This is a genomic window from Seonamhaeicola sp. ABD4_340 (genome assembly GCF_056312135.1).
Window position 1 is genome coordinate 2,306,862 of record NZ_CM149981.1, and the last position, 53,139, is coordinate 2,360,000.

The following is a 53,139-nucleotide window of genomic DNA, read 5'->3' on the forward strand; positions in this document are numbered from 1 at the left end:
ATCATTACTTACTTTAACAATTATGGAAATTGTTTTAGGTATAGATAATATTGTGTTCATATCAATTCAAACAGATAAATTACCCCAACATCAACAAAAAAAAGGAAGAATTTTAGGTTTAGCCTTTGCGTTATTTACCAGGGTTATTTTACTACTGTCTATAACATGGGTGTTAACACTTACAAAGCCATTGTTTAATGCCGCTAATTGGTTCAATTTAACAGGAAGTTGGGTTGAAAGGTTATCGTTTTCTGGCAGAGATTTAATACTCCTTGTTGGAGGTTTGTTTCTGCTATACAAAAGTATTATTGAAATTTATAACATGTTAGAAGGCGAACATAAAGTTAAAGTAGGCTCAAAACTATCATTTGCTCAAACTGTTATTCAAATTGGGCTATTAGATATTGTTTTTGGTTTAGATTCTGTTATAACCGCAGTTGGTATGGCTTCGCATGTTGAAATAATGATTATTGCCATAATAATAGCCATGATTATTATGGTGTTTTCAATACATAGCATTAGTAATTTTGTAAATAAACACCCAAGCGTTAAAGTGCTAGCATTGTCTTTTTTATTACTAATAGGCGTGTCATTAATGGCCGAAAGTATAGATGAACCCATTGCAAAAGGGTACATATATTTTTCAATGGGCTTTTCAATGTTTGTAGTTATGTTAGTTATAAGGTTAAAACCAGGTGGTAATGCTACATTATAGTATTTTTTTAATAAGAAATTATAGCTACTACATAGTGGAAAAAAATAGCAAAAACACCTTGAAAAAAATGAAAAAAAAATACCAACTAATCAAAAAATAAATTACATTTATAGTCATGTTTGCCACTGGTTTTTAGGCAAGCAAAATATAATGAAACACATAGTTAAGTCTATATTTTTGGGTGTTTGGAAGTTAAGCTCAAAATGCGCTCATGGTGTGAGTAACTGGACTTTAGGTAATACTTCTTCAATTTTTAAAGTACAAGCACAAATATTGGCTTGTATGCAAGATATTTCAATTTTATTTAACTCTAATTTACCTTTAATACCTGTAAGATTAAAGGCTTAGTTAGTTGTTTCGTATTCAAAATCTAGCCCTTAATATTTAGGGTTGGCACATATCTATATACATTTTATTTAACAATTAATTTTTTAAACAATGAAAACAATTTGCATTTTATTATTAGCATTAATATCATTTAAAAACACAACAACTGCACAAGATTTAAAAACAGCAAAAGCTATTTTTGATGGTTATGAAGATGGTACTTACTATTTTACAGATAGTGAAGATGACGAAAAATACTATTCATTTGAAAAAATAGACGAAAGTATTTTAAAAACCTACGATTTAACAAGCAAAAAATACGATGGTAAAGTTTTTAATATTACCTACAAAATTGAATCTGAAAAAGATGAATTTGATGAGTATTATGATGTTTGGGTTATTGTAAAAGTAGCTTTGTTGTAAAAAAAGAAAAGGGTAGATTTAAAATCTACCCTTTTTAATTTAATGTAGTGCACACGAGAGGATTCGAACCTCCACGTTCTTAAGAACACTGCCCCCTCAAGGCAGCGCGTCTACCAATTCCGCCACGTGTGCTTTATTGGTGGCGCAAATATATAAATAACTACCTAATCAACTTCATAATGCACAAATCATTTTTTTAAAGTGGCGTAAATAAAATAGCTCTTTTAAATCATTTATTCTAGCTATTAAAACATTTGTGATACTTAAAATAAGTATTAAAATTTAGTTTTGAAATTAAAACAGAACTAACAAATTATACATAAAACAACAAATAATGAAGTTGAATAATTACTTAAAAGTTGTCATTTTAATATCAAGTTTAATAGTTTTTAACTGTGGAGGAAGTAGTGGAGGAGGAAGTGATGATGAACCTACACCTGAAGAGATTTTACCACCTGATGCAGCCGTTTTAACATTTCCTGAAAAAGATGAAGAGTGTAATGAAGGTACAGTAATTTCAGAAACAGAAAGCCGTATTACTTTTCAATGGAACACTTCAGCAAACACCAATAGTTATACTTTGGTATTAAAGAATTTAGACACTGATGAAACATCAGAGAATACAACATCTAATAATTCAATATCATTAACAATACAAAGAAATACAGCCTATTCTTGGAGTGTAGTTTCAAAATCTAATAAAACAACCACAACAGCTACTAGTGAAACGTGGAAGTTTTATAATGCAGGTGAAGGTGTTGAAAATTATGCGCCATTTCCAGCAGAAGTTATAGCTCCAGCTATGGGTGCAGAGGTTGCTGCGCCTGTAACATTAAGTTGGTCTGGTAGTGATGTAGATAATGATATAGCATCTTATGATGTGTATTTAGGCACTACTAACCCGCCAACAACATTACAAGAAACTACTACAAATACAACTATAGAAAATATAGCATTAACAGCAAATACTGTTTATTATTGGAAAGTAATCACTACTGATGAAAGCGGTTCTAGTTCTCAGTCTCAAGTTTTTGAGTTTAGAACTGAATAGATTACAGTAGTATTTTTGTGTTGTCAAAAAAAAATCCAGAGTAATTTTACTCTGGATTTTTTATTGTTTTATTTTATAAATATATTTTAGAAGTTAAATTTGAATGTATAAGCATGATTACCAGATTTTTTAGGAAGTTTAATATGTAAACCATCAACTTTAACTTCAAAATCTAAATCATCTTCACCTCCAATAAAATCAATGGTTTTTATAGGTTTCTTTAAAAGTGTATTGCCTTTTTTAAATGATTTGATTACCAGATTATTACTTTCAGGCCAATCTAAAGCTATAGCATAAAGTGTTTCGCCTTTAGTTGTAAACCTAATATCTTTTGCAGTGTTATCATCATTGTTGCGTTCACTCAAATGACCTTCAACAACTTTGGCATCACCTTCTCCATAAATTTCAAATGTACGTGTGCCATAAATAGCTTCACCATTAACCTTTAACCATTGCCCCATTTCAAGTAAACGCTCTTTTACAGGCTCTGGTATTGTACCATCTGCTCTTGGTGTAATATTTAAAAGTACGGCACCATTTTTACTAACCACATCAACTAAAAAGTCAATTAAACGGTTGGTAGATTTATAATCTGGATTACTAATATGGCTCCAAGATTTCCAGTCAATAGAGTCATCTGTAAGCCATGGGAAATCTTTTTTTTCGCGCATTCTTGCGCGTTCTAAATCATATACGGCACTACCTTTTGCAAAATCATAAAATTTATAAGTAGATACTACTTCTTGGTTTTTCTTTTCAGCTTCATTGTAATAATATTGTAAAAATCCTTTTCGGTGTTCTTCGCTAATAATATCCATTTTATTATCAAACCACACTAAATCGGGGTTATATTTGTCAATAATTTCTTTTAAGCGGTTTAACCATTCATCATTAAAAGCTTTATCAGCCACAGGGTAATAAGACTCAATTCCGTTATCAATGTCGTGTTTGCTACGCGGCATTTTGTTATCGCCTTTTTTTAATTTTGGTCCATAAAGCCCTGCGTATTTAGGGTTTGAAGCGTCTGTTGTTTCATCCCAAGTAGGGTACCAACCAAATAACCAATGGCGGTGGTATGTAGCAATAAATTTCATATTACGTTTACGAATTTCTTTAGCTAACTCACCCATTACATCACGTTTTGGTCCCATGTCTTTGGCGTCCCATTCTGTTAATTCACTATCCCACATAGCAAAACCATCGGCATGTTCAGATACGGGGCCTGAAAATTTGGCACCTGCTTTTTCAAATAAATCTGCCCACTCAACAGGGTCAAATTTTTCGGCTTTAAACATAGGTATAAAATCTTTGTATCCAAATTCGTTTAAAGGGCCATAAGTTTTAACATGGTAATCATGTATTTTGTGTGCTTTTCCGTTTCTGGCCTCAGGATTATCTTTGTTTACATACATCCAATGTGCGTACCACTCGTTTTCATAAGCAGGAACACTGTATGGTCCCCAATGGCAATAAATACCAAATTTGGCATCTAAAAACCAATCTGGGGTTTTGTGTTTTTTTAAAGATTCCCAATCAGCTTCATAAGTAGCTTTGACTTCTTTTTTGGTTTCATTAGCCTCATCTTGTGCTTTTGTTTTGTTATTACATGAAAACAATGTTGTTACAAGTAATATTATTAATACCTTATTCATGTGTTTGGTTTTTATTGGTTTTTAGGGTGTTCTTTTTTCTTTGCTAATAAAATATGATCGCACACCAAAACAAGTTCATCATTTTGGTTAAAAATTTCTACATGCTCATTTACATGACCCAAGTGAGCATGTTTAGAGTCTTTTTTTTCTGAAATTGTAACAACAACTCTAATGGTATCACCAATATGTACTGGTTTTACAAACCTAAGTTTGTCATATCCTTTAGAAAAAGCTTCGGGGTTAATTTCTGTAGCTGTCATACCAATACCTACGGCAAAAGTTAGGGTGCCATGGGCAATACGTTGTTTGAAAGGCTGGTTTTTGCACCACTCGGCATCCATATGGTGAGGGAAATAATCGCCGGTGTGTCCTGCATGAACAACAAAATCTGTTTCGGTAATGGTTCTTCCTAGGGTTTCTCTTTTATGGCCTAGTGTATAATCTTCAAAAAATTGCGATTTTATATGCATATTAAAACTTTTTAATTCTATTAAACATTGTAATTTGGAGTAACGCCACCGTTGTTGTTAGATTCGTATGCGGCTTCAACTATGGCCATAGAGTGTATAACATCCTCAACACTTGTATGTAATTCTTTTGAAGATCCTTCAGCATAACGCATTAATGAGGCCATTGTGCCTACAAAAGCATCTGGGAACCACGAGCCTTCTAAAGGAACTTCAACCCATTTTGGAGCTTTTCCTTCTTCAATTAAACAATATTGAAATAAGTCTGGTTTTCCGTTAGGGTAATCTAGCAATAAGCCAATGCGCGCTTTTATGGCGCCTTTAGTGCCTTCCCATTTTACAAAGCTTTCTTGATTTTTTTCTCCAAAATTATGATCGTGATTGGTGTTTATAATGGCACGCATAGCATCACTATAATCCATGATAGTTGTGGTTCTGGTAGAAGACATTGTTTTGGCAGGATTTTTTAAGGTTTTTGAATACACCTTTTTTGGGTTGCCTAAAAACGAACGAATTAAGTCTATATAATGAATACTGTGTTGCTGAATTTCTAACCGTGGATGATTTACAACATTAGGAAAATACTCCCAAGGTGTATAAATTGAAAGTCTAATTTCAAAATCATACAGCTCACCAATTAATCCTTTTTCTATCATATATTTTGCAGCCATAACGTAAGGAGCAAATCGCATTTGGCAGTTAATGGCAGCAATTAAATTTTTTCTGCGGCAAACGTTTAAAATTTCTAATGTTTGCTCGTAATTGTCGCCCATGGGTTTTTGAATTAAAACGGCAGCATTATTGGGCAATAATTCTAAAGTTTTAACAAATTGATTAGGCATTAATGTTAGATCAAACACTGCGTTTTCTGGTGCATTGGCTACCATATCTTCTACAGAATCATAAACATTTGGAATATTGAAAGTCTTTGCTAAGTCAATAGCACGTTGTTTGGTTCTGTTTGTAATGCCAGCAACGTTAAATCTTACTTTTTTATAGGCAGGTAAGTGTGCATCGCGTACTATACCACCTGCGCCAATAATGTAAATGGGTCTGTTTTCATTTGGTAATTTTGGTTTGTAAACTAAATCCATGATTAAATATTTTCTATTTTATTTACTTTTTCTTGAGCCTGGTTTAATATAGTTTCAATGTTTTTTGATGTGTTTATAACATCTAAAACCAAAGCATCAATAACATTAGCAATGCTAGACCAATTTGATTTTCTTGGTAAAGATTTTGTGTTTTCGTGAAGTGTTTCTAGTTTATGATAATAAGGTACTTCATTATTAACATCTGTATCATGCCATGTAGATTTTCGGCATCCAATGGCGCCTTCTAAAGTAAGTAGTTTATCGTTTTCTTGGTTTACGGCAAATTTTATAAATTCATAAGCTATATCTTTATTTTTACTACCACTACCAATAACATACATCCAATAGGCATTTAATGAAGTGCCCATACCGTTAGGGCCTGCAGGAACATTGGCAATATCAACTTTACCTTTTACTTTTGAAGTTTTTAAAAATTCGCACATTGAAGCAAAACCAAACCAGTTAACCATCATGGCTAAGTTGCCATTTGCAAAAGCCATACCTGATTTTACTGAATCAAAATCTCTTGATTTTGGGTGTATTGCATTGGTGTTTTTTAAAGCTTTACGGTAAAATGTCATGCCTTCAATAGCGGCTTTTGAATTTAGTTTTATGTTTTTGTTATGGTCGAAAAGGTTGCCACCACGTGTCCAAAGTTGTAGGCAAAAATCAAAAACAGTATTGTGCCCATCAGGATAAGCAGCAAAGGTTGTTCCGTATAAGTTTTGTTCTGGTCTGTTAAAAAATTCAGCAACTTGCATTAAATCATCCCAAGTTTTAGGAATTTCTAAAGGTTTGCCGTAAGTGCTGTAAAAGTTAACACCTTCTTCTATAGATTCAAATAAATCTTTTCTGTATATTAAGCATTCAGGCCCGTCATGAAATGGTAGAGCAACAATGTTGTTATCAAACTCTTGTTTATAGCGAAGCGAATGTGACCAACCGTTTGGGAAGTCTTCTGGCGGATTATTTTCAATATACGATGTTAAATTTTCAATGGCATTATTGCTGTAAGCTTCGGTAATCCAATCTGTATTTATAAGCGCTATATCCCAAAGCCCTTTTTTTAACCCTTCTTCTTTTAAAATGGTATCGTATAGCGGATGAAGATCTAACGGAACAGCTTCAAGTTCTAAATCTGAACCAATTTGATAGCAAAAATTATCCCATATTTTGCTAATGGCCGATTCAAAAGCATCAAATTTTCTAACTGCTATTCTAAGTTTGTTTTTCTTCATTATGCTTTTATCAATTCATTTAAGATGGCTTCAGTGTGTTCTCCCAAGGCGGGAGAACCAACGGTTGACTTTAGTACTTTTCCATCTATTTTTATTGGGCATCGGGTGGTTTGGTATTTAAAACCATCGCCCATAACAACTTCTTGTATCATGTCTAGTACTTTAAAGCCTTCAAGTTCAAAAAGTTCATCCCAATGCATTATTTTGGCACACCATATATCTGCTGGTTCTAAAATAGATAGCCAATGTTCAGAGGTGTTTTTAGATAGTGTTTCGGCTAGTAAATCTTTAATTTCATCTCTTTGGTTATACCAACTTTCTACGTCTTGAAATGCTGTTAGTTTTTCGTTGCCTAATAATTCGCCTAAAAAAGGAATAGAACCCATAGCCAATGATAAGTAACCATTGCTGGTTTTATAAACACCATAAGGTGCGCCTAAATATGCGTGTGCACTATGGCGTTTTGGGCGTTCGGTTGGTTGCCCACCATCATGATAAAATGTGGTGATAGATTCAAATTGAAAATCTAGAATAGATTCTAGCATACTAACCGATATTTTACTGCCTTTACCCGTTTTTATACGGTTTAGTAATGCGGCTAAAATACCTTGTACTAAATGTCCGCCAGATAAAATATCAACAATAGCAAGACCAACAGGTGTAGGGCCATTACCTTCGTTGCCGTTTAGCCAAGTTAAACCAGATAACGATTGTAATAGTAAATCTTGACCGGGTTTAGTTTTCCAAGGGCCTTCTGTACCGTAACCAGAAATTTCGCCATATATAATTTTAGGGTTTATTTTTTTTATGGTATCATAATCAAAACCAAGTCTATCTATAACACCAGGGCGAAAGTTGTGTACTAAAACATCGGCTTTTTCAATGAGCTTAAGTACACGTTGCTTGTCGGTTTCATTTTTTAAATCTGCTTGAAAGCTTTCTTTATTCCTGTTAATGGCTCTAAAAACTGATGATTCGCCATTTAAAATAGTGTTTGAAACATATAATTGACGACAAATATCACCTGTTTCTGGGCGTTCAACTTTTATAACTCTAGCACCTAAATCGGCTAAACGTAGGGTTGCTGAAGGTGCAGATAAAAACTGACTTAAATCTATAATTAATATATCTTGTAATGGTTTCATTGGGCTTACAGGTTAAATTCTTTAATAATAGCATTGGTATGTTGGCCTACTCTTGGTGCTGGTTTTTCGGCAAATAATCTTTCATCATTTACTCTAATTGGGCAGCGGGTAGTGTGCACTTGTTCACCTGAAAGCAATTGTATTTTTTGGTCCCATTGTAATACTTTGTAAGCTTCGTGGTTTAATAATGTTTTATAATCAAAAACGTTTGAACACCAAATACCTTCTTTTTCTAATATTTCAAGCCAATGCGATGTGTTTTCTTTAATTAAAAACGACCTTAATATATCCATAATCTCATCACGGTTTGTAAACCATGATTTTGCGTCTGTATAAGTTGTTAAAGTTTTACAGTTAAGTACTTCGCCTAGTTTTATTAAAGACCCCATTGCCAAAGCAATATAACCGTCTTTTGTTTTGTATACGCCGTATGGAGCCCCAAGATAGGCATGAGCAGAGCCTTGTTTTGCACGCACTGGTTGTTTATTGCCATCGTTTAAATAAGTGGTTATAACTTCAAACTGAAAATCTAGCGTAGATTCTAGTAAGCTTACTTCTACTAAGGCACCTTGGCCTGTTTTTTCTTTTCTAATTAAGCTAGATAAAATACCATGAGAAAGGTGTACGCCGGTAATTAAATCGGCTAGGGCAGCACCAACAGGCGTTGGGTTATCGTTTTTATTTCCTGTTAAATTGGCAAAGCCAGACATAGATTGTATTAATAAATCTTGCCCTGGTTTTTTTGCCCATGGCCCAACGGAACCGTAGCCTGTTACTGTAGCATAAATTAATTGTGGGTTTATTTTTTGAACCGTATTATAATCTAAACCAATTTTCTCCATAACACCTGGTCTGAAATTGTGCGTCATAACATCAACTTGTGCAATAAGTTTTTTAATACGCTCTAAATCTTCAGGGTTTTTTAAATCGGCAGCATAAGAATCTTTATTTCTATTTACCGTATGAAAAACCAAGCTGCTACCATCTAAAAATAAGTTTTTAAGAGCTATTTGTCTGCCAGCTTCACCTTTTAAGGGTCTTTCAATTTTAATAACACGAGCTCCTAAATCGGCTAATTTAAGTCCTGCCGAAGGGCCTGCCATAAATTGTGCAAATTCTAGAACCGTTATGCCTTCTAATGGTTTCATAGTAAATTAAATTTCAAGTGATTTTTTGTATAATTCATTTAAGCCTTTTAATAAGTCTTTTTCATCACCACCATGCATCATGTAATTTCTAATAGGAGCACCGGCTCTGTCTTGGAAATACATGTGCCCGTTGTAACGAGGTCTTAAAAAAGCTCTGTCTAGTGCTGGTAGCGTATTTTTAAAAAAGTTAGCAGTTACGTTGTTTGTATGGGCATCAGTCCATGCTTTTCTGTGTCCTGGTTGACCGCCATTATCAAAGAATATTGTTTTTTGGCAAGCTTCGGAAGCAGTGTATTCAACGTATTTCATAACTGTATTAGTATGCTTTGTTTGCGCAGAAACAGCTAAACCTGTGCCGCCCAAAGTTGAAATAGCACCAATACCATTAATTTCTACCATATCATGAAAATGAAGCAACTTACGTGCATACCCATTTCTGCTGTAATTTGTATAGCCGTAAGCCCATGGGCAGTAGGCATATTTATCGGTTTTTGTCATGGCTTCGTATACTTGAATAGGGTTCCAATTGAAAATATCATTATCCATTTCAATAGCTAATTCTCGCAGCATTTTTAGGGCTTGTATTCCAATGACTTCGCTAACAACGTGTTCTTTTGATGTACACACATCTTCACCTAAATTGCAACACATCATATAAAAATTCATTAAAGTATCTTGCGGAATACCAGGCATAACAACCAAGCCTTTTTTTGCAAGTTCTAATAAATCATTATAAGTTTTAGGTAGTTTTAAATTTTTTTCAGCAAAAATATCGGGTCTGCTAGAAGCTACAGGTGTTGCGGCATCAATAGCTAAAGCCCATTGGTGACCATTAGAGGCGTAACTTTTATGTGAGTGCCCAACGGTATTTTCTTCTAAATCTTTCATGAATTCTTTTGGAAGATATTCGTCTAAAGGAAGAATAACATTGTTTTTACCTGCAAAACCTGCCCACGGATGATCTATAATTAGTAAATCATATCGTTTTGCTAGTTCGTCAATAGGTTCATCGGCAAATGCTTGTAACGAACGTTTTTCCCAAGTAATATTAATATGAGGGTTTAATTCACAAAAGCGTTGTGCAGTGGCAACCACAGAAGTAAATCCTCGACTATGATTCCATGTAATGCCTTTTAAATGTATTGGTTGTGTGCTCATTTATATATGTGTTTTTTAATGACTAGTTGAGGTTAAATCGGTTCCTAGTTTGCTTCCGTAGGCTATAATTATAAAAGATACTACTAGAATAATTAGCGCAAAAACTAAGGTTAAATATGTGCGTTTGGTAACTTGTTTCCATTCTTTTAAAACAATACCAACTATGTAACTAAAGAAAATAAGCATAGACATGTGTAGTACCCAACTAGCAAATTTAAAGTTGCCCATTTGTACGTGGCCAATTCCGTAAAAAAAGAATTGTCCGTACCACAAAGCACCACTTAAAATAGACATGCCTAAGTTTAAAGTGTAGTTTTTTCTGCCAACGCTTTTAATATCAATAACCTCCTTTAGTGTGTTGTTTTTTAAACCAACAATGGTAAACCAAATAAAGTTTGTAATAAATGCGCCACCTGTTGAAAGAATTAAGTTTGCATTACCTTCAAAATTACCGGCACCGTATTTACTTGCTATTTGGGCAACCGGTGCGCCTACTTCTAATGAAATACCAAAAACAGCAGAAAGTACACCTGCAATTAATGTAAGAGTTAACCCTTTTTTCATATTAAAAGTTAAAGGTTCTGCTTTAGTTGCGTTATTGTTTTTTAAGTCTTTTTCTTTTCGGTAGCCAGCAATACCGCAAATAATAATGCCAATAAGAGCCAAAAACATACCAAAAAATATAGTGTAACCACCAGGAGCATTAAATTTTTCAACTAAAGTTCCATGCATAATTAAAGGTACAATAGTGCCTAATATAGCTGAAATGCCAATAGATATTGTATAAGTAAGTGAATACCCAATATGCCTAATAGCGAAACCAAAACACATGCCGCCAAAACCATAAACAGACCCTAAAAGTGTTGCGTTTATTAATATTTCATTGTTAGCTTCTTTAAAAACATCCATTAAATTTGGTACGGTTAAAAAGCCTATTAAAAAAGGAAAAATGAACCATGCAAATGATGCTTGTACTAACCAGTAAGAATCCCAAGACCATTTTTTTACTTTTTGAAAAGGAACATAACATGTTGATGCAGCAACACCACCAATAGCGTGAGTTAATGTTCCTAAAATTGGATTAGCCATACGTTAAGTTTAGTTGTTAATTTAAATACGAAATTATATTTTATATATGAAAAAAGCAAATAATTAGAATAGTTTTATTAATATTGTGTAATTCAATTTTTAATATGGCTGAAACAAATACAGTAAAATATAATGCGCCGGCGTTAGATAAGGGTTTAGATATTTTAGAATACTTATCAAAAGAGCGCGTGCCTTTAACGCAAGCAGAAATTGCACAAGGTATAAATAGAACACCAAGTGAAATTTATAGAATGTTGGTATGTTTAGAGCAGCGTGGTTATATTGTTAGAGGGCATAGTGCAGGAAAATATAGGTTGTCATTAAAAATGTATAGTTTATCGCATTCACATACACCTTTTGATGAGTTAAAACGTGTGGCACATTACCCCATGCAAATGTTAAGTGAAAACACCAGGCAATCTTGCCATTTAAGTATTATGAACAGTGATCAACTACTAGTAATATCTCAAATGCGAAGCCCAAGTGCAGTATCATTGTCAATAGAGGTTGGTACACATTTTCCGTTGTCTAAAACAACTTCAGGAATGACACTTCTTTCTATGTTAAACAAAAAAGAGCGCAACAGTATATTATCTAGAGATGTTTTTTATAAAACTTGGGATAAAGAAAAAAAGGAAGCTTTCATAAAAGAAGTTGAAGCCATAAAAGACATAGGTTATAGAACTGCAGATAGCCAGCTAACAAGTGGTATTACAGATATAGCAATACCAATTGGTAAAAATTCTGAAGTACCAGCAGTTTTAGCAGTTTCGGTATTTACATCAACCTTACATGAAGAGTTAAATATGGAAACTATTCTTGAAAATTTAAAACAAACACAAGCAGATATTAATAAACTTATTGGAGGCTAAAAAACCTTATAAAATTTTTTAAACTATACATTGTATAGTTTTTTTAAATAATTTTTTATTTGTGAAAATTGTTTTTATATGTAAATTTAATTTCGCTGTAAATAGAGAAAATTTATGTTTGATTATAATAAAAAAGATAGACTAGCAATTATTAGCATGAACAAATTGCCGGTTAATGGTTACGATATTCAATTTTTTAATCAGTTTGAAAATTTATTAAAATCTGTTGAAACAGATAGTGACGTTGCAGTAGTTTTATTAAAAAGCAGCATACCAAAGTTCTTCTGTGCAGGTGCAGATATTAAGGTGTTTCAAAGCAATACAATAGCACAAAACAAAGCAATGGTTGTTATGGCAAATAAAGTAGCTAATTTTATAAGTAATAGTTCTAAAATTTACGTCGCTTTTTTAAATGGTCATACCCTTGGTGGAGGTTTAGAATTGGCTTTGGCTTGTGATATAAGATTAGCCTCAGAAAAACAATTTTTAATAGGATTACCCGAAGTTAAATTAGGTTTAATGCCTGGTAATGGCGGTGTACCAAGATTGGTAAAGGCTGTGGGGCATGCAAATGCTTTTGAAATGGTTGTTTCTGGCAATCCAATAAGTTCTAAAGATGCTTTTAAAATGGGTTTAATTCATAAAATTTATACTGAAGAAACTTCAGAAGAAAAGGTGAATGAATATGTTGTAAACCTATCAAAAGGATCAAAATCTGCAATGACAGCAATAAAAGAAACTTTTAACGAAGGTTTCGGTATGCATTTAAATGAGTTTCTTCAATTAGAAACTAAAAAAGTCAATACGCTATACGGTACACACGATGAAAAAGAAGGCTTTCTTGCCTTTGTTGAAAAAAGAACACCAAAATTCAAATAAAAAGTAAACTAAATAATATGAGTCAAACTAATATTAAACACTATCCGTGTTACATTAATGGAGAATGGTTGGATAGTGCGGTAAGAGAAAAAATTGAAGTTGAGAATCCAGTTAATAATGAAGTTTTTGCTACAGTTACATCCTGTACTAAAGATGATGTTCAATATGCTTTAGAAACATCTCAAAAAGCACAAAAAGCTTGGGAACTTACGCCAGCAAATACAAGAGCAAACCATATTTACGAAATAGCTAATAAACTAAAAGCAGAGCGTGAACACTTTGCAAAACTTTTAGTTATGGAACAAGGAAAAACCTATGCCGAGGCTTTAGGAGAAGTAGATGATACTGTAACTTACATGACCTATTCGGCAGAAGCTGCAAGAAGAATTCAAGGGGCTATTTTTCCAGCGGAAGCTAAAAATATCAGACTTTCTATTTATAAAGTGCCTTATGGTGTAACCGTTGGTTTGTGTGCATTTAATTATCCCTTAGCCCTTATCGGAAGAAAGGTTGGGCCAGCATTAGCTACAGGAAATACCATGATTATAAAACCTCATGAGTTAACGCCTATCACAGCTTCTGAGTTTTGTAGATTGGTAGATGAGTCAAGTCTTCCAGAAGGAGTTATCAATATGGTGTCTACTAAAACGGCTGATGCGGCTTCGCTTTTAGTTGAAAGTCCTATTACAAAACTAATATCTCTAACAGGAAGCACCAGAGCGGGTAGAGCTATGTATAGAGCTGCTGCAGAAAATATTACTGGATTAATTCTGGAATTGGGAGGTAAAGCACCTTTTATTGTTTGCGACGATGCTGATATTGATAAAGCAGTTGAAGCTGCAGTTATTTCTCGTTATGCTAATTGCGGACAAGTATGTATTTGTAATGAAATGGTTTTTGTAGATGAAAAAGTAGCCGATGAATTTACCGAAAAAGTGGTAAAAAGAACGCAACAAATTAAAGTTGGAGATCCGTTTGATGCTTCTGTAACTATGGGGCCTAATGTTAGTACTTTAGGTTTAAATAGAGTAGACAACTTAGTAAAACAAAATATTGAACAAGGAGCCGAATTATTATTAGGAGGAGGAAGACCAGAAGGCACTTATTTTGAAAAAGGAAACTGGTATACACCAACCATTTTAGGAAATGTAAAAGGAGATGGTGCAACAATTAGCCAAGAATTATTTGCCCCAGTAATGCCAATTGTAAAAGTAGGCGGTTTTGAAGAAGCCGTAGCATTGGCTAATGATAGGGAAGAAGGCCTTTCGGCTTATTTATATTCAAACAATTATAAAGTGCATCAAAAAGCCATTGATACCATGGAAGTTGGAACCATTTTTATAAACCAAATGATTGTTGGAAATATTCAAGGGTACCATTCAGGACATAAAACCTCTGGAATTGCAGGAGAAGATGGAGTTTATGGTGTAGATCATTATCTTCAAAAGCGTACAGTATATTTAAATTATGAGTAAAAAATCTATATACTAAACATACCAACAACGCTTTAAACCATTAGTTTCACAAAAGATATTTTACAGTGTATAGTTTTGTATTATAAATTATTTACTATGAGATACTTTTTTACCGTTTTATTGTTTGTTTTTGTTAAGCTTTCAATAGCTCAAGATTTAACTATTCCACCAAAAAAATATGTAGATTCTGTTAGTTTAGAGAATGCACCAAAACGAAAAAATGACAAATTTCCTTTATCAGATCAAAATAATTCTAAAAAATGGAAATTATTAAAGAAGTTTTCAGATGAATTTGATGGTAAATCTTTAAATACTGAAAGATGGTATCCAAATAACCCAGGATGGAAAGGAAGAAAACCAACATATTTTCATGGTTCAAATGTAAGCTTAGAAAATGGAGAATTAGTATTTAGAGTAAACCAACATGGTAATGAAAAATTACCTGAAGGATATACACATTCTACTGGTTTCATAAAAAGTAAAAACAAATTTTTATATGGTTATTTTGAAGCTGAAGGAAAGCTAATGGATGCCCCTTGGGTATCAGGTTTTTGGATGACTAATGTGTCAAAAGACTGGTGGACAGAAATTGATATTTGTGAAAACGCCCCAGGCCTAAATTACAACCGCCATGATTTAAATTCAAACATTCATGTGTTTAGAGCGCCAAAAGACAAAGGAGACGTTAAAAAACATTTCTCCAGAACCAAAAAGTATTACTTTCCTCTAGAATTACAGGAAGATTATCATGTTTGGGGATTAGAATGGACTCCTGAGTATATACGTTTTTACATTGATGGAATTCTTTTTAGAGAAGCTGAAAACACCCATTGGCATCAGCCTTTAGAGGTGAACTTTAATTGTGAATCTAATAAGTGGTTTGGTGCATTACCTGATGATAACCGTTTAGATGGCGAGTACCATGTAAAGTATTTTAGAGTTTGGGAATTAAAAAAATAACATAAAAAGTAAAGCTTGTTTCTGAAAAATCAGAAACAAGCTTTGTTTTAAAGATGTATTATTTTTTCAACATTTTATAAATTTCTGCCCCAGCAGCAAGAAAAGCACCGGTACCATAAACCTCAGTTTTGTCTGCCCACGCATTACCAGGAGCAGCTCCTATTGGTTGAACATAACCAAGCATACCATCTTCAGTTATATGGCTGCAAAGACTACTCCAAGCTTTTTCAATATGTGGCAAATAAGTAGCTTTGTCAAGTAAACCATTGTTAATACCCCAAGCAAGTCCAAATGTAAAGAATGAAGTACCACTGGTTTCTGGTGTAGGATATACATCTTGACTAAGTAAACTCATGGCCCAATGTCCTTCTGGTGTTTGAATTTCAATTAACTTTTTAGCCATTTTAAGGTAAATGTCCTTAAAATATTCATATTCTTCAGAGCCTTCATTGTATTCATCCATTAAAAGTGCTAAACCTCCAAAAACCCAACCATTTCCTCTAGACCAAAATATTTTTTTATGGTGGTCTAATTTACCAATAAACCTATTGTCCCTGTAGAATAAATGTTCGTCATTATCAAATAGTTTTTGGGTGGTGATTTTATATTCGCTCATCATCCAATCAGAATATTTTTTATCACCAGTAACATTAGAAAGTTTAGCGAATACTGGTGGAGCCATAAATAAAGCATCACACCAAGTCCATCTTTCTTTTTGTGCATTTTTATTTTTAGTTTTAAATTCAACAGATTCTTTACTTGGATTTTCAATAACGTAATCAATACCCTTAATGGTTCGATTAATCATGTTTTTATTGCCGTATTTTCTGTATAACTCAATATACATTTGTCCAACAGCGTGGTCATCAGCATGATATGGTCTTTTGTGAAGTTTCCATTTTTGTTCATCACCAATGCTTTTAAGCCATTTCCAGTATTTGTTTTTTTTTGTGGTTTCGGCATGTTTTACCATTCCTACATATAAGGCTGCGTTTGTCCAGTCTGCAATATGATGAGGTTTTTTTCTGGAATACGAATCTCTAAAATGTTCAATTTGCCAATTGGCAACACGTTTCATATGTTTTTTAACAGATGAAGGTTTTATAGATTGCGCTTCTACACATAGTATAGAAAGAAGTAGGCTTAGTAATAGAAATAATCTACGATATGTCATGAATATGATAATTTAGTTTAGTTATATGCTAATATATGAAAAAATACAATCGATTGTATTTTATATTTTTAAGCTGTGTTTTTAATTACTTCAAAATATAAATAATAATAATGTTAAGTATTATAGTGTTTTTTGTTATGAAGATGTAATATAATGAGTTATAAGGTTTGAGGCGAAAAGTATATATGATAATGGACGGCATTTGCCCAGTAATTACTAATTTTTGAATGATAAATGGTATTATTTAAAACATATGTTATACTGTTTATGCTAAAAGAAGTTGAATTTTATAATCCGAAAAATAAAGTTTCATAATTATGTTAAAAAAGTCGTTAGCAATTGTTGTATTACTAGTATTCATTTTCAGCTGTAATAAAAAGCAAATTCAAGAATCAAAACCTAAACAACCCAACATTATTTTTGTAATGTCTGATGATCATACCTCACAAGCTTTTGGTATTTATGGTAGTAGGTTAGCAAGTTTAAACCCAACACCAACTTTAGATAAAATTGCTAAAGAAGGGATGATTTTTGATAATTGCTTTGTAACCAATTCTATATGTACGCCAAGTAGAGCCACAATTATTACAGGACAATACAGCCAAACAAATGGTGTATTAGATTTAGAAGGACATATTAATCCTGAAAATCAATATTTACCACAAGAAATGAAAAAACTGGGGTATGAAACGGCTATAATAGGTAAATGGCACTTAGAACGTGAACCAGCATCTTTTGATCATTACACAGTTTTACCAGGGCAAGGTAAGTACCATAACCCATCATTTATTACTCAAGGCGAAAAACCTTGGCCACAAAATACAATACAAACAAAAGGCCATTCAAGTGATATGATTACTGATATATCTTTAGATTGGATTAAAAATAAGCGCGATAAAAACAAACCCTTCTTTTTAATGCATCATTTTAAAGCACCGCATGACGATTTTGAATTTGCGCCACGATATAAAGATTATTTAGAAGAAACTCACATTCCCGAGCCCGCTAGTTTATATGATAACGGTAATAATGGATCAATTGCAACCAGAGGAGTTAATGACTCATTAATTCATGATATTGGTTCTTCTGTATCTAAAAGAAATACAATTAGAGGAATGCACATGCGTTTATGGAGCGGACAATACACTAAAGTGTCAAATCCAGATTTTGACCCATCAAAGCGTATTAAAGAAGGCATGAGTGATAGAGACTTTACACATGAAACTTATCAAGAATATTTAAAACGTTATTTGCGTTGTGTGAAAGGTGTAGATGATAATATGGCACGTTTAGTACAATTCTTAAAAGACGAAGGATTATACGATAACACCATAATTGTATATACAGGAGACCAAGGTTTTATGCTAGGTGAACACGATTATATTGATAAACGTTGGATGTATGAAGAATCTTTAAGAATGCCATTTTTTGTAAGATATCCTAAATCAATTAAAGCTGGTGCTAGAACTAACGCCATAATAAATAATAGCGATTTTGCTCCTACATTAATTGAAATGGCCGGAGGTAAAACACCAGATTATATGCAAGGAAATAGTTTTAAATCTATTTTAGAAACAGGTGAAGAACCAGAAAATTGGCAACAATCATCATACTACAGGTATTGGATGCATATGGCACATGCACACGCAAATCCTGCACATTTTGGTATTAGAACAAAAAAATACAAGCTTATATTTTTCTACGGAAAGTATTGGGTAGATACCGATAAGCCAGATGCAGAATGGAATAAAAAAAGCTGGGGTAATAGGTTTACAATGCACACTCCGGCAGCTTGGGAATTTTATGACTTAGAAAATGATCCTGAAGAAATGAATAACCTTTATAATGACCCTGCATATAAAGATATAATTGCAGATTTAAAAGAGCAATTGGCAGAAAAGCGTAAGGAATTAAATGAAGAAGACGGAGATAAATTTCCGCACATTCAAGAGGTTATTGACAAACATTGGAACGATATCTAAACATAATATAGTCCATGAAAAAAGGCTGCAAGCGGGCAATACTTTTGCTTATATCTTTTTTTATAATTTCTCTTCAAGGGTGCAATGAGCAAAAAAAAGAAGAAAAAGAAATTGTTAAAATTCAGGAAGCTAAATTTCCTTGGGAGAACACAACACTTTCAGTAAAAGAAAGGGTAAATATTCTTGTTAAAGAAATGACATTAGAAGAGAAATGTTCTCAAATGTTAGATGTATGCCCGCCAATTGAAAGATTAGGAATTCCTGAATATAACTGGTGGAATGAAGCATTACACGGTGTGGCAAGAAATGGTAGAGCCACTGTATTTCCTCAAGCAATAGGACTAGGCGCTACATTTGATGAAGATTTAATAAAACGTGTAGGTACTGTTATTTCAGATGAGGCCAGAGCAAAATACAACGAAGCCATTAAAATTGGTAACCGTAGTAGGTATGCTGGTTTAACATTTTGGTCTCCCAATGTTAATATTTTTAGAGACGCACGTTGGGGACGCGGACAAGAAACCTACGGTGAAGACCCGTATTTAACAAGTAGAATAGGCGTGTCTTTTGTTAAAGGCTTGCAAGGTGATGATACTAACTATATAAAGGCAGCAGCTTGCGCTAAACACTACGCGGTTCATAGCGGGCCAGAAGAATTTAGGCATGAGTTTGATGCTGTGGTTTCTAAAAAAGATTTATATGAAACTTACTTGCCAGCATTTGAAGCATTAGTAAAAGAGGCTAATGTAGAAGGTGTAATGGGCGCTTACAATAGAACGCAAGGAGTACCATGTTGCGGTAGTCCATATTTATTACAAGATATTTTAAAAGATGATTGGGGTTTTAACGGTTACATAGTATCAGATTGCGGAGCAATAAGTGATTTTCATCGCTTTCATAAAGTTACCAATACACCCGAAGAGTCTGCAGCAATGGCTTTAAAATCAGGTACAAGTGTAAACTGCGGAAATGTTTATAGTGTATTAAAAAGTGCGTTAAATCAAGGTTTAATTACAGAAGAATTAATTGACAAACGCTTAAAAGAAAATTTAAGTACACGTTTTAAATTAGGTTTATTTGATCCAGTTGGTTCAGGACCTTATGATAGCCTTGATGCCTCTGTGGTAGACTCTAAGGAAAATAGAAAAGTAGCTCTAGAGGCAGCCCAAAAATCTATTGTGCTATTAAAAAATAAGAATAATATTCTTCCGCTAGATAAAAAAATAAAAACACTTTATGTTGTAGGGCCTAATGCTTCAAATGAAGAAGTTTTATTGGGAAATTATTATGGCTTAACAAGTAATACACAAACTATTTTAGATGGTATTGTAGGTAAAGTAAGTCCGGGTACAAGTATTAATTACAAAGCAGGTGTTTTACCGTTTAGAAAAAATGTAAACCCAATAGATTGGTCTACAGGTGAAGCAGGAAAAGCAGATGCTTGTATTGCAGTTATGGGCATTTCTGCTTTATTAGAAGGTGAAGAAGGCGAAGCCATTGCTTCAAGTGAAAAAGGAGATAGAACCCAACTAAAATTACCACAAAATCAAATTGATTACATAAAGAAAATCAAAAGTAAAACTGATAAACCATTAATATTGGTTTTAACGGGAGGAAGCCCAATTGCTATTCCTGAGTTACATGATATTGTTGATGCGGTTTTATTTGTTTGGTATCCTGGTGAAGAAGGCGGAAATGCAGTTGCCGATGTCATTTTTGGAGATGTACCACCATCTGGTAAACTACCAATTACATTTCCAAAATCGGTAGATCAATTACCACCATATGAAGATTATAACATGAAAGGAAGAACATATAAGTATATGACAGAAGAACCCTTATATCCTTTTGGTTTCGGGTTATCATATACGTCGTTTGATTATAAAAATTTAAGTATTGGTGATGACTACAACGTAACTGTTGAAGTTCAAAATACAGGTAATTTAACTTCAGAAGAGGTTGTTCAGTTGTATATTTCTTCACCTTTAGCAGGAACAGAAGATCCTATTTTCGATTTAAAATCGTTTAAGCGCATTTCTTTAGAACCTGGAAAAAGTAAAACAATAACTTTCAATTTAAATAAAGTAGCATTCAATCAGTTTACTGAAGATGGAAAAAAAGTAATTAGAAATGGGGAGTACACCGTTTATGTTGCAGGTTCATTACCATCTCAAAGAAGTATAGACTTAGGAGCTTCTAAAGGAATTAGTAATAAAATTACTGTAAATAAATAAAATATAAATACATTTATAATGTAAACTAAAACATATGTGGAGTTTTTTTATAATCACTAACTCTAACTTTGTGAAAAACACACACCATGAAAGTAATTATTGTTTTAGTTCTTCTTTTTAATTTATCAATTTTTGGACAGCCTAATATAATTTTGATTGAGTCTGACGACCAAAGCAATTTAGCTGTTGGTGCTTACGGATTTGATAATGTTAAAACACCTAACATAGATTCTTTAGCAGATTCTGGAGTATATTTTACCAATGCCTACAATATGGGGTGTTGGTCACCAGCTGTTTGTATTCCTAGTAGAACCATGTTATTTAATGGTGTACATTTATGGGAAGCTTCAAAAATAAATAAGCAAAAAAATCCAGGGCCATCTTTAACAGAACGATTAAATGCCCAAGGCTATGAATCTTATTTTACAGGAAAATGGCATGCTTGGGGTAAATCGGTTAAAGAAACATTTCATCACTACGGTTCCATTTTACCCGGTCAATTAAAAACGTATAATTCTCCAGAAGGTCATTATACCGATGTTGTTGGCAAAGAGGCTGTTTCTTTCATACACGATGCTTCAAAAAAAGAGAAACCATTTTTTTTATATGTTGCATTTAATGCACCACATGTACCAAGGCAGACCCAACAGAAGTATTATGATTTATATCCTAAAAATGACATAAAATTACCTCCAAGTGTAAAAGCAGGTCCGCTTCATCCACAGATAAAATATAATTATACATCTGCACCTTTAAACCCGAAAACAATGCAAACACGTTACCAACAAAATAATGCCATGGTAACACATATGGATGAACGTATTGGAGATATATTAAATGCTTTAAAAGAAAAAGGGCTTTATGAAAATTCTATTATCATTTTCATGTCAGACCACGGTATTAGTTTTGGTGAAAATGGTGTTGCTGGTAAGGTTTGTTTATATGATGTAAGTGCTAAAGCCCCGTTAATAATTACGGGCCCCGGAATACCAAAAAATAAAAAGTTAGCCCAACGGTTGTATTTACAAGATATTTACCCAACTATTTTAGATTTTGTTGGGGCTGATATTCCAGAATACATAGATTTTAAATCTTTGAAATCTACAATAACCGAAGCTTCAAAAAATGACGTTTACGAGTCTATTTACTTGGCTATGTTTGATGACCAACGAAGTATTATTCAAGGCAATTATAAACTTATAATGTATCCAAAAGCAAAAGTAGCAGAATTATATAACCTTAAAAAAGATAAATGGGAAACCAATAATTTAATAAAAAATTCAAATTCAAAAATCATTGTAAAAAATTTACTTAAAGAGTTTGTACAATGGCAAAAAGAAACGGGTGATGAATTGGATATTAAATTAGCATTTCCAGAATATTTTAAAAGTTAAATTTAAAATTTATGAAAAAGTATAAAACATTAATTTTATTGTTAGCCTTATCGTTTATAGGGTTTGCCCAAAAAAAGCCTAATGTTATTGTGGTTTTAGCTGATGATATTGGAACAGGCGATATTTCATATTACAGGCGTATGCATTCCAATAATATAATTGTTGAAACACCAACTTTAGATAAACTTTCAAAAGAAGGCATGGTATTTACAGATGCCCATTCACCAGCAGCCTTGTGCGCACCAACACGTTATGCTGTTATGACAGGTAATCACTGCTACCGAAGTTATGCACCATGGGGCGTTTGGGGAAGTTATCAGCCATCACCAATAGAAGAGAATCAGCTTACTTTAGGTAAACTCATGAAACGAGCGGGGTATAAAACGTCTTTCTTTGGAAAATGGGGATTTGGTATGGACTTCGGAAGAAAAGATAACCCTCAAATTGTTTATAGAAGCCCAAGAAAAGAACATGAAACAGATGTTGACATAACAAAAGTTTTAAATAAAGGCCCTGTACAAAACGGATTTGATTATAGTTATATGTATCCAGCAGGCATTCAAGCAGAACCTTATGCTGTTTATGAAAATGGTGTAATGACGCCGCTTGGTAAAGATTCTAAAATTGTATTAATTACCAAAGAATACGGTAAACAACGTGGTTTTAAACTCGATAAAAAAGAAGGCTTAGGAGACAGTAATTGGAACCCGTATAATGCAGGTAAATTACTGGTTGATAAAGCCGTTAAATTTATTGAAAGAAATGCCAAAACCAAAGAGCCTTTCTTTATGTATTACTGCTCACAAGCGGTACATAAACCACATACACCTTCAAAATTTTTGAACGGTACCAAAGTAGCCGGAACAACACCATCAAATCACTTAGACATGGTTAAAGAGCTTGATATTCAAATGGAAATGATGGTGAAAGCTCTAAAAGACCAAGGTGTTTATGATAATACATTAATTATTTTCACATCAGATAATGGCGGGTTATTGGTAAAAGAAACCTTGCAATCTGGCCATAACTCAAGTAGTATATACAGAGGTGGAAAAAATCAAGCTTATGAAGGTGGTACACGTGTACCATTTATTGCTTGGTGGCCCAGTAAAATTAAGGGTAAGCAAGTATCTAAAGAGCCTGTTTTAGGTATTGATGTTATGGCTACTTTGGCTGCTATTACAAACCAAAAGTTAGAAGAAGGTCAGGCTATAGATTCTTCTAATTTATTTCCTATTATGAAGGGCGAAAAAAATATAAATCCGCATGAGTTTTTAATTACGCAAAGCGGAACAAGTAAGTGTGGAATGATTACCGAAGATGGTTGGAAATTAATTATTAAGTTTGATAAAAAAGACAAAACAGATGAAACAAGAACACCTATTGCTCTTTTTAATTTAAATGAAAATATTTCTGAAAAAGAAGCAAAAAATTTAATTGATAATCCTAAATATCAACTTAAAGTTAAAACACTTTTTAATACTTATAATAAAACAAGAGATAGTAAAATAAAAACAGGAAACTTATAATTGAGTTTCCTGTTTTTTATCTTTTTTTTTTAATTGATTGATTTAAAAGAAGTTACTCTAAAATACGTTCAAGCCATTTTTCAGCTAAACGCGGCCACATTTTAGCTGCAATATTTCCGGGGCGTAAGCCATATCCATGTCCACCATTTTGAATAAAATGTAAATCTACAGGTATTTTTTTATCTCTTAAAGCAGTTGTCATAACCAAAGCACTGTTACCGTATTTATCATCGGCTGTAGCAAAAATAAAAAACGGTGGAGCGTTGTTTGGTATTTTAATTTCTGGTGTTAAACTTCGGTTTTCACCGCGGTCTAAATATGCGGGATATATTAATACAGCAAAATCTGGTCTGCTAGAAATATCATCAGCATCATCAACTTTTGTATATGAGTTTGAAGTATAAAGTGTTGCTGCACGCGCGCTTAAACTTCCGCCAGCCGAAAACCCTAAAACACCAATTTTATTTGGGTTTATATTATAGGTTTTGGCATTATTTCTAATTAATTTAATAGCACGTTGTACATCATTTAATGCGCCTAATTCATTTTGCGGTACTCTATAATTTAAAACAAAGGCAGTATAACCTAAACTATTTAGCCAATAAGCCACTTCGCTACCTTCTAAATTTGTTGAAAGTACATTATAACCTCCACCAGGACATACAATAACCGCTCCTTTATTTTCATGAGCTTTAATGGGTTTAAATACTAAAAAATCTGGATTTGTGACTTTTGAAATCCTAATAACATCGTTTTTGTTATTATCTGATATTTTGTGTGCTTGTTTTGGTGCTGTTTCATTAGGCACCTTATTAGGCCATAATTTAACAGAAGGTTTTGTTTGTGCTATTACTATTTGTGATACTACAAATGATAAAATTAAAAAGCGTTTCATAAATAAGTTATTTTGTTTCAATTGTAATTGAAGTACTTTGTAAATTATCAGATATGGCTTTAATATTTATGCTTCCAGCTGTTTCAGTAGATTTTACAACCAATAAACATTTGCCGCTAAAGGCTTGCCTTTGTGGTACTCTAAATGATGCCATTGATGTTTGGTCTCCATTACCAACAGCAGCTAAAATACCTTCGCCTTTAATATCAAAATTAATTAAATTATTGGCTTTAGGGCAAATATTGCCATTTTCATCTAAAACTGTAACGGTAATAAAAGATAAATCTTCGCCATTTGCAGTAATAATACTTCGGTCTGCTTCTAGCTTAATTTTGGCAGGTTTAGCGGCTGTTTTAATTTCTTTGGTAGCTGCTATTTTTCCATTTTTATAAGCGACAACTTTTATAGAACCGGGTTGATAAGGTACATTCCAAGATAGGCGGTATTTAGTTTTATACATACCTTTTTCAAAATGATGATATTCAGAAGGTATTTCAGTAAAATCTCTCCCTTTTACTTTTTTGCCATATGATTTTCCGTTTACAAACAGTTCAACTTCATCGCAATTGGTGTATGAATAAACCGGAATTAATTTACCTTCTTCACCTTCCCAATTCCAATGAGGTAATACATGAACCATGGGCTCTGTAGTCCATTGGCTTTGGTATAAATAGTATCTGTCTTTTGGGAAACCACATAAATCTACTGGTGCAAAATATGATGAACGCGAAGGCCAATCATCATTCCAATACCCGTTGGTTGAATTGTCTCTTCCTCCGTAAGGTGTTGGTTCACCTAAATAATCAAAACCTGTCCATACAAATTCACCTAAAGAGTTTGGGCTTTGTGCTTGGGCATCAAATTCAATATCTGGAGCATAAGCCCATGGTGGACCAACAGTAACATCATAGCTTGAAACATGGTTGGTTTCGTGTTTTTCTTTAAATTCAATAGGCAGATGATAGATGCCGCGGCTACTAGTTTGCGATGAGGTTTCAGAACCATAAACAATCATTTCGGGGTTTTCTTCAATTATTTTAGAATAAGTTGTTGGCCAATAATTCATGCCAACAATATCAACATAATTGGCAAGTTTGTTTACAAAAGGAGCAGGGTAGTAGTTAAAACCAATGGTTGTTGGTCTTGTATTATCTTGGTCATGGCAAATATCGGTTAGGTGTTTTGTTAATTTCCAACCATCTTTTTTTCCTTGTTCTAAAATTTCGTTACCAATACTCCACATAATAACTGATGGGTGATTTCTATCACGTTTTATCATATCGCGCAAATCTTTTTCATGCCACTCATCAAAGTATTTGTGGTAACCGTTTGGTACTTTGCCTATTTTCCATTCATCAAAAGCCTCATCAATAACAACAATTCCTAGTTTATCGCACACCTCTAACATTTCTGGAGAAGGCGGGTTGTGGCTTGTACGTAAAGCGTTTACCCCCATACTTTGCATAATTTGCATTTGGCGTTCAGTAGCTCTGTAGTTTACGGCAGCGCCTAAAGGACCTAAATCATGGTGCATACACACCCCATTAAAGCGTACTTTTTTACCGTTTAATAAGAACCCGTCTTTGGTATTAAATTCAATTGTTCTTACCCCAAAAGGTGTGGTATATTCATCAACAATGGTATTGTTAATTTTTATAGATGAATGTGCTGTGTATAAATACGAAGCGTTTATGTCCCAAAGTGTAACATTTGAGATTTGAGCAATTGTTGGCACTACTATTTCAGCGTTTGCTTTTACATTGGTTTTTGATGTTTTAGTGGCTACTATGGTGCCATTTTCATCTTTAATAACAGTTTCTAAAAGTGCATTAACAATTAAGTTAGAACTGTTTTTAATGGTAGTTTCTATGTTAACTATGGCGTTTCCGTTTTCAACTTTAGGTGTAGTAATGTAGGTGCCCCATTGCGGAATGTGAACTGGGTTATTAATTTTTAATCTTATATTTCTGTAAATACCTGCCCCAGCATACCAACGCATTGATAAGTCTTCAGGCGCTAATTGTACAGCAATAACATTATTGCCACCAAAATTAATATGTTTGGTTAAATCAAATTCAAAACCTATATAACCATAAGGTTTTTCGCCAATGTATTTTCCGTTAAGGTAAACCTTGGCGTTACTCATGGCACCATCAAATTCAATAGCTATTTGTTTGCCTTGTAATTCTTTTTCAACAGTAAAATGTTTTCTGTACCAACCAATACCATGTACAGGTAAGCCACCGGTACGGGCATTGTATTTACTATTAAATGGGCCTTCAATAGACCAATCGTGAGGTACGTTTACTTTTTGCCAATTAGTATCATCAAAATCTATAGTTTCAGCATTTTTAATACTATCTTTTTTAAAGAGCCAGCCTTTATTAAAATCTGAATCATTTATGACTTCATTTTTGTTTGCTGCAGGTTTACAAGAAGTGCAAAAAATGCTAAAGCTGATTAATAGCAGTAAAGTGTTTAGTTTTAAAACATTCATGTGTTTAAATAATTTTGTTTGCTTGTTATGTTAAGGTTTTATGTTGACTTTTTGTAAAATTGAATTATTTTGATTGTAATTATAAAACCGAACATTTGTTGCAATAATGTGAACAAAAGATATGTTATAGTATTTACAAAAACATGAAATTAGCAATGTGTATTAGAATTATGATATATACTTTTAAATGAGTTACAAATTGTTTTAGTGCACATGTGTAAAAATTCAATTTTGAGTTAGTTAAGTACTATAATTAGTTAAAAGGCCTTCTAGTTTTTAATTAGAAGGCTTTTTTTAAAGAGATATTATTGATGTTAAATCTAAAGGGTCATTCATATCTTTTTGAAGCTTAACTAAATCATTAAATAAGGTTTTTACTTTTTCTTTGTAAGTATCATCATTGGCTAAGTTATTCATTTCTTCAGGATCTTTATTCATATCAAATAACTGAAGTTTTTTAATTTTAGGATAAATGATGAGTTTAAATCCGTCTTTTCTAATCATACGTTGTAAATCTCTGTATCCGTTATAAATGGCATCGTAATTTCCTTTTTCTTGTTCTCCTATTGCTAGGTCTAAAACACTATTAAAAAACACGTATTCTGGCTTTTCAATATTGGCTAATTCAAGGCTAGTAGCCATGGCGTCTTGTAAATAAATATCGGCATTTACTTTTTTATTTTCAGGAATGTTTGGGCCCATAATCATAAAAGGAGCTCTAATACTATGGTCGTATTGAGATTGTTTACCAATTAAGCCATGTTTGCCAATGGCTAAACCATGATCTGCTGTAAAAATAATGTAGGTGTTATCCATTTTTCCTGTAGCTTCAAGCCTATCTAAAATTTTTCCAATTTGAGCATCTAAATGTGTTATAATAGCATAATATTCTTGTATATGTTTTTTTGTGGCATATTCTGTTCTAGGAAATGGTGCTAATGCTTCATCTCTTAAATTAGGGCCACAACCCATGCCGTCTTTAAACGGATATTCTGGTAACCAGCTTTTAGGTAAACTAATGTTTTCTAAAGGGTATTTGTCTAGATACTCTTGCGGTGCTTGCCTAGGGTCATGTGGAGCATTAAAGGCTAAATACATAAAAAACGGGTTTTTACTCTTTTCAGCGTTTTCAATAAAACTAATAGCATCATCTTTTAAAACTTCGCTCCAGTGTTTACCGCCTTCCCAAAAACCACCAAATTTAGGATTTGATGGAGACCAAGTTGTATCGTTTTCACTCAAAGGCCTGTTGTAGCCAATAGGCATTAAAGTGGCAGGATCTCTATCTGTGCCTTCAATGGCTTTAAATTTTGCTACTTGCTCATTGTGCTCCCAAGCATCATTAGGCATGCCGGGTCTGGTATGTTTTACATTTTGAAAAACGCTATCTGCTTTTGCATCAATATGCCATTTACCAGTCATGTAGGTATCATAACCAGCGTTTTCCATTAATTTTCCCCAAGTTTTATCTAGTTCTTTGTTTTTGGTCCAATTTTGTCTGAAATTATTAACATTCCACACAGTTCTACCAGACATTATCATGGCTCTTGAAGCAGCACAAATTGCACCATTCCAAGCACCCATATTGTAGGCGTGTGTAAAGGTGGTGCCGTGTGTTACTAGTTTATCTAAATTTGGGGTTATAATTTCGTTATTACCCAAAGCATTTATGGCAGAGTAGGTCATATCATCTGCAAAAATGAAAACGACGTTGGGTTTTTCTTTAGATGGTTCTTTTTTTTGTTTGTTACATGAAACAATAAATAATAGCAAAACTGCTAAAAAAAGTTTTTTCATTTTAGTTTAATTAAGGTCTGGTTTTATAACCTTAAAAGTAGCCAAAATAGAAGAGAACAAACTGTAAAGTATGTTCATAATTAGGTAATAAATGATTTTATTTTTCCTCTTTTTTAGAGTTTTCAGTTTGTTTATGTTTTTGGCTTACATATTCGCTTGGTATAACACCAAACTGTTTTTTAAAACATTTGGCAAAATATGATGCGGTATTGAAACCCGTCATATACATAATTTCTTTTACGGAATAATCACTTTGTTCAAAGAGTTGAACGGCTCTTTTTAGTTTTATATTTCTTATAAATTCACTTGAAGATAAGCCTGTAATTTCTTTAAATTTTGAATATAAATTACTTCGGCTATAGCCCATTTCTTTTACAAGCATTTCTACATTAAAGTCTGTATTCATCATATTGTCTTCAACAATACTAATGGCTTTTTGAAGAAATTGTTCATCCATTGAAGTTACAGTAACTTCTTTAGGTTTTAAACTTATATCTCGGTTAAAGCGTTTCCTTAAATCTTCTCTGTGTTTTATGATATTTGAAATTTTAAGTTCTAAAAGTTCAATATCAAAAGGTTTTCTAATGTAGCCATCTGCTCCTATTTTTCTACCTTCAATTTCAGTTTCTTGAGATAGTTTAGCTGTAAGCATTATAACGGGAATATGGCTGGTTTCTTTTTTAGTTTTTATGTTTTTACATAAGCCAAACCCATCCATTTCTGGCATTACAATATCAGTTAAAATAACACTTGGCATAAGTTTGTTGGCTAGCTCAACACCCATAGCGCCATTGTCTGCTTCATAAATTGTGTAGTTTTTACTTAGTGCTTGTTTTATAAATTTTCTAATATCACTATTATCATCAACTACAAGTAAAATAGGAAGGTTTGATTTGTTTAATGATAAATTTTGATCAATAAGTTCATCATTTATACTAATTGCGGCTGTTTCAGCTTCAGAAGAACGTACATAAAAGTCTACATCTTCTTTATCTTTAAGTGTTATTTCGGGTAAATCTTCATAGGCTTTTCGTTCGGTTGGAAGGGTAACTGTAAAAACGGTTTCAACATTTGGCTCGCTTTCAATTTCAATAGTTCCTTGGTGTAAATCAACCAAACTTTTGGTGAAAGATAAACCAATGCCAACACCTCTTTGTTTTTTCTTACCGGCTTTATTATCTGTATAAAAGCGTTCAAAAATATTTTTTATTTTTTCTTCGTCTATACCAGAGCCACTATCGGTAACTTTAATAACCACACTTTTTTCGTCATTAACAAACATGTTAATTTTAATAGCACCGTGCTGAGGTGTAAATTTAAAGGCGTTTGAAAGTAGGTTAGACATTATTTTTTCTAATGCTTCGTGGTCAAACCAAGACATTATAGGCTCTTCTTTAGCGTTTAAAGTAAATTCTATATCTTGTTTATTTGCTAAAAACTGAAAAGGTTCTGTAATTTCTCTTACAAAATGAACAATATTACTTTTTCTAAGTACTAAGCGCATTTTACCTTGGTTTACTTTTCTAAAATCTAAAAGCTGATTTACAAGGCGTAATAAATACTCTGTGTTTTTTTGCATGAGCCCATATTGTTCTTGCACTGTTTTTTGATCTATTTCATGACCGTGCTTTTGCAAGTATTTTAATGGGCCTTTTATTAAGGTTAAAGGCGTACGAAATTCATGAGAAATGTTTGTGAAAAATTCTAATTTTACGCGGTTTAGTTCTTCATTTTTTTCTTTTTCAATGTATTCTAATTCTAACTCGTGTTTTTTAGTGGTTTTAATAATTGTAAACCTACGGTACATTAAAAGTATACCAATTATAAGAGCGCTATAGAGAAAATACGCGAGATTAGATTTCCAGAAAGGTGGTAAAATACTAATTTTTAATTGTGTTGGGTTAGAATCCCAAACGCCATCATTATTTGATGCTTTTACTTTTAATGTATAGTTACCAGAGGCTAAATTGGTGTAGGTAGCAAAACGTTTTTTTGAGTTTGTATACACCCAATCAGCATCAAAACCTTCTAGCATATATGCAAACTTATTTTTTCTAGGAGCGGCGTAGTGTAGGGCTGCAAATTCTATAGAAAAATTGTTTTCATAAGGTTTAAGCTCAATAGATTCAATATTATTTACGTCTTTATCAAATAATATCCTGCCATTTATTTCATCGCCTATATTAATTTGTTTGTTTGATATTGAAAAGTTGGTAATAATGGTATTGGCTTCAATGGTGTTGTCTGTTATTTTTTCAGGATAAAACGCATTAAAACCATTTACGCCACCAAAAAGGAGTTGCCCATTAGCTCTTTTAACACATGCTAATTCTTGAAATTCATTGCTTTGAAGCCCGTCATTAACATCATAATTTTTAAAAGTTTCTTCTTTTGGATTGAACTTTGAAATACCTTGGTTTGTAGATATCCATAAATTGCCTTCATTATCTTCTAAAATTCCTTTTATTACATTGCTAGGTAAGCCTTCGGCAACGGAGTAAGCTTTAAATGAAGGTTCGCTGTTTTTGTTACCAGGTATAAGTTTATTTAAACCACCACCAAATGTACCAAACCAAAGATCACCAGATTTACTTTCGTATATGGGTAAAATATAGTTATGGCTTAAACTTGTATCATCATTAGGAATGTTTTTAAAAACTTCAAACTTTGGGTCTTTTTTTAAAGCTTCTTCAGGTGTTAATTTACATAAACCATTACCTGTTGCAAACCACAAATTGCCTTTTGTATCTTCAAAAATATTTCTAATTATATTATTTGATAAACTGTAAGGATTGTTTTTGTTGTGGCGTAAATTATCTTTTTTGTAGGTATTTGTGTTTTTATAGTACGCCCACCTGTGTATACCGCCACGGTAGGTTCCTATCCAAATATTTTTATATCTATCTTGTTTTAGTGTAAATACACTGTTACCAATTTCATTAATTTTTTTAAAACTCTCATTAGTAATGTTTTTTTGGGTGGTACTTAAGTCTAAAGTGTATAGGCTAGGGAAACCTTCGGTACCAACTATAAGTGTTTTTTGGTTGTAATATTCAATTTCGGCAATAGCAAAAGGGTTTCTAGTAACTGTAATGTTATTATATCCAAAATATAAACTATCACTATTTTTTTTAGGTAACATGTTTAAGCCGCCACCTTCTGTACCAATCCATAAGTTGCCATAGCTATCTTCAAACATAGCTCTTATTTTATCATAACTAAGGCTTGTTGGGTCTAGTGTTTTTTTTATGTGATGAAATTGTTTTCTATCGGGGTCATATTTGTTAATACCGCCACCATTGGTACCTACCCATACAATACCAGTTTTATCTTTATAAAGTGATTTTATTATGTTCTTACTTATGCCATATTGATTTCTTGGGTTATATTTAAAAGTTTTTTTAAGTACAGGTAGTTCATTTCGGTTGTCATTACTAAAATAGCTCAACCCTTTATTGGTTCCTGCCCAAATATGATTTCCATCTATTAAAAGGCAATTAATAGCGCTACTTTTTACAAAAAAAGCTTTACTATTGGGTAAATTTAAATCTAATACATACATACCCCATGATGCTCCAATTATTAATCTGCCGTAGGCATCTTCAGTAATACTTCTTATGGCTATTTTTGATTTTATACCAATATCTATGTTTACTTGTTTGGCCTCAAAATTGTTTTCATGATCAATAAAAACTTTGTATATACCTCTAACCGAAGCTACCCATAATTGACCTTTGCTGTCTTCAAAAACTTGATAAACTTCTTTAATATCAATACTTTTAAAAACCGGTTTATCAATAGGTTTGTTTAAATCTAGTAGGTTTAAAGCATTAGGGGTTCCAATCCATAATCTATTTTTTGAATCTTTAAAAAGAGAACTTATATGGTTGTTAGATATGCTTTTTGGGTTTTTATCATCGTGAGTAAAACGAAAAAACTTATTTAAAGCTTTATCAAAATAGTTTAAGCCATTACCAGTTGTACCTATCCATAAATTACCGTTTTCACCACCTGTTACAGCATAAGTTAAATTACTACTAATGCTATTTGGGTTGTTTCTTTTTGGGGTGTAAACAGAAAAGCTATAACCATCATATTTATTAAGGCCGTCATGGGTTGCAAACCACATAAACCCTTCTTTATCTTGAAATATACTATTTACATCATTTTGAGATAAACCATCATCTGTAGTAATATGGTTAAAATATATTGAGTTTTGGGCATTAAGTTGATTAATACCTATGAGTGAAATATATAGATATACTAGGGCTACTAATTTTTCTTTTAACATATAATAAAAATACTAGATTATCTTTTTTTTCCAAAGTTACCATTAAATAATGATTAAATAATTACTTAAAAAAACGAAAATATAAGTTTTGAATAAGTGTGAAGAATTCTATAAATAAAAAAAACCTTACTAAAATTAGTAAGGTTTTTTAAGATTAAAAAGTGACCGGGCTGGGGCTCGAACCCAGGACCCTCTCCTTAAAAGGGAGATGCTCTACCAACTGAGCTACCAGGTCATTTTTTTTAGCAGCCAACATGTTGTTGTTTGCGGGTGCAAATATATAACCTATTTTTAATTAAACAATACTTTTTTTGAAGAAATTTTCGTTTTTTTGCATCGCGAAAGCGTATGTTTTTAATAATCAATTTATAACGTAAAAAATGATTCTTGTTTTAATTGGGTATATGGGCTCTGGTAAGTCTTCAATTGGTAAAAAATTAGCTAAAAAATTAAATTATGATTTAATTGATTTAGATGATTTTATTGAAGAAAAGGAAAAAGCAACCGTAAAAGAAATTTTTGACAACAAAGGCGAAATATATTTTAGAAAGAAAGAGCAAGCCTATTTACAGGAACTTTTAAGTGCTGATAAAAACATTATTTTGTCATTAGGAGGTGGTACACCTTGTTTTGGTGATAATATGGAGCAAATTTTAAATACTAATAATGTTTTGAGTATTTACTTAAAAGCATCTATACCAAAATTAGCTAAAAAGTTAATTAAAAAGAAAGCAACACGCCCGTTAATAGCGCACATTGAAACCGAAGAGGCGTTAACAGAGTTTATTGGTAAACATTTGTTTGAAAGGTTACCGTACTACAGTAAAGCAACACATCATGTAATTACAGATGATAAATCAAAAAAAGAAATAACTAAAGATATTTTAAAACTACTGTAAAACGGCTTCAAAAGCATTGTCTTTTAAAGTCACTTCAATATGTTCATGTAATGATGTTGATAATGAAATACCTTTAAAATCGGCTTTTACAGGGTATTTTTTATGATTTCGGTTTACCAAAACAGCTGTTTTAAATTGTTTTAAAGGAACATTTAAAAAGTGTTTTACACCATAAATTAATGTGGTGCCAGAATTTAAAACATCATCAACTAATACTAAAGATTTATTTTTATAATTGTCTTCAGTAATTGAGGTTTTTATTTCAGATTGCGGATTTTTTTTATCAATTAGTACCTTGCAAAGTACTGGTGTTATTTCAGAAATATTTTCTAATTCAACTTTCAATTTTTCGGCAAACACATAACCATTTTTATCAATACCAGCTAAAACAACTTCTTTTTCGTCAACATTGCTTTCGTAAATTTGAAAAGCAATACGTCTAATTTTATGTTCAATTTGTGTGTGGTTTAAAATAACGTTGGTTTTAACAGTCATAACTTTCTAAATTCAGAAAAAATAAAATATAAAATTACTCATTTTTAATATATGAGCATATGTTTCAAACTAAAAAAGAACTAATTAAAAATTACTCTTCAGCATCGGTAGTATAACCATCAATATCTCGTCTATCTTTTTTTGTAGGCCTGCCAGTGCCTTTTTTACGGTAGTAATCTTTAGAATATTTTAAAAGTTCTTGTGCTTCAAAGGCTTCCTTTGGTGTGGTATCAGTTCTGTATATATCAACCAATTTTGCGCCCACTCTATTAGGAGGTAAATCGTTTACTTTTAGGCTATAGTTAATTTGGTTTTTTCTAACTTCAATTACATCAAGCGGGTATACCTCTCGGCTAGGTTTTACTATGTCTTGGTTTACACGCACATGCCCTTTTTTACAAGCTGTTGTTGCCAATGATCTGGTTTTGTAATACCTAACACACCATAAATACTTATCAATTCGCATATAATTATTACTAAAACTACGTTAATGTTATTGTGCAAGATTGTATTAAAATTGTATCTTGCGCCTCAAAAATACGCATAAATGTATTCTAATCTAATTATGCGTTCTTTACTTACTAAATTTAAGTTGAAAATAAAATAGTTTATGAAATTAGAAAAAATAAGCCTACTAATTTTTTGTTTGGCACTTTGTATCTTCTCTTGTGGAAATGATGACGAAGGAAGTGATAATGTTGAAATAGTTGATAGAGATAGAAATGAGCAGCAGGTTATTGATAACGATTCTTTAATAGATTTTTTAGAAACACATTACTATAATTCTGATGTATTTGAAACGAATACAAACGCAAGCATTTCAGACTTAGTAATTACACGAATGGCCACAGGTGAAACAGTGCCAGATGGCCATACCTTACTAAAAGATGCTGTTGGTGTTTCTAGAAAAACCACTTTTGCAGATATAGATTATGAATTTTACGTGTTGGTTTTAAATGAAGGCGGTGGTGATTTTAGACCAAGCTTTGCAGATAATATTTTAACCACTTACGAAGGTTATACTTTAGATGATAATTTAAACGATTTAACCGATGCTTTTGATAGTAAAACAACACCAGATACATATTTTGGTTTAATTGATTTAATACCAGGTTGGAGGCGTGTGTTTCCTATGTTTAACGTTGCTAATGGGTATGTAGATAATGGCGATGGTACCGTTAATTTTAATAACCCAGGTATGGGTGTTATGTTTTTACCTTCTGGTTTGGCATATTACCAAGAGGCCAGAACAGATTTACCAAGCTATTCGCCACTAATTTTTAAGTTTGAACTTATACATGCAGAAGAATTAGACCATGATGGTGATGGTATTCCATCGTATTTAGAAGAATTATCAGGCAATCAAGAATTTAATACTAATAGTGAATCTGGCGTTTTTGATGGCGATGATACAGATGAAGATAGTATACCTAATTATTTTGATACTGATGATGATGGCGATGGCGTTTCAACTGCTGCTGAAATAAGCGAACTTTTTGAAATTAAAACATACAATGAGCCAACAAAAGCAGCTTTAGAGGCTTTAACTTTTGGAGCTAACGAAAAATTAGTACACATTGTAGAATTAGCCAATGGAACATTTACTGGTACTACAATTACAACTACCGATACTGATGGTGATGGTATTTTTGACTATTTAGATGCTGATTAATTTTTTAGATAAAACCACTATAAAAAAACCTCGCTGAAAAGCGAGGTTTTTGTTTTTTATAAAATAGTATTTTTTATAAAATTATAGATAAACTTAAAATTAATTGATCTGGCCTGGTATCTAACCTGTCAGGGTTAATGCTATTATTCTGTAAAAAAGTAGCTTCGTTTTTATTAAAACCACGTTCATATCTTACATCAATTCCTACTTTATTAAAGTTTAAACCAATACCAAAATTAAGTCCTACAGAAAAATCATCTTCAACATTCTTAATAGAAATACCATCAAATTCTGTATCTAAAATATACTGTAATGATGGCCCTCCAAAAACGCTAATTGGTCCTAAAACTTTTGCGCCAACAAGTAAAGGGGCATCAAGTTTTTGCATGGTAAAATCATCACTATTATAATCACTTTTAGTGCTGGTATAAACAACCTCAGGTTTAAAATAAATTTTCTCTCCAATTTTACCAAACACGCCAATGTGGTAGCCAATGTTACGGTCTGGGTTTTTAGAGTTATTACTAATAGATTCAAAATACTTACCATTAGCATTGTAATTTAATCCGCCTTTTAAACCAAAACCCGTGGCGGTTTGAGCCATACAAGTAGCCGATGAAATTACAATAACCAATAGTGCTAAAACTTCTTTTTTTAAAAATTTCATAATTGTTCGTTTTTTAAGATTTGCTTAACAATAACAAAAACGTTGCCAAAACTAATTTATTTTCAAATTAGTCTATAATGTTTACATTAAAAAACGATTAATAGGTTGGTAATTTAAAGCTTCACAATAGTTATAATACGTTAAAAAATAATTTTAGAATAAAAAAAATATGTAGGTTTGCCAACTGAATACAAAGTATAAAATGAAGTTTACATTAAAAGCACAAGACCCCAAAAGTAAAGCAAGAGCAGGAGAGATAACTACAGATCATGGGGTAATACAAACACCCATATTTATGCCCGTTGGCACAGTTGCAACCGTAAAAGGTGTGCACCAGCGTGAACTTAAAAATGATATAAATCCTGATATTATTTTAGGTAACACCTATCATTTATACTTGCGCCCGCAAACTAAAATTTTAGAACAAGCCGGCGGACTTCATAAGTTTATGAATTGGGATAGAAATATATTAACAGATTCTGGCGGATACCAAGTATATTCACTATCAGCAAATAGAAAAATTAAAGAAGAAGGTGTAAAATTTAAAAGCCATATTGATGGTAGCTACCACACTTTTACACCTGAAAACGTAATGGAAATTCAGCGTAGTATAGGTGCCGATATTATTATGGCTTTTGATGAATGTACACCATACCCATGCGATTATAACTATGCAAAACGCTCTATGCACATGACGCACCGTTGGTTAGATAGGTGTATAAATCATTTAGAAAAAACACCTTTAAAATATGGCTATAATCAAGCGTTTTTTCCAATAGTGCAAGGTAGTACTTATAAAGATTTGCGTGTACAATCGGCTGAATATATTGCAAATGCTGGTGCCGTTGGTAATGCCATTGGTGGCTTATCTGTTGGTGAACCTGCCGAAGAAATGTATGCCATGACAGATGTTGTTTGTAGTATTTTGCCAGAAGATAAGCCACGTTATTTAATGGGCGTTGGTACACCAATCAATATTTTAGAAAATATAGCGTTAGGTGTAGACATGTTTGATTGTGTTATGCCAACACGTAATGCCAGAAACGGTATGTTATTTACAGCCCACGGCACCATAAATATTAAAAATAAAAAGTGGGAAGATGATTTTTCGCCAATTGATGAAATGGGAATAACTTTTGTAGATACAGAGTATAGTAAAGCCTATTTACGCCATTTGTTTTCGGTAAATGAGTTATTGGGTAAACAAATAGCAACCATTCATAATTTAGGTTTTTATTTGTGGTTGGTTAGAGAGGCAAGAAAGCATATATTAGCCGGAGATTTTAATACATGGAAAAACACCATGGTTAAACAAATGGATAAAAGACTTTAAAAGAAAGCCAAAAATGCTTTAAAAAATATGAAGTTATAACGCATGAAAATATTAGATTGGTACATACTAAAACGCTATTTACTTACATTTTCCATGATGTTATTGTTGTTTGTACCTATTGGAATAACAGTGCATTTAGCCGAAAAAATAGGTAAAATTTTAGACAGCGAAGCACCAATGTCTGAAGTGCTTTTGTATTTTTTAGACTTCACTATTTATTTTGCGCATTTGCTGTTTCCGTTATTTTTATTCCTATCGGTTATTTGGTTTACATCAAAACTGGCTAATAATACCGAAATTGTAGCCTTTTTAAGCTCTGGCGTTTCGTTTATGCGTTTTTTAAGGCCATATGTAATTGGTGCCGTTATTGTTGCATTATTTTCTTTGCTATTAGGTATGTTTTTGGCGCCTAAAGCCAGTGAAGGCTTTAATAACTTCAGCTATAAATATTTAAAAAAAGGCCGAAAAGCCGTTGAAAACACCAATGTTTTTAGGCAAATTAATGATAATGATATTATTTATGTTAGCAGTTATGATGTGAAAAATAACTACGGAAATAATTTTACTTTAGAACATTTTGAAGATAATAAACTAGCTTATAAAATTACAGCAAATACAATACGTTATGTAGAAAAAGACTCGGTATACAGACTTATAGATTATACCAAACGTCATATTTTAGAAAACGAAGATCGTATAGAATCTGAACGTACAAAAGATACCCTTTTTGATTTTAAAGTAGATGATTTAATACCAGTAATTTATGCCGCCGAAACAAAATCATACGGAGATTTAAAACGCTTTATTGATAGTGAAGAGGCAAGAGGCTCATCAAACGTAGGGCGCTTTAAATTAGTACTTTACAGAAAATGGAGTTTACCAGTATCAGTGTTTATTTTAACCATAATAGCAGTAGCTGTTTCGTCAATTAAAAGGCGCGGTGGTATGGGCGTTAATTTGGCTTTAGGTATTTGTATAGCCATGGTGTTTGTGTTTTTTGATAAGGTTTTTGGTGTTATGGCAGAACAATCTGACTTTCCGCCATTAATAGCCGTTTGGTTTCCTAATATAATTTTTGGTATTTTATCTATTTACTTGCTTTATAATGCCAAGCGTTAAATTTAAAAATTACCTGCATTTACATGTTTTAGTTTTTATTGCAGGTTTTACCGCTATTTTAGGTGAAGTCATAACCATTTCTGCAATTCCGTTAGTTTGGTACAGAATGCTAATGGCATCAATTTTAATGTTTATTTATATTAAAATATCTAAAATAAAGCTTCAGGTAAAGCCTAAAGCTATTTTAAAATTAGCATTAGCTGGCATAGTAATAGCCGCTCATTGGATTACCTTTTTTGCAGCCATTGATGCTGCAAATATTTCTATTGCTTTATCTATGTTTTCAACAGGTGCTTTTTTTGCCTCAATTTTAGAGCCTATTGTATATAAACGTAAACTCATTTGGTATGAAATTTTACTAGGTATTTTAGTAATTATAGGTGTTTTTATAATTACGCAAAGCGAAATTAAATACATAAATGGTATTATTTTAGGAATTTCATCGGCATTTTTATCATCACTATTTGCCGTATTAAATGGTAGTTTTTTAAAGCAACATTCGGCCACAACCATATCATTTTATGAATTTTTAAGTGGCGTATTTTTTATAAGCATTTATATAGCGCTATTTACTGATGGTTTTACAGCAAATTTTTTCAATATCTCTAAAAATGATATTATCTATTTATTCATATTAGCTTCAGTATGTACAGCTTATGCTTTTATAGCGTCTGTATATGTAATGAAGGTTATAAGTCCTTACACTGTGGTGTTGTCATATAATTTAGAACCTGTTTACGGTATTATTTTAGCTGTTATTTTGTTTCCTGAAACAGAAAAAATGACACCCAATTTTTACTATGGAGCCATTGTTATACTTACAACAGTTTTGTTAAATGCGGCGTTAAAAAATTCTAGAAAATTAAAAAGAAAACAAACTTAGGTGTTAAACAAGTTTAAGTTTTTATATTTGTAGCCTAACTTTAAGTTAATAGCATTAAACCAAAAATTCTTATGGAATATTTAGAATTTGAACTTCCAATAAAAGACCTAGAAGAGCAATTACTAAAATGTAAAGTAATAGGAGAAGAAAGTGAAGTTGATGTAACTGAAACTTGCTCTCAAATAGAAAAAAAATTAGCAGCAGCACAAAAAGACATATATAAAAACCTAACACCATGGCAAAGGGTACAATTATCAAGGCACCCAAATAGGCCATATACGTTAGATTATATTAAAGCCATTTGTGGAGATACGTTTTTAGAATTACATGGCGATAGAAATGTAAAAGATGATAAAGCCATGGTAGGCGGTTTAGGTAAAATTGGCGACCAATCATTTATGTTTATTGGTCAACAAAAAGGTTATAACACCAAAACCAGGCAATACCGTAATTTTGGTATGGCAAACCCAGAAGGATACCGTAAAGCATTACGCTTAATGAAATCTGCCGAAAAATTTGGTATTCCTGTTGTAACTCTAATTGATACTCCGGGCGCATACCCAGGTTTAGAAGCTGAAGAACGTGGCCAAGGTGAAGCCATTGCCCGAAATATACTTGAAATGGCCAGATTACAAGTGCCAATTATTGCTATAGTTATTGGCGAAGGTGCATCTGGTGGTGCTTTAGGTATTGGTGTTGGAGATAAAGTATTAATGTTAGAAAACGCATGGTACTCCGTAATTTCTCCAGAAAACTGTTCGTCTATTTTATGGCGTAGTTGGGAATACAAAGAACAAGCAGCCGAAGCACTTAAACTTACAGCAAGTGATGCTAAAAAAATAAAAGTGGTTGATGATATTATTAAAGAACCGCTTGGTGGTGCACACCGCGATAGAGAAAAAACATTTACCAATGTTAGTAACACTATTGTAAAAACATACGAGTCATTAAAAAACTTATCACCAAAAGATTTAGTTTCAAAACGTATGGATAAATATGAAAATATGGGCGTGTTTAAAGGCTAATCCTTTTAAAACCACATGATACAAAATCTGAAGCTTATGCTTCAGGTTTTTTTTTTGAGCTTATTCACAATATTTTTAAGTTATTAACAGTTAAATTGTTAACTGTTGGTTAAAAACCCAACACAGTCTTTATGTAAAAGGCATCAACTTTTTAGTTACTTTCGCAGTTATGAAACAGCCTAACCAAATCCAAGGATATAAAGTAGATAAGAGTACCTTGATTAACCTAGAAAAAGGAAAAATACCACCTCAAGCAATTGATTTAGAGGAGGTTGTGTTGGGTGCAATGATGATTGATAAGAAGGGTGTTGATGAAGTTATTGATATTTTAAGCCCTGAAGCATTTTACAAAGAAGCACATCAATATATTTTCGAGGCAGTTTTTCAGCTATTTGAAAACAGTGAACCAATAGACTTATTAACCGTTTCTACACAATTAAAAAAGAATGCAAAACTAGAAATGGTTGGAGGAGATTTTTACCTAATTTCCTTAACCCAAAAAGTATCATCTTCTGCACATATTGAGTTTCATGCCAGAATTATTCTTCAAAAGTTTATTCAACGAAGCTTAATTAAAATTTCAAATGAAATTATTGAAGATTCATATGATGAAACCAAAGATGTTTTTGATTTATTAGATAAAGCAGAATCTAAACTTTATGAGGTAACACAAGGCAACATAAAAAAATCTAGTGAGTCTGCCCAAGAGTTGGTTATTCAAGCTAAAAAGAAAATTGAAGAAATTTCAAATAAAGAAGGCTTAAGTGGTATTCCTACAGGTTTTACTAAGTTAGATAAATTAACATCTGGTTGGCAACCATCTGATTTAATTATTGTAGCTGCACGTCCTGGTATGGGTAAAACCGCATTAACATTGTCTATGGCAAGAAATATAGCGGTAGATCAAAACATTCCGGTTGCTTTTTTCTCATTAGAAATGGCATCGGTACAGTTAATTACCCGTTTAATTTCTAGTGAAACGGGCTTGTCTTCTGAAAAATTACGTACCGGTAAATTAGAAAAGCACGAGTGGGAACAATTAAATGTGAAAGTAAAAGGTTTAGAAAAAGCGCCGTTATTTATTGATGATACGCCCTCACTTTCAATCTTCGATTTAAGAGCAAAAGCACGTCGTTTATCATCACAACATGGTATAAAGCTAATAATGATTGATTATTTACAGTTAATGACAGGAGGTAATAGCCATGGCGGAAACAGGGAGCAGGAAATATCAATGATTTCTAGAAACCTTAAAGCTTTAGCAAAAGAATTAAATGTGCCAGTAATTGCACTATCGCAGTTATCGCGTGCGGTTGAAACTCGTGGCGGTAGTAAACGCCCTTTACTTTCAGATTTACGTGAATCTGGTGCTATTGAGCAAGATGCCGATATTGTAAGTTTTATTTACAGACCAGAGTATTATAAAATTGATGAATGGGATGATGAAGAACGCTCACCAACCGAAGGACAAGCAGAATTTATTATAGCAAAACACCGTAATGGTGGACTTGAAAATATTAGACTTAAATTCTTAGGACATTTAGGTAAGTTTGATAATTTAGAAGATTTTGATTCGCCTTTTGAATTCCACTCAAAAATGAATGCAGCCGCTAATGATGATACCTTTAAATCTGAAGGTTTTACAGCATCACCAGACCAAGCTTTTGGTAGCTCATTTAATAATGATAATGATGACGAAGTACCATTTTAAATAAGATTGTATTTAACTTCTGTTAAAACTTACAGGTTAAAAATAATTTTAAGTATCTTTCAATTTAAAAATAATGTGCTTTTATTTTTATGAAGCACCAAAAAGTAGCCCAAATTTTGAAGAAGATATTCTTAATTTTATTATTCTTTTTTATAACGTTTAAAACATTTGCATCTTACATTCTGGTGCCCATGGATGCCGAAACCCAAAAAAATCACCTAAAAGCTTATGGTATTACATATTGGGTGCTTAATAAAGAATTAAAAGTTAAGTGGTTGTTAAACTACCGTGGTGGTTCATTTTTATTGCCAGATACTGATGCTATTCAAAAAGAATGTCAAATTAGAGGCGTTAATTTTGAAGTAATTTCAAACAGTAAAGCTGAAAATATTTTGCAAGAAATTAGCAGCCCCAGTAAAAATATGGAAGCTGTGGTTTTAGAAAAAGCACCTAACATTGCTGTATACACACCCAAAGGAAAACAACCTTGGGATGATGCTGTAACCATGGTTTTAAAGTATGCCGAAATTCCTTATGAAACTGTTTATGATGAAGAAGTGTTGAACGATAACTTATTGTTGTATGATTGGTTACACTTGCACCACGAAGATTTTACTGGGCAATACGGTAAATTTTACGGTGCTTACAGGGCAGCTTCGTGGTATATTGAAGAAAAAAAATCTGCCGAAGCACTAGCAGCAAAATTAGGATATAATAAAGTATCTGAACAAAAAAGAGACGTAGCTTTAAAAATTAGAGATTACGTTGTGGGCGGTGGTTTTATGTTTGCTATGTGTAGTGCAACAGATAGTTTTGATATAGCATTAGCTGCCAATGGTATTGATATTTGTGAACCTATGTTTGATGGCGATGGTAGTGATGCTGGCTACCAAAGTAAAATAGATTATAATAGTACTTTTGCTTTTACAGATTTTATTTTAGAAAGAAGCCCATTGGTTTATGAGTTTTCTTCAATAGACATGACAAGAAAACGAAATGTACCAAAAACAACCGATTACTTTTCACTAATGGAATTTTCGGCAAAATGGGATCCAATTCCAACCATGTTATGCCAAAATCATACAGCTTTAGTAAAAGGTTTCATGGGCCAAACCACATCATTTACCAAAAAAGAAATAAAATCTAACGTATTAATTATGGGTGAAACCAAAATTAATGGCGAGGCAAAATATATTCACGGTATTAAAGGCAAAGGTTTTTTTACCTTTTACGGCGGGCATGATCCTGAAGATTACCAGCATAGGGTAGGCGATGCAAAAACCGAACTAGATTTACACCCAACATCTCCTGGATATAGACTTATATTAAATAATGTGTTGTTTCCAGCCGCTAAAAAGAAAAAACAAAAAACTTAAAAACTACAGTTCAACTGTTCTAGTAGTTCTTTTAAATGTATATACATAACCATCGCTTCCTGTTCCTGTAGATAAGCTGTTTTGGTCAATGCTCATATCATCATTATTATCTCCAAAAGTTTCAATCTCTCCAAACTCAACACCTTCAACAATTAAAAATAAATTTTCATTATGCTCATGAAAAAATAAATTGTAATTACCAGAATCTAAACCATCTTCTAAATCAGCATTTTCGTTGTTATTGTTAATGTTTAGTATGCTATTATTGTTATCAAAAACCCAAACAATATCGCCAATTTCAAAATCATGATCTACACCGGCTACACCACCAGTAACATTTATTAAATTCCATTCGTTAATAGTTATAACAACAGGTTCATTATTACTGTCTTCATTCAAACTACAACTTGAAACACTAAGTAAAATAACAGTAAATAGTAAAGCTAATTTCTTCATAAAATTTAGTTTTATTATAAGATAGTATTTTATTGAAAAGGTTGCGTAAACCGATTAAATTATTTTTATTGAAAGCATAAATAATAATAATGAAGTTTTTTCAAAAAGAAATAAAATTAAAAGCATACAGCAGAGGTTTTCATTTAATTACTTCAGAAATTTTAAATGCATTACCTAATATTGAAGATATTAAAATAGGGCAATTGCAGGTGTTTATTAAGCATACTTCGGCAAGTTTAACAATAAATGAAAATGCAGATTATACAGTACGAGAAGATTTTGAAAGCCATATAAACAAAATAGTACCTGAAAATGCACCGTATTACAAACATACTTATGAAGGAGCAGATGATATGCCTGCACATATAAAAGCATCATTATTTGGCGCATCAATACAAATACCTATAACAAACGGACGTTTAAATTTAGGCATTTGGCAAGGTATTTATTTATGTGAGCATAGAAATTATGGCGGCTCAAGAGCCGTAGTGGTTACTGCTTTTGGTAATTAAATTTTATTTTTTAATAATTTGTCTATAATATATTCAACACCAAAATCATCATTACTTTTGGTTTGGTAGTTTGCAGTTTGCTTTACATTGGTGTGCGCGTTTTGCATAGCATAACTAAATTTAGCTATTTTTAGCATTTCTAAATCGTTATTATAATCACCAAAAACCATAGTTTCGTTTTCTGAAATGTTATATTTTTCTTGTAGCATTTTTATGGCGTGCCCTTTATTAGCTAAACTGTCAGATATATCTAACCAATTTTTTCCAGATATTTTAATAGCGTAGTTTTGTTCAAAATGTTTTACTAACGGATAAATGTATTTTTCTGAATCTTCAGAATGATAAATAGCAATTTTCATAATATCTTCTTCAATTTCATCAATACTATCAATTACTTTAAATGTTGGGTAATACTCTGATAATTCAGGTATATACCCAGAGGAATTACTCTTAAAATATCCCTTACTTTTGGTGCAAAACACAGCGTGAATATGGTTATTAGAATCTATAATTTGCTCTAAACTGTAAATATTCTTGGTGTTTATTGGGGTAGAAAGTAGTTGCTTATCGTTTTCAATAACTAAACCCCCATTTTCAGCTACTATTATTATATCATTTTTTATAGTTTCTAACTTGTTAACTATACTGTAATATGGGCGACCACTGGCGGCAACAAATTTTATATTGTTTTGTTTTAGGCTTTTAAATTGTTTTAAAAATAAACTACTAACTTCATGGTTAGAGTTTAAAAGTGTACCATCCATGTCACTTACAATGAGTTTTACTTGAGATAAATCCATTAAAAAATAGTATTAATTTACTGCTACAGTAATTAAATTTATGTTTAAAAATATTAAATAAAAAAATCCAACTCAAAAAAGAGTTGGATTTTTTATTAAGCGAAATATATGTTTTACAATAGGCTAAGCGCCTTATTTTACTTTTTCAACTACAGCTTTAAAAGCTTCAGGGTTATTCATAGCTAAATCTGCTAAAACCTTACGGTTTAATTCTATGTCATTAGCTTTTAATTTCCCCATAAATTGAGAATAAGATAAACCGTGTTCTCTAGCTCCAGCGTTAATACGCGTAATCCATAAAGCACGGAAAGTTCTCTTTTTTGCTTTGCGGTCTCTGTACGAATATTGCATCGCTCTATCAACCGCGTTTTTAGCTACTGTCCAAACGTTTTTACGTCTTCCAAAGTAACCTTTTGCTTGTTTAATAATCTTTTTTCTTCTAGCTCTTTTTGCTACAGAATTTACTGATCTTGGCATAATTTTTAAGTTTTTTGTAGTGGGCGGTTTATAGTTTTTAGTAATTCAGTTTTAAAGAAAACTTTTTAACTTTTAACTTTTAACTCTTTAATTGAGCCACACTCCAGGGTTTTACAATTTGTTTTAACCAATTAAAACATTTGTTACTTTAAGCGTAACATTGTTTTAATATTATCTTCGTCAGCCTTATGTACTAAAGTATCATGGGTTAACGCAAGCTTACGCTTTTTAGACTTCTTTGTTAAGATGTGACTTTTAAAAGCGTGCTTTCTTTTAATTTTACCAGTGCCCGTTAATTTAAAACGTTTTTTGGCACTAGATTTTGTTTTCATTTTAGGCATTTTCTTTTCCTAGTTTTAATTATTTCGCTTAATTATTTTGAATAAGATTTTATAAAATATCTTATTACTTTTTTTCTTTTTTAGGGGCAATAAACATGGTCATGCGTTTACCCTCTAATTTTGGCATTTGTTCTACTTTACCAAACTCTTCTAAATCTTGAGCTAAACGTAAAAGTAAAATTTGCCCTTGTTCTTTAAATATTATGGAGCGTCCTTTAAAAAACACAAAAGCTTTTAGTTTGGCACCTTCTTTTAAAAACTTTTCGGCATGTTTCTTTTTAAACTCATAATCATGGTCATCAGTTTGTGGCCCAAATCTAATTTCCTTAACGACTACTTTACTTGCTTTCGCTTTTAAAGCTTTATCACGTTTCTTTTGTTCGTAAAGAAACTTTTTGTAGTCCATAACTTTACACACAGGAGGATCTGCTTTAGGTGATATTTCAACCAAATCTAAGCCTTGATCATCGGCTATTGCTAAAGCTTCTCGTATGTTATATATACCTACTTCAACATTTTCACCAACCAATCTTACTTTCGGTGATTTAATTTTAGAGTTAATTCTGTGTTTATCCTCTTGTACTACCCTTTGGGGTTGTCTTCTTCTTCTAATTGCTATGGCTTAAAAATTTTAATTAAACTTTATTTTATTTTTCTAGAACGATTTTAACGTTTTATTGATCTCTTCTTTTATAATGTTTGAAAAAGTTTCAATACTCATCATACCTAAATCTTCACCACCGTGTTTACGTACTGTAACTTTGTTTTCTTTCTCTTCTTGTTCACCAATTATAAGCATATACGGGAATTTTTTCATTTCAGATTCCCTAATTTTCTTTCCTATGGTTTCATTTCTATGGTCTACAAGGGCGCGAATTTCGTTATTTTCTAGCAAATTTAAAACTTTTTCCGAGTATTTTTCATATTTCTCGCTGAGAGACAATATCATACACTGCGTTGGCATTAACCATAATGGGAAATTACCTCCAGTGTGTTCAAGCAATATTGCTACAAAACGCTCTAAACTTCCAAACGGTGCTCTGTGTATCATTATAGGGCGATGCAATTCATTGTCACTACCTTTATATGATAAATCAAAACGTTCAGGTAAATTGTAATCAACTTGTATGGTTCCTAGTTGCCATTTTCTACCTAAAGCATCTTTAACCATAAAATCTAGTTTTGGGCCATAAAAGGCAGCTTCGCCTTCTTCAATAACATAATTAAGACCCTTATCTGAAGCAGCATTAATAATTGCGCGTTCAGCCTTTTCCCAATTGGCAACATCACCAATATATTTGTCGGGATTTTTCGAGTCCCTTACAGATACCTGTGCCGTAAAGTTTGCAAAACCTAATGAACCAAACACATATAATACTAAATCTATAACATTTTTAAACTCTTCGTCCAACTGGTCTGGTGTGCAAAATATATGCGCATCATCTTGTGTGAAACCTCTAACGCGCGTTAAACCATGTAGTTCACCACTTTGCTCGTATCTATAAACAGTACCAAATTCAGCATAACGTATAGGTAAATCTTTATAACTCCATTGTGCACTATTGTAAATTTCGCAATGGTGTGGGCAGTTCATGGGTTTTAATAAAAACTCTTCATCTTCTTTAGGAGTGGTAATTGGTTGGAAACTATCTTCACCATATTTAGCGTAATGCCCAGAGGTAACATAAAGTTCTTTTTGTCCAATATGAGGAGTAACCACCATTTCATAACCAGCTTTTTTTTGTGCCGCTTTTAAAAAGTTTTCCAAGCGTTCTCGTAAAGCGGCACCTTTAGGCAACCATAAAGGTAAACCTTGGCCAACTTTTTGCGAAAACGTAAAAAGCTCAAGCTCTTTACCAAGTTTTCTATGGTCACGTTTCTTAGCCTCTTCAAGTAAATTTAAATATTCCGTTAATTCTTTTTGCTTAGGAAAAGAAATACCATAAACACGTGTCAACTGTGGTTTGTTTTCGTCACCACGCCAATACGCACCGGCAACACTTAAAACTTTTACAGCTTTTATAATGCCAGTATTAGGTATATGACCACCACGACATAAATCTGTAAATGTAGAATGATCGCAAAAGGTAATAGTGCCATCTTCTAAGTTTTCAATAAGTTCCGTTTTAAAAGCATTGTCTTTATATAGCGCTAAAGCTTCGGCTTTAGTTACAGATCGCATTTTAAAATCGTGTTTACCACGAGCAATCTCCAACATTTTATTCTCAATAGTTTTAAAATCTTTTTCAGATACTACATGCTCGCCAAAATCAACATCATAATAAAAACCATTTTCAATAGCAGGCCCAATAGTAAGTTTAACACCAGGATACAATTCTTCAATAGCCTGAGCTAATACGTGAGCAGATGAGTGCCAAAAAGCAGTCTTGCCAGCATCATCTTTCCAGGTATATAAAACTAAAGCACCATTAGTGGTTAATGGGGTAGAGGTTTCAACAATTGTATCATTAAAACTTGCCGAAATAACATTTCTAGCCAAACCTTCGCTAATACTTTTAGCAACATCCATTGGTGTAACGTTTTCTTCAAACGTTTTTACACTACCATCTGGTAAAGTAATATCTATCATGAAATAAAATTAAAATAAGGCACAAATATAATAGTATAAAAAAACACACACAATATATATGTAGGTATAATTTTAATTATAGCGTTCCCCTACATACTTTGGGGTCGGGCTTTCACTACTCAATCTTTTTAAAGTAAAGTTATAGTATTATAATGAGTAAGTAATTGGTAGGTATACAGTATTTTTTGCAGAGGTAAAAACATAAAACACTTTAAAAAGGATTTCAAACAAGCCGTTCAATCCCTAACGCGCGTGTTAGTAGCGGTCATTTTAAATAAGTAAGTACCGTATTTATTAGCATTAAACAGTAAACAGAGCGCATTCATAATAAAACAAACGGCATAAAACCCAAACAATAACACATATATATTAGTATTAATAATACAGTAACAAATAACCAGATTCACTAACAAACACTAATAAAGAAGAAAACAGTGAATAATATCAAAAAAATATTCGCATGTAAAGTAGTGATTAATAAAGGGTTAAAATACGGTTAAAAATAAAACATAAATAAAGATAAAAAAAGGCTTGCGAGAAAGAAAAAGGGTTGTATATTTGCACCCGCAAAACGGATGACACAGTTCAGAAGTTAAGCAGAAGTTCATAGAAAAACGAGATTTAAACGAGGGTTAAAAAACTTTCAAAAAAAATCAAAAAAGTTATTGTGAGTTCAAAAAAAGGTGCTATGTTTGCACCCCGCAAAAATGGCTAACAAAACAGTTAGAAATCGAGCGGTAAGTTCACTAAAATATTGGGTTAAAATTTTGAAAAAATATTTTCAAAAAAAACTTAAAAAAGTTTTGTGAGTTTAAAAAAGGGTTTTATATTTGCACCCGCTAAACGAGGAGACGACATTTAGAGAAGAAATAAAGTTCATAAACATATTGAAATTGACAGCGTAAATATTAACTGGAAACGGTTAATATAAACAAGAGAATAAACCATTTTGAGTACTGAAGATTCTATTGGTTGTTAAAGACATAGTCGTAAGACTTAAAAATTTAACGATGAAGAGTTTGATCCTGGCTCAGGATGAACGCTAGCGGCAGGCCTAACACATGCAAGTCGAGGGGTAACAGGAGAGCTTGCTCTTGCTGACGACCGGCGCACGGGTGCGTAACGCGTATACAATCTGCCTTGTACTGGGGGATAGCCTTTAGAAATGAAGATTAACACCCCATAGTATTATAGATTCGCATGATGAAATAATTAAAGGTTACGGTACAAGATGAGTATGCGTCCTATTAGCTAGTTGGTGTGGTAACGGCACACCAAGGCAACGATAGGTAGGGGCCCTGAGAGGGGGATCCCCCACACTGGTACTGAGACACGGACCAGACTCCTACGGGAGGCAGCAGTGAGGAATATTGGACAATGGGCGGAAGCCTGATCCAGCCATGCCGCGTGCAGGAAGACTGCCCTATGGGTTGTAAACTGCTTTTGTACGGGAAGAAACACTCCTACGTGTAGGAGCTTGACGGTACCGTAAGAATAAGCATCGGCTAACTCCGTGCCAGCAGCCGCGGTAATACGGAGGATGCAAGCGTTATCCGGAATCATTGGGTTTAAAGGGTCCGTAGGTGGACTGGTCAGTCAGAGGTGAAATCCTGCAGCTTAACTGTAGAACTGCCTTTGATACTGCTAGTCTTGAGTTATTATGAAGTAGTTAGAATATGTAGTGTAGCGGTGAAATGCATAGATATTACATAGAATACCAATTGCGAAGGCAGATTACTAATAATATACTGACACTGATGGACGAAAGCGTGGGGAGCGAACGGGATTAGATACCCCGGTAGTCCACGCCGTAAACGATGGATACTAGCTGTTCGACTTCGGTTGAGTGGCTAAGCGAAAGTGATAAGTATCCCACCTGGGGAGTACGTTCGCAAGAATGAAACTCAAAGGAATTGACGGGGGCCCGCACAAGCGGTGGAGCATGTGGTTTAATTCGATGATACGCGAGGAACCTTACCAGGGCTTAAATGTAAGTTGCATGATTTAGAGATAGATCTTTCTTCGGACTACTTACAAGGTGCTGCATGGTTGTCGTCAGCTCGTGCCGTGAGGTGTCAGGTTAAGTCCTATAACGAGCGCAACCCCTGTTGTTAGTTGCCAGCATGTAAAGATGGGAACTCTAGCAAGACTGCCAGTGCAAACTGTGAGGAAGGTGGGGATGACGTCAAATCATCACGGCCCTTACGTCCTGGGCTACACACGTGCTACAATGGTAGGGACAGAGAGCAGCCACACCGCGAGGTGGAGCGAATCTATAAACCCTATCTCAGTTCGGATCGGAGTCTGCAACTCGACTCCGTGAAGCTGGAATCGCTAGTAATCGGATATCAGCCATGATCCGGTGAATACGTTCCCGGGCCTTGTACACACCGCCCGTCAAGCCATGGAAGCTGGGAGTGCCTGAAGTCCGTCACCGTAAGGAGCGGCCTAGGGTAAAATCGGTAACTAGGGCTAAGTCGTAACAAGGTAGCCGTACCGGAAGGTGCGGCTGGAACACCTCCTTTCTAGAGAAAGACGACTAGTAGTGTAAGTTTTTAAGAAAGAGATAGTTTATTCTTCTTGCTGTTAATTTAAAATATAAAGTAAGTCATTAGGCATTAGTGATTAAAGCTAAAGACTAAGGGCGAGCGACTAAGTACAGTCTCATAGCTCAGCTGGTTAGAGCGCTACACTGATAATGTAGAGGTCGGCAGTTCGAGTCTGCCTGAGACTACAAGTTCATTAAATATTGAAAAGGAAATTCTAGAGGTTGAGAATTCTAAATTCGTAATTCTGAATTCTACAATTTGAATTCATTACGGGGAATTAGCTCAGCTGGCTAGAGCGCTTGCCTTGCACGCAAGAGGTCACCGGTTCGACTCCGGTATTCTCCACTAAATTCTGAGTTAATTTCAGAATAAAAGTTCATTGACATATTGAAAAAGATACATGATAATTAGATAGAAATATTTAATATAAAATTATAATAATTGTAACGAGCAATTATGTAAACTCATTAAAAAAGCAAAAAGTACAATAAGCTAAATAAGGGCGTATGGGGAATGCCTAGGCTCTCAGAGGCGATGAAGGACGTGATAAGCTGCGAAAAGCTGCGGGGATTGGCACATACAAATTGATCCGCAGATATCCGAATGGGGCAACCCACTATATTGAAGATATAGTATCCGAAAGGAGGTGAACCCGGAGAACTGAAACATCTAAGTACCCGGAGGAGAAGAAAACAAAAGTGATTCCGTTAGTAGTGGCGAGCGAACGCGGATTAGCCCAAACCAGTAT

43 protein-coding genes, 4 tRNA genes and 2 rRNA genes (2 of these 49 running past the window's edge) are annotated in these 53,139 nt (G+C 33.1%); 25 read left to right on the forward strand and 24 right to left on the reverse strand.

Translation table 11 applies throughout. The features are described 5' to 3' along the window. The 3 genes from ACYX4H_RS09950 to ACYX4H_RS09960 all read left to right on the forward strand — a co-directional run. On the forward strand, positions 1-715 hold the 3' portion of the coding sequence (locus tag ACYX4H_RS09950) for a TerC family protein (protein ID WP_476236098.1). Its footprint begins 32 nt before the window's first position; the window shows 715 of its 747 coding nt (coding positions 33-747); the start codon falls outside the window, past its left edge; its stop codon occupies positions 713-715. 150 nt (positions 716-865) lie between these two features. Further along, entirely contained in the window at positions 866-1,063 is a 198-nt protein-coding gene (locus tag ACYX4H_RS09955; protein ID WP_476236099.1) for a hypothetical protein, read from the forward strand. Positions 1,064-1,153: 90 nt separating this feature from the next. Then, on the forward strand, positions 1,154-1,465 hold the full coding sequence (locus ACYX4H_RS09960; RefSeq protein WP_475294188.1) for a hypothetical protein: 312 nt from the start codon (positions 1,154-1,156) through the stop codon (positions 1,463-1,465). Positions 1,466-1,513: 48 nt separating this feature from the next. Here ACYX4H_RS09960 and ACYX4H_RS09965 read toward each other — a convergent pair. Further along, positions 1,514-1,597, reverse strand: a tRNA-Leu gene (locus tag ACYX4H_RS09965). A gap of 202 nt (positions 1,598-1,799) precedes the next feature. On the opposite strand from ACYX4H_RS09965, the gene ACYX4H_RS09970 reads away from it, so the two are divergent. Further along, positions 1,800-2,516, forward strand: coding sequence for a hypothetical protein (locus tag ACYX4H_RS09970; RefSeq protein ID WP_476236100.1), 717 nt, complete (start codon positions 1,800-1,802; stop codon positions 2,514-2,516). An 86-nt stretch (positions 2,517-2,602) separates the two neighbouring features. On the opposite strand, the gene ACYX4H_RS09975 is transcribed toward ACYX4H_RS09970, so the two are convergent. From ACYX4H_RS09975 to ACYX4H_RS10010, 8 genes are read right to left on the reverse strand one after another with little or no spacing between them, the layout of a single operon-like run. Continuing rightward, positions 2,603-4,168, reverse strand: a complete 1,566-nt coding sequence (locus ACYX4H_RS09975; RefSeq protein ID WP_476236101.1) for an alpha-L-fucosidase — start codon at positions 4,166-4,168, stop codon at positions 2,603-2,605. A gap of 11 nt (positions 4,169-4,179) precedes the next feature. Then, positions 4,180-4,638, reverse strand: a complete 459-nt coding sequence (locus ACYX4H_RS09980) for a MaoC family dehydratase (RefSeq protein ID WP_476236102.1) — start codon at positions 4,636-4,638, stop codon at positions 4,180-4,182. 20 nt (positions 4,639-4,658) lie between these two features. Further along, positions 4,659-5,729 carry a Gfo/Idh/MocA family protein gene (locus ACYX4H_RS09985; protein WP_476236103.1) on the reverse strand — a complete coding sequence of 357 codons (1,071 nt, stop codon included), beginning with the start codon at positions 5,727-5,729 and terminating at the stop codon, positions 4,659-4,661. A gap of 2 nt (positions 5,730-5,731) precedes the next feature. Further along, positions 5,732-6,967, reverse strand: a complete 1,236-nt coding sequence (locus ACYX4H_RS09990; RefSeq protein WP_476236104.1) for an ABC transporter substrate-binding protein — start codon at positions 6,965-6,967, stop codon at positions 5,732-5,734. Further along, positions 6,967-8,112: a CaiB/BaiF CoA transferase family protein gene (locus tag ACYX4H_RS09995; RefSeq protein WP_476236105.1), complete on the reverse strand. Its 1,146-nt coding sequence runs from the start codon at positions 8,110-8,112 to the stop codon at positions 6,967-6,969. Before ACYX4H_RS09995 ends, ACYX4H_RS09990 begins: the two co-directional genes overlap by 1 nt. A 5-nt stretch (positions 8,113-8,117) precedes the next feature. Next, on the reverse strand, positions 8,118-9,260 hold the full coding sequence (locus ACYX4H_RS10000) for a CaiB/BaiF CoA transferase family protein (RefSeq protein ID WP_476236106.1): 1,143 nt from the start codon (positions 9,258-9,260) through the stop codon (positions 8,118-8,120). A gap of 6 nt (positions 9,261-9,266) precedes the next feature. Beyond that, complete coding sequence (locus ACYX4H_RS10005; RefSeq protein WP_476236107.1) at positions 9,267-10,418, reverse strand: ABC transporter substrate-binding protein; 1,152 nt, start codon at positions 10,416-10,418, stop codon at positions 9,267-9,269. A gap of 15 nt (positions 10,419-10,433) precedes the next feature. Next, complete coding sequence (locus ACYX4H_RS10010; protein WP_476236108.1) at positions 10,434-11,507, reverse strand: L-rhamnose/proton symporter RhaT; 1,074 nt, start codon at positions 11,505-11,507, stop codon at positions 10,434-10,436. 104 nt (positions 11,508-11,611) lie between these two features. Between ACYX4H_RS10010 and ACYX4H_RS10015 the strand changes: the two genes are divergently transcribed. The 4 genes from ACYX4H_RS10015 to ACYX4H_RS10030 all read left to right on the forward strand — a co-directional run bounded on the left by ACYX4H_RS10015 (position 11,612) and on the right by ACYX4H_RS10030 (position 15,693). Beyond that, complete coding sequence (locus ACYX4H_RS10015) at positions 11,612-12,379, forward strand: IclR family transcriptional regulator (protein ID WP_476236109.1); 768 nt, start codon at positions 11,612-11,614, stop codon at positions 12,377-12,379. 114 nt (positions 12,380-12,493) lie between these two features. Then, a complete protein-coding gene (locus ACYX4H_RS10020) occupies positions 12,494-13,258 on the forward strand; it encodes an enoyl-CoA hydratase/isomerase family protein (protein WP_476236110.1) in 765 nt (254 codons plus the stop codon). A gap of 17 nt (positions 13,259-13,275) precedes the next feature. Beyond that, positions 13,276-14,733, forward strand: a complete 1,458-nt coding sequence (locus ACYX4H_RS10025) for an aldehyde dehydrogenase family protein (protein WP_476236111.1) — start codon at positions 13,276-13,278, stop codon at positions 14,731-14,733. A 96-nt stretch (positions 14,734-14,829) separates the two neighbouring features. Continuing rightward, on the forward strand, positions 14,830-15,693 hold the full coding sequence (locus ACYX4H_RS10030; RefSeq protein WP_476236112.1) for a family 16 glycosylhydrolase: 864 nt from the start codon (positions 14,830-14,832) through the stop codon (positions 15,691-15,693). Between the two features lie 58 nt (positions 15,694-15,751). Here the strand turns inward: ACYX4H_RS10030 and ACYX4H_RS10035 are convergent, their stop codons facing one another. Next, the gene (locus ACYX4H_RS10035; protein WP_476236113.1) at positions 15,752-16,867 is read right to left on the reverse strand and encodes a glycoside hydrolase family 88/105 protein; all 1,116 of its coding nucleotides are present in this window, start codon (positions 16,865-16,867) and stop codon (positions 15,752-15,754) included. 425 nt (positions 16,868-17,292) lie between these two features. Here ACYX4H_RS10035 and ACYX4H_RS10040 point away from each other — a divergent pair, with 425 nt between their 5' ends. From ACYX4H_RS10040 to ACYX4H_RS10055, 4 genes are all read left to right on the forward strand, one after another. Further along, the gene (locus ACYX4H_RS10040) at positions 17,293-18,849 is read left to right on the forward strand and encodes a sulfatase family protein (protein WP_476238656.1); all 1,557 of its coding nucleotides are present in this window, start codon (positions 17,293-17,295) and stop codon (positions 18,847-18,849) included. Positions 18,850-18,863: 14 nt separating this feature from the next. Then, positions 18,864-21,083: a glycoside hydrolase family 3 C-terminal domain-containing protein gene (locus ACYX4H_RS10045; RefSeq protein WP_476236114.1), complete on the forward strand. Its 2,220-nt coding sequence runs from the start codon at positions 18,864-18,866 to the stop codon at positions 21,081-21,083. A gap of 86 nt (positions 21,084-21,169) precedes the next feature. Continuing rightward, positions 21,170-22,477 (forward strand): sulfatase-like hydrolase/transferase, encoded by a 1,308-nt coding sequence (locus ACYX4H_RS10050; protein WP_476236115.1) that lies wholly within the window; start codon positions 21,170-21,172, stop codon positions 22,475-22,477. An 11-nt stretch (positions 22,478-22,488) separates the two neighbouring features. Then, a complete protein-coding gene (locus ACYX4H_RS10055; protein ID WP_476236116.1) occupies positions 22,489-24,006 on the forward strand; it encodes a sulfatase family protein in 1,518 nt (505 codons plus the stop codon). 52 nt (positions 24,007-24,058) lie between these two features. On the opposite strand, the gene ACYX4H_RS10060 is transcribed toward ACYX4H_RS10055, so the two are convergent. The 5 genes from ACYX4H_RS10060 to ACYX4H_RS10080 form a co-directional block, all read right to left on the reverse strand. Further along, the gene (locus ACYX4H_RS10060) at positions 24,059-24,901 is read right to left on the reverse strand and encodes an alpha/beta hydrolase (protein ID WP_476236117.1); all 843 of its coding nucleotides are present in this window, start codon (positions 24,899-24,901) and stop codon (positions 24,059-24,061) included. Between the two features lie 7 nt (positions 24,902-24,908). Continuing rightward, positions 24,909-27,398, reverse strand: a complete 2,490-nt coding sequence (gene galB / locus ACYX4H_RS10065; RefSeq protein ID WP_476236118.1) for a beta-galactosidase GalB — start codon at positions 27,396-27,398, stop codon at positions 24,909-24,911. Between the two features lie 294 nt (positions 27,399-27,692). After that, positions 27,693-29,195, reverse strand: a complete 1,503-nt coding sequence (locus tag ACYX4H_RS10070) for a sulfatase family protein (protein WP_476236119.1) — start codon at positions 29,193-29,195, stop codon at positions 27,693-27,695. A gap of 97 nt (positions 29,196-29,292) precedes the next feature. Continuing rightward, positions 29,293-33,486 (reverse strand): hybrid sensor histidine kinase/response regulator transcription factor, encoded by a 4,194-nt coding sequence (locus ACYX4H_RS10075; protein ID WP_476236120.1) that lies wholly within the window; start codon positions 33,484-33,486, stop codon positions 29,293-29,295. 162 nt (positions 33,487-33,648) lie between these two features. Then, a tRNA-Lys gene (locus ACYX4H_RS10080) sits at positions 33,649-33,721 on the reverse strand. Positions 33,722-33,866: 145 nt separating this feature from the next. Between ACYX4H_RS10080 and ACYX4H_RS10085 the strand changes: the two genes are divergently transcribed. Then, on the forward strand, positions 33,867-34,385 hold the full coding sequence (locus ACYX4H_RS10085; RefSeq protein WP_476236121.1) for a shikimate kinase: 519 nt from the start codon (positions 33,867-33,869) through the stop codon (positions 34,383-34,385). On the opposite strand, the gene ACYX4H_RS10090 is transcribed toward ACYX4H_RS10085, so the two are convergent. Together ACYX4H_RS10090 and ACYX4H_RS10095 are read right to left on the reverse strand one after the other, a co-directional pair. Next, entirely contained in the window at positions 34,377-34,880 is a 504-nt protein-coding gene (locus ACYX4H_RS10090; protein ID WP_476236122.1) for a phosphoribosyltransferase domain-containing protein, read from the reverse strand. The genes ACYX4H_RS10085 and ACYX4H_RS10090 overlap by 9 nt on opposite strands. A gap of 91 nt (positions 34,881-34,971) precedes the next feature. Then, positions 34,972-35,346: an RNA-binding S4 domain-containing protein gene (locus ACYX4H_RS10095; protein ID WP_476236123.1), complete on the reverse strand. Its 375-nt coding sequence runs from the start codon at positions 35,344-35,346 to the stop codon at positions 34,972-34,974. Between the two features lie 144 nt (positions 35,347-35,490). Between ACYX4H_RS10095 and ACYX4H_RS10100 the strand changes: the two genes are divergently transcribed. Beyond that, positions 35,491-36,552 (forward strand): FKBP-type peptidyl-prolyl cis-trans isomerase, encoded by a 1,062-nt coding sequence (locus tag ACYX4H_RS10100; RefSeq protein WP_476236124.1) that lies wholly within the window; start codon positions 35,491-35,493, stop codon positions 36,550-36,552. Between the two features lie 73 nt (positions 36,553-36,625). Here ACYX4H_RS10100 and ACYX4H_RS10105 read toward each other — a convergent pair whose 3' ends face one another. Further along, complete coding sequence (locus tag ACYX4H_RS10105) at positions 36,626-37,219, reverse strand: outer membrane beta-barrel protein (protein WP_476236125.1); 594 nt, start codon at positions 37,217-37,219, stop codon at positions 36,626-36,628. A 202-nt stretch (positions 37,220-37,421) separates the two neighbouring features. Here ACYX4H_RS10105 and tgt point away from each other — a divergent pair, with 202 nt between their 5' ends. The 6 genes from tgt to ACYX4H_RS10135 all read left to right on the forward strand — a co-directional run bounded on the left by tgt (position 37,422) and on the right by ACYX4H_RS10135 (position 44,666). Continuing rightward, positions 37,422-38,552 (forward strand): tRNA guanosine(34) transglycosylase Tgt, encoded by a 1,131-nt coding sequence (tgt, locus tag ACYX4H_RS10110; RefSeq protein WP_475294160.1) that lies wholly within the window; start codon positions 37,422-37,424, stop codon positions 38,550-38,552. Between the two features lie 42 nt (positions 38,553-38,594). Continuing rightward, a complete protein-coding gene (locus tag ACYX4H_RS10115; protein WP_476236126.1) occupies positions 38,595-39,671 on the forward strand; it encodes an LptF/LptG family permease in 1,077 nt (358 codons plus the stop codon). After that, on the forward strand, positions 39,658-40,554 hold the full coding sequence (locus tag ACYX4H_RS10120) for a DMT family transporter (protein ID WP_476236128.1): 897 nt from the start codon (positions 39,658-39,660) through the stop codon (positions 40,552-40,554). Before ACYX4H_RS10115 ends, ACYX4H_RS10120 begins: the two co-directional genes overlap by 14 nt. A gap of 71 nt (positions 40,555-40,625) precedes the next feature. After that, positions 40,626-41,579, forward strand: a complete 954-nt coding sequence (locus ACYX4H_RS10125; protein ID WP_475294157.1) for an acetyl-CoA carboxylase carboxyltransferase subunit alpha — start codon at positions 40,626-40,628, stop codon at positions 41,577-41,579. Between the two features lie 169 nt (positions 41,580-41,748). Continuing rightward, the gene (gene dnaB, locus ACYX4H_RS10130) at positions 41,749-43,290 is read left to right on the forward strand and encodes a replicative DNA helicase (RefSeq protein WP_147136555.1); all 1,542 of its coding nucleotides are present in this window, start codon (positions 41,749-41,751) and stop codon (positions 43,288-43,290) included. Positions 43,291-43,481: 191 nt separating this feature from the next. Then, complete coding sequence (locus tag ACYX4H_RS10135; protein ID WP_476238657.1) at positions 43,482-44,666, forward strand: asparagine synthetase B; 1,185 nt, start codon at positions 43,482-43,484, stop codon at positions 44,664-44,666. Between the two features lie 3 nt (positions 44,667-44,669). Here ACYX4H_RS10135 and ACYX4H_RS10140 read toward each other — a convergent pair whose 3' ends face one another. Further along, positions 44,670-45,122, reverse strand: a complete 453-nt coding sequence (locus tag ACYX4H_RS10140; RefSeq protein ID WP_476236129.1) for a hypothetical protein — start codon at positions 45,120-45,122, stop codon at positions 44,670-44,672. Between the two features lie 89 nt (positions 45,123-45,211). Here ACYX4H_RS10140 and ACYX4H_RS10145 point away from each other — a divergent pair, with 89 nt between their 5' ends. Continuing rightward, entirely contained in the window at positions 45,212-45,634 is a 423-nt protein-coding gene (locus tag ACYX4H_RS10145) for a secondary thiamine-phosphate synthase enzyme YjbQ (protein WP_476236130.1), read from the forward strand. Here ACYX4H_RS10145 and ACYX4H_RS10150 read toward each other — a convergent pair. From ACYX4H_RS10150 to thrS, 5 genes are all read right to left on the reverse strand, one after another. Continuing rightward, positions 45,631-46,434 carry an HAD family hydrolase gene (locus ACYX4H_RS10150; protein WP_476236131.1) on the reverse strand — a complete coding sequence of 268 codons (804 nt, stop codon included), beginning with the start codon at positions 46,432-46,434 and terminating at the stop codon, positions 45,631-45,633. The genes ACYX4H_RS10145 and ACYX4H_RS10150 overlap by 4 nt on opposite strands. Positions 46,435-46,566: 132 nt before the next feature. Next, positions 46,567-46,911: a 50S ribosomal protein L20 gene (gene rplT, locus ACYX4H_RS10155; protein ID WP_147136542.1), complete on the reverse strand. Its 345-nt coding sequence runs from the start codon at positions 46,909-46,911 to the stop codon at positions 46,567-46,569. Between the two features lie 143 nt (positions 46,912-47,054). Then, positions 47,055-47,252, reverse strand: coding sequence for a 50S ribosomal protein L35 (gene rpmI / locus ACYX4H_RS10160; protein ID WP_019388182.1), 198 nt, complete (start codon positions 47,250-47,252; stop codon positions 47,055-47,057). Positions 47,253-47,316: 64 nt separating this feature from the next. Beyond that, the gene (infC, locus tag ACYX4H_RS10165) at positions 47,317-47,871 is read right to left on the reverse strand and encodes a translation initiation factor IF-3 (protein WP_475295227.1); all 555 of its coding nucleotides are present in this window, start codon (positions 47,869-47,871) and stop codon (positions 47,317-47,319) included. A gap of 36 nt (positions 47,872-47,907) precedes the next feature. Further along, positions 47,908-49,842, reverse strand: a complete 1,935-nt coding sequence (gene thrS / locus ACYX4H_RS10170; protein ID WP_476236133.1) for a threonine--tRNA ligase — start codon at positions 49,840-49,842, stop codon at positions 47,908-47,910. A gap of 1,007 nt (positions 49,843-50,849) precedes the next feature. Between thrS and ACYX4H_RS10175 the strand changes: the two genes are divergently transcribed. From ACYX4H_RS10175 to ACYX4H_RS10190, 4 genes are all read left to right on the forward strand, one after another. After that, positions 50,850-52,367: ribosomal RNA gene (locus ACYX4H_RS10175) — 16S ribosomal RNA — on the forward strand. A 135-nt stretch (positions 52,368-52,502) separates the two neighbouring features. Then, positions 52,503-52,576 (forward strand) — tRNA-Ile (locus tag ACYX4H_RS10180). An 86-nt stretch (positions 52,577-52,662) separates the two neighbouring features. Beyond that, positions 52,663-52,736 (forward strand) — tRNA-Ala (locus tag ACYX4H_RS10185). Positions 52,737-52,876: 140 nt separating this feature from the next. Continuing rightward, positions 52,877-53,139: ribosomal RNA gene (locus tag ACYX4H_RS10190) — 23S ribosomal RNA — on the forward strand; it runs 2,537 nt beyond the window's last position. Together the 16S and 23S rRNA genes with 2 tRNA genes alongside form the textbook arrangement of a ribosomal RNA operon.

Coding starts and splice junctions, on each gene's coding strand:
- rpmI (WP_019388182.1), bottom strand. CDS start 47,252: ATGCCTAAAATGAAAACAAAATCTAGTGCCAAAAAACGTTTTAAATTA.
- ACYX4H_RS10100 (WP_476236124.1), top strand. CDS start 35,491: ATGAAATTAGAAAAAATAAGCCTACTAATTTTTTGTTTGGCACTTTGT.
- ACYX4H_RS10105 (WP_476236125.1), bottom strand. CDS start 37,219: ATGAAATTTTTAAAAAAAGAAGTTTTAGCACTATTGGTTATTGTAATT.
- ACYX4H_RS09960 (WP_475294188.1), top strand. CDS start 1,154: ATGAAAACAATTTGCATTTTATTATTAGCATTAATATCATTTAAAAAC.
- ACYX4H_RS10115 (WP_476236126.1), top strand. CDS start 38,595: ATGAAAATATTAGATTGGTACATACTAAAACGCTATTTACTTACATTT.
- tgt (WP_475294160.1), top strand. CDS start 37,422: ATGAAGTTTACATTAAAAGCACAAGACCCCAAAAGTAAAGCAAGAGCA.
- ACYX4H_RS10015 (WP_476236109.1), top strand. CDS start 11,612: ATGGCTGAAACAAATACAGTAAAATATAATGCGCCGGCGTTAGATAAG.
- ACYX4H_RS09995 (WP_476236105.1), bottom strand. CDS start 8,112: ATGAAACCATTACAAGATATATTAATTATAGATTTAAGTCAGTTTTTA.
- ACYX4H_RS10150 (WP_476236131.1), bottom strand. CDS start 46,434: ATGGATTTATCTCAAGTAAAACTCATTGTAAGTGACATGGATGGTACA.
- ACYX4H_RS10055 (WP_476236116.1), top strand. CDS start 22,489: ATGAAAAAGTATAAAACATTAATTTTATTGTTAGCCTTATCGTTTATA.
- dnaB (WP_147136555.1), top strand. CDS start 41,749: ATGAAACAGCCTAACCAAATCCAAGGATATAAAGTAGATAAGAGTACC.
- ACYX4H_RS10125 (WP_475294157.1), top strand. CDS start 40,626: ATGGAATATTTAGAATTTGAACTTCCAATAAAAGACCTAGAAGAGCAA.
- ACYX4H_RS10000 (WP_476236106.1), bottom strand. CDS start 9,260: ATGAAACCATTAGAAGGCATAACGGTTCTAGAATTTGCACAATTTATG.
- ACYX4H_RS09980 (WP_476236102.1), bottom strand. CDS start 4,638: ATGCATATAAAATCGCAATTTTTTGAAGATTATACACTAGGCCATAAA.
- ACYX4H_RS10045 (WP_476236114.1), top strand. CDS start 18,864: ATGAAAAAAGGCTGCAAGCGGGCAATACTTTTGCTTATATCTTTTTTT.
- ACYX4H_RS10060 (WP_476236117.1), bottom strand. CDS start 24,901: ATGAAACGCTTTTTAATTTTATCATTTGTAGTATCACAAATAGTAATA.
- ACYX4H_RS10145 (WP_476236130.1), top strand. CDS start 45,212: ATGAAGTTTTTTCAAAAAGAAATAAAATTAAAAGCATACAGCAGAGGT.
- ACYX4H_RS10040 (WP_476238656.1), top strand. CDS start 17,293: ATGTCTGATGATCATACCTCACAAGCTTTTGGTATTTATGGTAGTAGG.
- galB (WP_476236118.1), bottom strand. CDS start 27,398: ATGAATGTTTTAAAACTAAACACTTTACTGCTATTAATCAGCTTTAGC.
- rplT (WP_147136542.1), bottom strand. CDS start 46,911: ATGCCAAGATCAGTAAATTCTGTAGCAAAAAGAGCTAGAAGAAAAAAG.
- ACYX4H_RS10005 (WP_476236107.1), bottom strand. CDS start 10,418: ATGAGCACACAACCAATACATTTAAAAGGCATTACATGGAATCATAGT.
- ACYX4H_RS10030 (WP_476236112.1), top strand. CDS start 14,830: ATGAGATACTTTTTTACCGTTTTATTGTTTGTTTTTGTTAAGCTTTCA.
- ACYX4H_RS09955 (WP_476236099.1), top strand. CDS start 866: ATGAAACACATAGTTAAGTCTATATTTTTGGGTGTTTGGAAGTTAAGC.
- ACYX4H_RS10140 (WP_476236129.1), bottom strand. CDS start 45,122: ATGAAGAAATTAGCTTTACTATTTACTGTTATTTTACTTAGTGTTTCA.
- ACYX4H_RS09970 (WP_476236100.1), top strand. CDS start 1,800: ATGAAGTTGAATAATTACTTAAAAGTTGTCATTTTAATATCAAGTTTA.
- ACYX4H_RS09975 (WP_476236101.1), bottom strand. CDS start 4,168: ATGAATAAGGTATTAATAATATTACTTGTAACAACATTGTTTTCATGT.
- ACYX4H_RS10010 (WP_476236108.1), bottom strand. CDS start 11,507: ATGGCTAATCCAATTTTAGGAACATTAACTCACGCTATTGGTGGTGTT.
- ACYX4H_RS10075 (WP_476236120.1), bottom strand. CDS start 33,486: ATGTTAAAAGAAAAATTAGTAGCCCTAGTATATCTATATATTTCACTC.
- ACYX4H_RS10050 (WP_476236115.1), top strand. CDS start 21,170: ATGAAAGTAATTATTGTTTTAGTTCTTCTTTTTAATTTATCAATTTTT.
- ACYX4H_RS10135 (WP_476238657.1), top strand. CDS start 43,482: ATGGATGCCGAAACCCAAAAAAATCACCTAAAAGCTTATGGTATTACA.
- ACYX4H_RS09985 (WP_476236103.1), bottom strand. CDS start 5,729: ATGGATTTAGTTTACAAACCAAAATTACCAAATGAAAACAGACCCATT.
- ACYX4H_RS10120 (WP_476236128.1), top strand. CDS start 39,658: ATGCCAAGCGTTAAATTTAAAAATTACCTGCATTTACATGTTTTAGTT.
- ACYX4H_RS10085 (WP_476236121.1), top strand. CDS start 33,867: ATGATTCTTGTTTTAATTGGGTATATGGGCTCTGGTAAGTCTTCAATT.
- ACYX4H_RS10070 (WP_476236119.1), bottom strand. CDS start 29,195: ATGAAAAAACTTTTTTTAGCAGTTTTGCTATTATTTATTGTTTCATGT.
- ACYX4H_RS10090 (WP_476236122.1), bottom strand. CDS start 34,880: ATGACTGTTAAAACCAACGTTATTTTAAACCACACACAAATTGAACAT.
- ACYX4H_RS10095 (WP_476236123.1), bottom strand. CDS start 35,346: ATGCGAATTGATAAGTATTTATGGTGTGTTAGGTATTACAAAACCAGA.
- thrS (WP_476236133.1), bottom strand. CDS start 49,842: ATGATAGATATTACTTTACCAGATGGTAGTGTAAAAACGTTTGAAGAA.
- ACYX4H_RS09990 (WP_476236104.1), bottom strand. CDS start 6,967: ATGAAGAAAAACAAACTTAGAATAGCAGTTAGAAAATTTGATGCTTTT.
- ACYX4H_RS10020 (WP_476236110.1), top strand. CDS start 12,494: ATGTTTGATTATAATAAAAAAGATAGACTAGCAATTATTAGCATGAAC.
- ACYX4H_RS10025 (WP_476236111.1), top strand. CDS start 13,276: ATGAGTCAAACTAATATTAAACACTATCCGTGTTACATTAATGGAGAA.
- ACYX4H_RS10035 (WP_476236113.1), bottom strand. CDS start 16,867: ATGACATATCGTAGATTATTTCTATTACTAAGCCTACTTCTTTCTATA.